This is a genomic window from Kitasatospora sp. NPDC098663 (genome assembly GCF_044760075.1).
Taxonomy (GTDB): Bacteria; Actinomycetota; Actinomycetes; order Streptomycetales; family Streptomycetaceae; genus Kitasatospora.
The window spans coordinates 1-42,066 of sequence record NZ_JBIWAP010000059.1; the positions used below are offsets into that span (position 1 = coordinate 1).

Sequence of the window (42,066 nt, forward strand, 5' to 3'; positions counted from 1 at the left end):
CAGTCAGTGTTCAGCCCGCCGGGTCTCCGGCCGGGACCCCGGCGGCGGGTGTCCACGGATTTCGTCCGATCGGCTCATGGCGACACCCGCTGTGCGGGACCCCGGCGGTGGCCTGCGATGCTGTCGGCGGACACGGCGGACACGGCGGACACGGCGGACAGAGCGGCCAGAGGCGGCCTGGAGCGCCCCCAGCGGGCACGATGGCCGGGCGCGCCAGTCGAGCCCGAGCGCGGCGAGCTGGTCGAGCTGCGCGTCGGTGAGCTTGGCCCGTCGGGTTTTGGTGTTGGAGATCCACACCCCGAGCTTCACCTCCACCGTCGCGCCGTCGTCGCCGTCGGGGATCTCTTCGACATGGCCGCGGGGCACGGTCACCGTTCCGGTGCGCTCCCGGTCCCGGGCGAGGGCGGTCAGGCCGCGGTCGAAGGCGCTCGGCTTCCCGGCGCCGGCCTTCTTCTTCGGCACCGCCTCCTCGGCCGGGGCCGCCAGCGGTGTGATGCCGAGCGCGGCCAGGCGCCCACGCTGCCCCTCCATGAGACCCTGCCAGACGATGTGCTGGCGCTGCCGCTCCAGCCACCGCCCCACATCCAGCCCGTGGATCGTCACCCCGGGCAAGGACTTGACCATGTTCGAAGGATTCCAAATAGAGACGTCATGTCCTGCACTATGAAAAAGTATCCAGAACTCGTACGCCTTGCCCGCGCCTACTTTCACCAGGACTGCATCATTCCCGCCGGGGAGTCGCTGGGGGCGCCTCGGGATTTCCTGGAGCATGAGACGGGAGAGATAAAATGTGCAGTCCTCAATGATATCGATCAGGCGATTGCTGAGTTGACAGAGCATGACGCCAAGGGGCTATGGCTGCAGAACGGGGATGTAGTTTTTGACCCGGCCTCGATCGGGATCCCCTGCCTTGAATGGTTTTCGATGATCGGGATGACAATTCGAAATGGGATATCTTCATAGCCTATCCAGGGGATTAAGATCCTCGGCGCCGGCCCGAGGACACCTTGAGACATATGAGCAACCAGACTTTTGAGGCCGAGGCTTCGGCGGTGTGGGACGAGCTTCTGGTGCGATACCGGCCACCAGAGGCGCCCGACAACTGGGTGTCACGTTCGATGTGACCTCTGGTCCAGGCGGCTGCTTCCGTGCCCCGGCTTCACTCGATGTATCCGTGGACCTCGCACAGCAGCCTGAATTTCTCCTTGTCACAGAGCTTTCGCGACCGGGGTGCGGAGGGGTTCCCCGGCATCCATGCCGGGCTCCGTTCTGGCATCCCCCTGGCGGGACAACCGTGTGCTGCTGGCGACCGCCGACTCCACTGAGGCGGTCGCGTTCGTGGATCAGTGGTTCCGTGACAACGCTGCCGGCCAGGAACCCGGACCCCGAAACGAGGGATGACTTCGAGACTCACCTGGTGCCGGTCACCGTCCCCATTGGGGCTCGTGACTACGGGGGTGGGGAATTACGCCGACACGAAACCGCAGATCGTGGGGAATTGCACGACCACCGACAGGCGGATCAGGCAGGCCCCTTCCCGGCCGTACTCGGCGCGCGGCAGTGGTTCGGCGGCGGTGAGGAACTCCGCCCTGGTCATCCCGTTCCCCCGGGCCGTTTCCCGCTCCTGGAAGTACGTCGCGCACAGGTCCCCGCCGCTGTGCCGGACCCACGCAGGCCCACTGGTAGACACGGTGGCCCTGCGGGATACGAATGATGACGTCGCGGAAGACTCGGTCGAGGGCCGGGGCACCGATAAGCGTGGTGAGGATCTCCAACCGGTCCCGCCCCTCACGGTCGGGGCGGTCAGTGTAGAGGGGCAGCAGCGATTTCACGGTCGCTTCATCTCGCCCCAGACCGCGCGGAGCGCGGCGTCGAATGCCGGGTCGTGAACATCGACGTGTCCGTAGACCTCGTCGACCATCGTGGCCGAGGCCCAGCAGGCCGCCACCCTGGTAGGTGGCGGCCTGCGTACTTCCTCAAGACCGGCGGGAGTTTATGCCGCGCTTCGGGTTCGGGCCGATACCGCTCGGGTTCCCACGTCGTTCGCGGTCTGCTGCTGCTCCTTCGCTCTGCAGGGTTCGGCCCTGCAGCTGGGACGGCCGGCCCAAATTACACGCACTGACGTGCACGAACCAGATCGACGCTTTGGTGTTTTCTGCCGAATCCTCAAGAGGCTTGCCGCCGCACCACACTTCAGTCAGCGGCGATCATATATCGGTTAAATGTCGAAGTCCGGTTTATCGTGCCTCTGCCCGTTGATTTCGCCGGTCACCCAGGCAATGGATTCCGGGCGTTCGCCGGTTTCGGAGCTGCAGAAATCTTCGATCACGGTCCTGACTTGAGAGATCGGGATCGCGCTGGCGGGATCATGATACAGGGGATAGTGCGGATCGGACACGAGCTGCGAGTCGATTTCGGATGGGGTGGGGTTGTCGGAGATCCATACGTAGTCGTAGATTCCACCCACCCGGGGAGGCAGATTGTTCGTCCACCATGTAACAGCTCCGAAGCCGGTCGCCTCATTGGCCGCGACGCTGAGGTAGGCGCACGGGTGCTCAGCCTGCGTTTCGATAAAGGAGAACCACACCTGCGATCCCACGCTGCGCTGCCCGGCAGTGACTTCCTCGGGGCTAATCGAACTGATGGCCTCCGAGATCATCTTTTCGGTCTCGCCCCAGTTCGCGGGATATTTAGTGATGCCTGCAATGCTGATTTCCAGAATCATTCTTTCATTTCTCCCTTGTCCCCTTGATGATCTCAGTCTTTTGCAGCACGCCCTCCTTGTCGACCCACCGGATGATTGCGGTCTGGCCCGTGTAGAGGATCTTGGGGATCGAGAACGCGCAACCGACCCCGGGCCTGGCCCACGTGCAGTCCCCATCGCGGTTGTTGATCACGATCTCTATCTCCTTGACCTCATCCCTTCTCTTCGCAGCGTCCCAGGCGATCTTCACCTCGGCGTGCTCAGCGGTTGGGTAGGTGGTCATAGCACTCGGAAACTGGGGAAGGCCGGTCTCGGGCTTCCGGAGGAAGTCACTGATCTCCTTGACCTCTGCGCTCTTCCAATCTCCGCTATCGACGGAGGAGGGTTCGAGCTTCAGTGTCCCATCAGTCTGCCGGACGCTAGCCCACCCCTGGGTGGCGCCCTTGTCCTCGGGACGGACCCGCATTTTCGCCAGGATCGCGAGGATCCGGCAGGCTTCCTCCGCGGGGGTGATGTTGTGTACGAGGAGAGGGGTGTCGCCAGCGAGGACGTAGTAGGTGTGGAGGCCGTCGACGGTGAGGTTGTAGGCGGGTTCGAGGCCGGTCCAGTGCCGGATGGAGGCGACCTGGACGGTGGCGCCGGTGTCGGTGCGCAGGGTGTCGCCGGGCTTGACGGCTGCGGCGTCGGTCCAGGCGCGGGTGGATTGGACCCAGAAGGGGTGGTGGTCAGTCGCGGTCACGGCGCTCAGGGGGCCGTCAACGCCCTGGATGGTGAGTTCCGTGAAGTCGCGGTCGTCGGGAGTGCGGATGGTGTCGGTGATGGTGCGCGGGCCGGTGATACCGGTGACTGGGTCTGTCGCGGTCACCTGGTCGCCGACACGGAGGGCCTCGATGGAGCGGCTCGTGCCGTCTCCCAGGAGGACCAGGGTGCCAGCGGGGAAGCTGTTAGGGACTTGGGTTGGGCAGGAGCGTAGGGCAGTTGCCAGTCTGCCTTCGCCATCGAGCTGGCCGAGGAGACTCGGCGAGATGTTGGGGTCGTTGCGGAGGACTTTAAGGGCGTCCTCCGTGCCGACGCCGTCCTTGAGAGCGAGGCGGAACTTGGTAACGAGTCCGGCTGTGGCGGTGAGGCTTTTGACGAGGGCTTGGTTTGTCGCTCCGAGTGCGGCGTCGAGTGCGGCTGTTGCTTCGGCGACGCCGATGCCGGTGGCGGTGGCGGCGCGGAATGCTGCTACTGCCTTCGCGCTCTTGAGGACGATGGCGGCGGGGAGGAGGGTCGCTGCAGCGAATCCACAGGCCTCTGTGATGCCAGGGTGGTTGATGCATTCGATGGCGTCGCCGTACAGCACGTTGGCCAGGAAGCCGGCCCCGGCGCCGCTGTAGCAGACTTCGAGGAAGCAGACCGGAGCAGCACCACTGGCGAAGAACTGTTCGCGGGTCATCACGATGGTGGCCGTGACCGTTTTGCGGTCCAGGGTCGTGCTGCTGAGCACGATGGTGTCCCAGACGCTGTACTTGCCCTTACACTGTTCGACCGTCAGGCCAGGCTCGGGGCAGGTCCGCATGAGGTAGTCGACGGTTCCGGTGAACAGGGCGGTGGTCGTGACGTCGCAGACCAGCACTCCCGCCTCGTTTTTGCGCCAGTTGCCGTTGCCGTAGACGAGTCTGTCCGTCAATCCCATGGTGCCGTGATCGCACCGCTCGAGGTTGTCGGAAATGGTCTTCTTCTGGAAGCCGGGCCGTTCGACGACCTCGACGTAGTAGGCGCGCTCGTCTCCGTTGTTTATGACTGTCCCGGAGGCGACGGCCTGGCGGGTGACAGCCTCCGCCTGCTGCTTCCTCGCGACGATGACCTTCGCCTCGCGGGCGGCCTGTTCGGCTTCGTCGCGGCTCTTGCCGGCAGCTGCGGCGGAGGCGGCGGCCCGGTCGGCCGCGTCCTTCGCGATGGCCGCGTACCGCCTGGCCTGCTGCGCGGAGCTTGTGGCCTGGGCCGCGGATGCACTGGCGCTCCGCGCCGCCTGATCAGCGGAGGCTGCGGCGGTACGGGCCTGCTTGGCATGGCCTTTGGCCTGGTCGGCAGACGCTGAGGCCCGGTCGGCGGCGGCTCTGGCCACGACCGCCCAGTCGTCGGCTTCCTTGGCGGACGCGGCCGCCCGACCGGCGGCGGTAGCCGCTTCGTTGGCTAGGCCGCGGGCGGTGGCGTAGGACTCGGCTGCTTGTGCGGCGAATTGGTGGGCCTGTGCGACGTTGGCGTCGATGCCGGCCAGGTAGGAGTCGACGGTGGCGACGTGGGCGGCGGTGACGGCGTCGCGTTCACGGGCCTTAGGCAGCCCGATCTGCAAGAACGCCTCAAGTCCGGAGGATGGCCCGGCCATCGCGGCCTGGGCGGCCGCCTTCACCTCCGGACCACCGGAGGCGATGGCCTGGGTGATCAGCAGCCGCTGGTCACCCTCGCGGGCGGTGTACTGGCCCTTGGTCAGGAACGCGCGCACGTCGGTGTGGCTGCCGTTCATGGCGGTGTTTGCGGCGTCCTTCACCGCTGGGCCCCCGCCCGACATGATCTGCGTGAGCAGGAGCCGATCGTCGCCCTCCTGCCCGGGGTAGGCGCCGGTGGCCAGGAATTCGCGCACCTGCGCGGCGGACCCCACGGAGGCGGTTTCGGCTGCGAGACGCTGCTCCAGCTTCTGGGCGCTCTCGGCGATCGCCATTACACTGACGCGATCGTCCTGCTCACGTGCCAGTGCGAGGTCAGTACTTAGGAAGCCCAGCACCGATCCGTCGGTGCCCTCCAGCGCACGCTCGGCTGCGGCCTTGACCCACGGACCACCTGCCTCCAGGAGCCGGACCGCGACCTGACGGCCTTTGGTCACTGCGACCTTCTGGTCCACCCCGGTAGCGGTGGCCTCCGTGAGGAGCCGCTCGATGTCGGCGGCTAGCTCGGTCTTCTGGCCCGCCGCCCAAGTGGTCTGTTGCTTCCTCAGCTCCTCTTCGCGATATGCCTTCTGTGCGGCTGCCACTTCGGCGGCCTGCTGCGCGTTCAGGCGTTCCTGGTCGGCGGCGCGGGCGATGTCGGCGACCTTGTGTGCCTGGGCGGCCGCGTTCGCCGCTGTGGTGGAGGCCTGGTCGGCAGCTTCGGCTGCTGTCTGTGCGATCTGGGCCGCGTTGGCGGCGTGCCCGGCGTTTCTGGCGGCGTCCTCGGCTGCGGCTGCGGCGGCTTCGGCGTGCCCGGCAGACGAGAGCGCGGCCTGGCGCGCCTCGTGGGCCGCTGCCGCGGCTTCATCGGCGATCTTGACGGTGGCGGTCGCCGCCCGTCCGGCTTCTGCGGCGGCGCTTCTGGCCCGGGCGGCAGCCTTGCGGGCCCGGTCGGCGGCTTCATCAGAGACCCCGGACTGTGCGGCTGCGTCGGCGGATGCCGTGGCGGCCGCAGCAGAGTTGTCGCTCGCGGACTTGGTGGAGCCTGCCGCCTCCTTGGCATGCTGGGCCGCCTGTTCAGCCCACAGGCTGGACTCTGCCGCGCTCTTGGCGTTGATGACGGCCTTCACGGCCGCGAGGGCGAGATCCCGTGCTTTGCCGGCCTGGGCCTCGTCGCGAGCGGCCCGGCTTGCCGCGTCCAACGCCCGGCTGGCTGCATTTCCGGCCTTGGCCGCGGCCGACGCCGCGTTAGCTGCGGCGCTGGCAGCCTGGCGTCCTGCCTCGTTCGCGGCCTTCGCCGCCGCCGAGGCCTTCTCGGCCGCTGCCGCAGAGCGTTCGGCCGCGTCCGCCGCGCGCCCCGCTGCGTTCGTCGCCTTCGAGGCATCCGCCTGGGCGGCGCGCGTCTCGCTGGCGGCCAGTTCGGCTGCCTGCTTGGCGAGGTTGGTCGCGTCCAGCGCCTGCGCGGCTGTGTCCTTGGCGGTCTTCGCCTGCTCACCGGCCTGGTCGGCCGCGTTCTTGGTCAGGTCCGCGAGCTGCGCGATGTCCAGGGTCTCCTGGTCGTGTGCGGCTGCGGTCTGGTATCCGTAGCGCAGGAAGGCCCGGACGTCCTCCACGGGGCCGTTCATCGCGGTGTTGGCGGCCTTCTTGACCTCCGGGCCGCCGACCGACATCAGCTGGATGAGCTTGAGCCGGTCATCGCCCTCGCGGGCGGTGTACTGGCCGTCGGCGAGGAACTTGTCGACGTCGGCGAGGGAGCCGTTCATCGCCTTGTTCGCGGCGTCCTTCACCGCGGACCCGCCAGTCGACATGATCTGGATCAGCGCCAGCCGCTGATCACCTTCGTACGCCCACTTCAGCTTCTTGTCGAGGAAGGTCTGCATGTCGGCCGCGGAGCCGGCCAGCGCGGCCTTCGCGTGCTCGCGAACCGTCGGCCCGGAGGCGGCGACCAGCTCCTCCAGTTGCGCACGCAGGTCCTGCTCCGCAGCCGCGGCCCGACCGGACGTCACGAAGGCGGTCACGTCCGCGTCGGAGCCTGAGAGAGCGATCGCGGCGGCCCGCCGTACCGCTGGCCCGCCGTCCTCCCATGCCGCCACGGCCTTCACCCGGTCTGCGACCGGGCCTTCGGCCGGCGGGGCATCGGCCGCTACGGCCGGTATCGCCAGCAGCCCTGTGAGCAGGCTGCTGGCCACGACACCGATGGCAGCCCGCCATCGCGCCGTGCTCGTTCTTTCCGTGATCCTCATCGAAAGTCTGATGTCCTATCAGGTCGGTGACCGGCGTGTGAGCCAGTGCCTGTGGAGCGTTCGTAGGGTGTTCAGCAGGTGGCGCGAGGCAGTTCCCCGGCACGGCTCCGCCGCTACAGGCCAGTAGAGGGCGTGCGGCTGCGGAGCTTCGAAGTGCGGGCCGCCGCTTCAGCCGTGGCGGCCCGCACTCCGGGACGGGATCAGGTGGCGGAGACAAGCTTGAAATGAGTGCTGTGGCCCGGGCGCAATCCCAGAGGATGAGGCGAGTACCGTTGGCCCAGCGTGAGATCCGCGAGCCGGTCTGCCGGTGACGGTGGCGGCGATGCTCTGGATGCCGTTGCTGGCGACGGCATCGAAGGTGGTCCAGGAGCCGTCGACCTCGGCGGTCCAGATACGGTTGTCGCCGCCGATGGCGACCAGGCAGATGGTGTCGCCGATGGTGGTGGCGCTGGTGTCTCCGATCAGTTGCGTACCGTACGGGCTGGCCGACCAGCGGGTTTGGCTAGTTGGTGGCGAACTTCCAGCCGGGCATGTCGTACCAACCCTTCCAGATATTGTTCTCGTAGTAGGAGTGGTTCATGACGCCGTTGGTGCCGAGGGCGAACAGCTCGAGGGTGTTGACGTAGGCGTTGTAGGTCGCGGACGGGGTGCTGGTGAACTTCCAGTCGCCCATGTTGCTCCAGGTGTTCCAGCCGGTGGTGCTAGTCCAGTAGTTATGGGCGAGTTCGCCGGTCTTGCGGATGGCGAAGAGTTCGACGGCGTTGGCGGCGGGGTTGAAGACGGCGGCCGGCGTACCGTTGAAGCTGCCGCTGCCGATGGTGGTGGGCTCGCGCCACAGGTCGCCGTTGACGCTGTAGCTGTGGGCCATGGCCCCGGTGTCGGTGACGACGAAGACCTCGGCGCTGTTGTTCGTGGGGTTTACGACAGCAGTGGGGCTACCGGTGAACTTGGTGCTGCCGATCGAACTCCAGGGGTGCCACTTAGGGTCGGAGGCGGCCCAGTAGTTGTGGGAGAGGTCGCCCCACGTGTTGACGGCGAAGAGTTCGACGGCGTTGGTGCCGGAGTTGTAGACGACGGTGGGGGTACCCTTGAACGCCCAGTCGCCCAGGAGGGCCAGGGGCTCCCATCGGGCGCCGTTGGTGCTCCAGGAGTGAGCCATCCTCCCGTCGGACGCGCCGATGGCGAAGACCTCGGCGGTCTTGGTGTACGAGTTGTAGACGGCGATAGGGCTGCCGGTGAGGTACCAACCGCTGGTTATGGTGGACCAGCCGCCCCAGCCGGTAGCGCGAGTCCAGTAGTTGTGGGCCAGTTCGCCGTTGGTGCGGATGGCGAACAGCTCGGTGGCACCGGTGCTGGGGTTGTAGACCGTGGCGGGGATGCCAGCGAACCGCCAGTTGTCGTCCAGGCTGCTCCAGCCGGACCAGCCCTTGCCTTCGCTGTTCGAGTTGTGGGCGAGGATGCCGTCGGTGCCCAGGGAGAAGATCTCGGCGGTCTTCGAATCCGGGTTGTAGACGGAGTTCACAATGGCGGAGGCGGAACTCACCGCGGTCGACCACTTGGCGACGGTCTGCTGGACCCAAGCGGCAATGTCGTCCGTACGACTGTTGGACGCGCCAGTGCGGGTCTCGCCGGAGGGGGTGCCGAGGCAGCCGCCCTGCCAGGACCGGGAGGCAACGGCGACGATCGCAACGGAGCCGCCTGCATCACGCAGCAGCGGTGCGCCGGCGTCGCCGGCGCAGACCGCGGCGGACCCGGAGGCCGGAACGGTGTCGACAGAGGTCGCGGTGACGGCACCGGTGGTGTGAGTGGTTGCGTGGGGCTTAGCCGGGATCCAGTCCGTGGCGGTGCGGCCGTTGCCGATGACCCGAAGGTTCTCGTTGGCGGCCGGGGCGGTGGTGGCGAGCTTGACCGGGGTGACGCCCCTCACCGGAACGGCCAGGCGGACCAGGGCGAGGTCGCGGTCCGTGCGGGGCACAATCTCTGCGACATCAACCGATGTGCCGCCCACCACGAGCGTGCTCTTCGCCGCAGGCGCGCCCGCGGCGAGCGACGCCGGGTTGTCTGTGAAGCAGCCTGCGGAGGTGAGCGCCCACAGCGGGTCGACCACGGTTGCCGTGCAGCCGCGCGAGGCGGCACGGCCGGCCGTGCCGACGGTCAGTGTCCCGACGGCGGGGTAGTCGCTGGTGGCCTGCGGCGCAGACGTGCCGCCGCTGGCATTGAGCTCGAGCAGGACAGTAGGGCTGCTGTTGGTACCCGCGCCGACCGGGGTGTTGAGGTTTTTCTCGATGTCGACGGTGCTGGTGTTGCCCTCCGAGGTGAGGGTGGCCTTCACTACGTGGTCGTCACCCTTGATACTGAAGACCTTGGGGATCTCCATCGACAGGAATCCTGAAGGCCCGGTGACCCGGAAACACCTGTTGTTCGGCTCGGTCGCCAGACTCCAGACCACGAGCAGGTTCTCCTGCGAGGTGCAGTCCGCGAGCCGGATGTTCCCGTCACCCGACTTCAAGGTCACGTTGAGGTCCACCGGGACCTTCGCAGCGTCCGGGTAGGCAAAGTTTTCCACCGCCACCGGGGCGGGGGCCTCCGCGGCCGTCGCCGCGACCGGCATCGAACCGGCCACCACCGGTATCGCCAGCGCCACCCCCAGAGGCAGCGCCAGTCTTCTAATAATAGTGTGCATTCAAAACTCCCGGTAAAACGCCAGCCGGGAGACGCCAGCCGCCCCCCGTGCCGGCAAAGAGCAGACCAAGCGGACGCTATCGACCGGGATCCAGCACGTCAAAGTCCAACCTTAACGGCATCAAGCCCCCGTGACCTGCACTCAAGTCTCCACGCCAGGACGCCGAAGCGACCATGGCGATCAATCAGATCTGATGGACAATTCGAACCAAAACAGACCATCGAAACATCATCAACCAAGCATCACAGTTCGATGACGCTTCCCCCTCTGCGCAGGCGTCCCTGCGTCACCCAGTGCGCCCTCCAACCACAGAACAAGACACTGCAGGCTGCCATTCGCCACGACCTCGGCGTCCGTGGCAGCCAGCTGCGGCGGCCGACGGGCCGAGACAACGGCCCCGGCAGGTTCGCCGGACACCCGGCCGGGTTCCGACACGACGGCGCACCCGAGCCCGCGCAGAGAAGCGGCTGGCCGCGGAAACGGCGGCCCATCAGGAGAAACTGAGGAAGTACCAGGCCCGGACCGAGGCCGACCGGGCGGCGGGTCGCCGGGCCGCTAGTACTTCAATCACGGTTACTGGTGGGGAAGTTGTGAGTTCTGACAGTGACTGTGGTTGTGTTCTGTCGTGTCTGTGGATCTCGGGGTGGGGCAGATCGGCTCCTGGCAGGAGACGCTGTCTGGGCTGCATGAGCGGTTCTCTGGGCGTTTTTCCAGGTCGGAGCCGCGTGCGCGGGCCCTGACGTATATGGCGGGGTTGATTGCGCCGCTGGAGCGGAAAAACGGGTGGACGCTGGCGGAGCGGGCGGGCGAGGGGCATCCGATCGGGATGCAGCGGCTGCTGGGCGAGGCGGACTGGGACGCGGACGGTGTCCGCGACGACGTGCGGGACTTCGTCGTGGAGACCATCGGCGCGAAGGACGGCATCCTGATCGGCGACGACACCGGCTTCCTGAAGAAGGGCTCGCGGTCGGCCGGGGTCCAGCGCCAGTACACCGGGACGGCGGGCAGAACAGAAAACTCCCAGATCGGCACGTTCCTGGCTTATGCCTCGGCCAAGGGTCGCGCGTTGATCGACCGGGAGTTGTACCTGCCGGCCTCGTGGACGGACGACCGTGAGCGCTGCCGGGCGGCTGGTGTGCCCGATGAGGTGCCGTTCGCGACGAAGAACGAGCACTTCCGGTGGATGCTGCAGCGTGCGATCGACGCGGGGGTGCCGTTCGCGTGGGTGACGGCGGACGAGGCGTATGGCCAGGTCAAGCACCTGCGCGTGTGGCTGGAGCAACGCGGCGTCGGGTATGTGCTGGCCACCAGGGTCAACGACACTGTGATCACGACCGGGTGGCGTGAGGTCCGGGTCGACGGGCTGGTCGCCGACCTCCCGCGGCAGGCCTGGAAGCGCCTGTCCGGCGGCAAGGGCTCCCACGGCGAGCGGATCTACGACTGGGCCCGGGTGGCGATCCGCCCCGTGTGGGAGGACGGCATTGGGCACTGGGTGCTGGCCCGCCGTTCGGTCAGCGACCCTACCGAGATCGCCCACTACGTGTGCTATGGCCCCGTCACCACCCGCCTGAAGGATCTGGTTAAGGTCGCCGCGGCCAGGTGGGCGATCGAGGAGTCGTTCCAGGTCGCGAAGAACGAGTGCGGCCTGGACCACTACCAGGTCCGCCGCTACGACGCCTGGTACCGGCACATCACCCTGGCCATGGCCGCCCTCGCCGCGCTGACCGCGATCCGTGCCGAGGAGCTGGAAAAGGGGGCTGTCGATTAGGACAAACCACCCTCATACCCTTGTCCGTCGCGGAGATCCGCCGCCTCATCGGCCTGGTCCTCCAACCCCGCCACCTCACTCCCGCGCATCATCTGCGCTGGTCATGGTGGAGACGCCTCAGTCAGACCCGGGCCCGCCTCAGCCACTACAAACGCCGAGGCCACACCCCATAACTGTGATTGCAGTACTAGTCCCGGACTTCGCACATGGGGTTTTAGGTTTCCAGCCAGCGGGGTCGGGTTTCGTCGATGCCGAGGAGTTCGAGCAGGTGTGCTTGGACTCCTCGGTTGATGAGGACGACGGGTGGGCTGGTGGCGGTGCCGGGGCGGATCATCAGGCTGGCCAGATGGTAGAAGATCATGCGGCCGGTGGGGCGGACGGCTCGGTTGTCGGGGTAGAGGCCGCGCATGGTCAGTTCGGGTCCAAGGGCTTGGCGGACCTGGCGCTCGATCAGGCAGAACACCAGCAGGGCCAGGTAGATTACGGTGATCAGGGCGGCGATGCGCCGGTTGTGCTGCAGGAAGACCGGCGCGACCGCGAGAGGGCCCTTGAAGTCGTGGTAGCGGCGCTCGACCACGACCTGGCCCTTGTAGCGCAACAGGACCTGTTCGGTGGTGGCCTGGTCGGGGGTGAGGCTGGTCAGTAGCGCGTACCAGCCGTCGACGGCTTCCTGGGCATCGAGCACTTCTTGGTCGAAGTGCCATTCCAGGCCGGGCCGGCCCGCCTCGTCGGTGGTGATGGTGGTCCGCAGGCAGTTCTCGACCCGGTGGGTCCTGGCGATCACGCCGATCCGGGCGGCGATCTTCTCGGCCGTGCCGTAGAAGCGTCCACCGGCGCCGCGTTGGAGTTTATCCAGGTCCTCGGCCGCGCGGGCCAGGCGTTTGGCGCGGGCGGTCTGCTGGCCGCGGGCGTTGCCGGTGGAGTGGACCAGGATCCTGCGCAGGGTGTGCACCGGGTCGCTCTTGCGGCGGCCGGCGATGGTGTGGACGTCCTCCAGCACGCGGTAGACCTCTTGCCGGTCGGCGGGCTTGCCCTTGTCCCGGTCCGGGGCGTAGTCCACGACCCGTGCGTCTTCCAGGTCCAGGCCGGCGTAGACCTCGTCGGGGACTTTGGCGGCCGGGGCGGGGGCGATGAAGGCGACCTTCGCGTCCAGCAGGGCGGTGACGTTGGGGTGGGATACCAGTTTGGAGTCGGCGACCAGCAGGAAGTCCCTGCGGTCGGCCATCTTGCGCAGGGCGTTCATCGCGCCGACGACCTGGGCGACCTCGCCCGCGCCGCCGTCGTAGACGCGGTGGAAGAGCGGGATCCCGCCGTCACCGCTGACCGCGAGGCCGGCCTGGACCTGCTTCAAGTCGACTCTGCGGTCCTTGGGGTGGCCGTACTTGACCTGTGGGAAGGCCTCGTCCTGGTCCTCGTAGGCACCGAAGAGGGACATCGAGGTCATGTCCCAGTGAATCCGGGACACATCGATGCCGAACTCCGTGATCGCCGACGGTGCCGACCAACTGGTCGAGGTGCGGGGCGATCGCGTCCAGGGCGCGGGCGAGCCGGTCGTCGCCCAGCAGGTCCGGCTCGATGCCGAAGACCTCCTCCACCGCCCACTCCCGGGCCCAGTCGCCCACACGGACCAGTGGTGCCGGGGCGGAGAGCCGGTTGGCGACCAGTACCTCGATCACCTGGCCGTGCGTGAGATGCGCGACCTCACGGATCGGGCACAGCTCGTCGACAATCCCGGCCACGTCCAGCCGGCGCAGAAACTCGGCAGAGGCGGGCAGAGCGCCCAGACGCCTCTCCACCACGGGAACGATCTCCACGGCGAAGCGTGGACGGTGGACCCGCGAGCGACGTGAACGAGATATCGGCACGCCAGGCTCAACGACCGACACCCCACCGGGATACCGGTCGCATCACCACATCATCCGAACTCGTTATGTGCGAAGTCCGGGTCTAGCCAAGGCTCCCAAAGACGCGCGGCACCCACTGATCGAGCTGGGTTCCGAAGGCCGCTGCTGACTTGATGCCAAACGCCGGTATCGATCCGCCGTTGTCGAGGCCGTCGAAGTAGTCCACGTCAGCCCAGCCGCCCCGAAAGAGCACCACGGACAGCCCAGCGTCCCCCGGACCCGAGATGAGCACGCCGACGGAGTCGGGATCACGCACGAGAGCTCTGTCGGTCTCAAGCTGCCGAGGCCACCGCGCAGTTTCGTCCCGCCATGTCACCTGCCCAACCTTGAGACCGGCCGCCAGCCATCGCTCAGCCCGCTCAGCGATCACTGCGGCTGCCTGATCAAGATCGATGACGCGCTCCATGAGCGGATCATGCCCCACTCCGACGGACCGTTCCACTGACTTTCACATGCCTCCGTTCGGGCTACACCACGAGGCCGGGATGGAGCTCAAACGGGTTGCCCGCTCGGACACCGCGCAGGAACCGGCGGCCTGAGCGCCGATCGGCCAGCCGCGGGCCGGGTACTGGGGCTGGTGTCAGAGGTGCGGGCCGATGAGTAGCACGGTGAGGACCGCTTCCTGGTCGTCGGGCTGCTGGTGGGTGGCGGCGTTCGGGCCCACAGGTCGGGTCTGTACGGTCTTCGGTGTAACTGTCTCCGTCGAGACGGTTGAAGAGGTCCGGCCGGTGGAGCTGTCGGCGGATCTGCTGGATGACGGGTTGATCGGGCAGTTGGTCGACCGGGCCCGTGCGAGCGGCGTGCAGCTGACCGGGGAGGGCGGACTGCTGCAGCAGCTGACCAAACGAGTCCTGGAGTCCGCGCCGGAAGGTGAGATCACCGACCATCTCGGATACGAGAAGTACGATCCAGCCGGTACCGGCAGTGGGAACTCCCGCAACGGTGTCCGGGCCAAGGCCGTGCTGACGGATGTCGGGCCGGTCGAGATCGAGGTCCACCGCGACCGGGAGGGCAGCTTCGAGCCGCAGATCGTCAAGAAGCGCCAGCGGCGCCTGACTGGCGTGGACGAGATGGTGCTGTCGCTGTCGGTACGGGGTCTGACGCACGGTGATATTGCTGCGCACCTGGCCGAGGTCTTCGGGGCGACGGTGTCCAAGTCGACGATCTCCACCATCACCGACAAGGTCATGGACGGGATGGCCGAGTGGCAGAACCAGCCGCTGGACGCGGTCTACCCGGTTATCTTCATCGACTGCATCCATGTGAAGGTGCGCGACGGGCAGATGGCGAACCGTCCGATCTACGTGGCCCTCGCGGTGACGGTGGACGGTACCCGCGACATCCTCGGGCTCTGGGCCGGCGACGGCGGCGAGGGCGCCAAGTACTGGCTCCAGGTGCTGACCGAGATCAAGAACCGCGGCGTCGAAGACGTCTGCATGGTCGTCTGCGACGGCCTCAAGGGCCTGCCCGACGCCATCGCCACGGTCTGGCCGCAGGCGATCACGCAGACCTGCGTCGTCCACTTGATGCGCGCGAGTTTCCGTTACGCGGCCCGCCAGGACTGGGACAAGATCTCCCGCATGCTTAAGCCGATCTACACCGCGCCGACCGCCGACGCGGCCGAGGAGCGGTTCCTGGAGTTCCAGGAGGAGTGGGGCGCCAAGTATCCCGCGATCGTGCGGCTTTGGTCGAACGCCTGGGCCGAGTTCGTGCCGTTCCTTCAGTTTGACGCGGAGATCCGCCGGGTGGTCTGCGCGACCAACGCGATTGAGTCGGTCAACGCCCGTATCCGCAAGGCCGTCCGCGCCCGCGGGCATTTTCCGAACGAGCAAGCGGCGCTGAAGTGCGTCTACATGGCCGTCATGAGCCTGGACCCCACCGGGCAGGGCCGCAAACGCTGGACCATGCGATGGAAGCCCGCACTCCAGGCATTCGACATCGCCTTCGACGGCCGACTCTCCGTCGGCCGCCGGTAACTCACACCAAGCGAGTTACACCGCTGGCTGTACAGACCCGCCCCCCACAGGATCCGCCTGGTACACCACCCCCACCGTCGCCTACGCCGTCGAACTCGGCCACGACGTCGCTCCGATCGAGGCCTACCTGCGGGAGAGCGCTGGCGCCTACCTGGACCCGTGGCACGACCGCCTGCGCGAGGCCTACGTCACCACCATGGCCGAGGCCGGCATCCCCACAGAGAAGGACACCGACGAACGCGCCTTCCTCGCCGCCATGACCGCCCACCGCCTCCTCAAGAGCGCCGGTACCGACCTGGGCGCGCTGCGCACCGCACTCGCCGCCGAGGGCCTGGCCCATCTGGCGGCGATGGGCGACGACCAGCTCGCCTCGGCCGCGTGGCGCCACTACCAGATCGCCATGGTCCTCTCGGCGGTGAAGTCGACGGTGAAGTTCGGGATCGGCAAGCTGCGCGAGCGCCCACAGGGCCTGACCTACAAGCCGGGGGAGCCGTGGTCGGCGCTGGAGCGGCCGACCTGGCGCCCGGACATCCGGGCCGCGGTCATCGCCAAGGCGCGGGTGAACATGCACCGCAAGATGGCCAACGTGGCGAAGGCGAAAGGCCGTTACCCGCTCGGGGTGAACAACGACTGCGTCGTCTACGCCTCCCCGGGCGCCTCCCCGCTGGACTTCCTGCCGTTGACCGGCTCCGGCAAGGGCGTGCTGCCCGGCACCTTCCGCCTCGGCGCCACGCCGGGCCTGTCGAAGGTCGAGGGCGTGCAGTCGATGCTGACCGTCGTGGACTGGCTCGAGCGCGCCCAGCAGGTCAACCTGGCCCGCCACATCAAGGGCTACGACGCCAACGACGTCGACGGGAAGTAGGAAGGGCCGTGGAGGAGATCATCGACGCGATCGACCGGGCCGCGCCCGAGCACTTCACCCAGGCGCTGCCGAAATCCGCGCAGGCCCAGATGCGGGCACTGGTCAAGGCCGCCAAGGGCGACAAGAAGGCCGTCGCCGAGCGCCTGGGCATCGACCCGAACACCGTGCGCCGCTATCTCAAGGGCGAGCGCAAACACCCGCGCGCCGCGCTGCGCGAGGCTCTGCTCCGCGAACTGAAGAAGGTATGGCAGCCCGGCATCCGCCGCCAGACCCGCAAGAAGGCCGCCAACAGCACGGGGATCACGGTGGAGGTGTGGGCGTACTTCGGTTACACCGCCCCCGTCGGCACCACCGACGAGCCCCGGCTGCGCCACCTGACTGTCCATCTCCCCCCGGTGTACGCGGCCCGCCTCTTCGCCGCGCAGGACGAGGGGGCCGATGGCCAGGAGATGCGCGAGATCATGGCCGAGGGATTCCAGGACGTCTATTTCAGGGACGGCGGACGCGCACGGGGGCTGGACGTCGAGTTCACCGGCATCAAGGCCATCGACGTCCAGTACTGAGCCACAAGGAGAAGAAGAACCGGCGATCTGGTCTGTGGTGCCTGCCGACGCAGGCAGCTGCCGGCCTCGACGGGGGTCACCCCGGGGAGAACCATTCCTCACGGGCCGCGATGTCCGTGAGGAATGGCTGGGACGAGTGATCACCGTTGGCGGTGAACGGGCCGGCCAATGTCTCCTGGGCGCCCCATACCCATTCCCGCGGGTACTCGCCAGGGTGGTCGACCATGTGCTGGAACACCGCGGCGGTCGAGGCAGTCAGCGGAGGGAAGTCGCGGGCGGACATGTGCGGCGAAGACACGTAGGGCCCGCACTCGCGCAACGCCTCCAGCAGCGCGAGGGAGGGGCTGCGCAGCATCCGGGCCGTCAGCGCCGAGACAGCCGGCCAGGAAGCATGTCCGTAACGGGCCATCGCTGCCAGCTGCGTCTCACCGAGCCCCTTCAGCGCCACCCCGCCCTGCTCGGCATCGTGATACGCGAGCATCAGCCCCGCAGGCGCACTCACCTCCTCGACGTACCGCAGCACCTCCTGCGGCAGCCGCCTGCCCACAGCCCTGTTCAGAGCCAGCCGGCTGGAACTCGCCAGCAGAGCACGAAGGACGTCCTCGGGCAGCACACCGATGGCCGCGTCGAGCGGGCCGATCTGGTCCGAGACCACGCACGGATCGGCGACCGCCATCAGGGCCAGCGCCCAGGTCGCTCGGGACAGCGGGTCAGGATGGTCTGTGTACTGCTGCGCCCACCAGGTGCTGTCGAGGCGGTGACGGCGGATGTCCTGCAGGAGCAGACCGTAGTCGGCGTCGGGGCCCAGAGCCTGGGATCCCCTGACCGTGTCACCGCCGGTGACGAAGACGTCGAGGGGGGCGGCAGCACCGATCACGGCCGCCTCCGCGGCGAGCCAGTACGGCCCGAAGACGGTGCCGATCGCCCGGGCGGTGTTGGCCCACAGCGCGGTGGTCCGGCGCTGGCCGAGGCCGCCCTTGGAGGCCTCGCGCACCGGGCGCAGCCGGGGGTCCCACCGGAGCAGGCGTTGCCAGGCCGTCTGTCGCTGGGTCGTTGACGTCCAGGAGCCGACATGGGTCCCAGCCCGGTGGAACATGTAGTTGCTGTCCGAGGGCGCCGCCTTGTGCAGAAAGTACTGCGGGGCCAGAACGCGCAGCAGATCGGCCGCGCGGCCTTTGCCCAGGGGAGCGGAATCGGAGCAGTGGCCGGCCAGCACCGCGGCCACCATACGCTGCTCCGTCGCGGAGCCTGCCACGGGCGCCAGACCTGCGGCGACGGCGTCAGCCGCAGCGCCGGTGGTGTCAAGGGCGAGGGGAGGGACGTTCTCGGTGGTGAGGTGTTCCCCGGCCCGGGCGACGGCTCCCAGGGCAAGCCACCGTGCCTCGCCCCGGAAGCCGGCCGCCTCGCGCAGGCGCGGCAGCCACCAGAGCGTGAAATCCTGGGAGCCTTTCAGGAGCCGGGAGGCGACCCTGATCCGGTCAGAGGCCATCACTGACTTCGGATCCTCGTCGACGGCCGCGAGCAGGGCGGCGGCCAGTTCATGGCCGCCACGGTCCTGGGCGAGGACCGGCAGCTCGTGGTGGTCGCGTATCTGGATGCTGAGCAGCGTCACACTCAGGTCGTCCAAGAGCAGCTGCGCCGCGCGCTGCTGAGTGCGCGGACGGCCGCTGAAGACCCCGTCCGCCAGCAGTGTCCACGTGGCTGTCAGCACCTGCAGCACCTGCAGCACCTGCCGGCCGCCGGTGTCCTTCTCCTCCTCCAGCGCTTCGACCAGCCCGGCGAGTTCGTTGGCGCGCGCGAATCCCGCGTAGAAGCGGGCGACGTTCATCCAGTAGGGGCGCCGAACCAGGTGCCGGAGCACCTGGGAGGTGTCGAACCTGCGCTGATCAGCGCCCGCGTACTCGTACAGGTAGCGGGCGGCGAAGTACTCCCGCAACGGCTGCACGTCGAACTCGAACGTGCCCTGGACCTTGCTGGTCAGCGCCCACACCCGATCCGTCACCGCGGTGAACAGGGCCGACACCAGCTCCGTGTTCTTCCGCGCGTCGAACAGGTAGGCGAGGATGGAGTGTTCCAGCTTCCTGAGAACGATCCGGCCGTTCCCGCTGCTCTTCTCCGCCTCCGCCTGCAGCAGCCACCCCAGGAAAGCGGTGACCTCCTCCAGATCCTTGCGGTGCTCCTCGACCTGGGCACTCTTCTCCGCCTCACGATCCAAGAACGTCTCCATGTAGGAGGCGTAGAGCTCGGTCCGGTTGGTGGGCACGGAGTTGCCGCGCTTGTGCAGCAGGTACAGCAGGATCGTCAGCTGCATCGGGTTGTCCGCGAGCTGGTCTATGTGGGGCTCGGCCGAGCGGTGGTGGAAGGTGCGTTCCAGCTCACGCCGGTCGCGCCCCGTCACCGACCGGGCAGCGGCCCACTTGCGAAGGTAAGCGGTGCGCAGGTCGGGTTTCAGATGGGACAGGGCGATGGTCTCGTACTTCTCCGGCGACGGCTCGGCCAGCGCGGCCGCGTTCGGGCGGGTGGTCACGACGACTTGCGGGACCACGAGGCTGTGCTGCAGCCGGGCGGTGAAGACATCGATGTGCTTCACCACCAGGGTCCGGGTCTCGGCGCGCGCCACCTCGTCCAGGCCGTCCAGGACGACGAGCAGCGGCAGGCGCTGGGTGATGTCGTCCACCGTCGCGACGTCCGCCTCCAGCCTGCCGCTGCGAGACCTCAGCAGGTAGGCCAGGAACTCCTCCAACGACGCCTTGCGCCGCGGCGCCCTGCGGCCGGTCACGCCCAGGTTCTCCTCCAGCGGGTCTCCGCCGTCGAGCCAGGCCACGTAGTCCTTCAGATCGACACGCAGTGGGACACGCGGGGACGCCCCCTCGGGCAGATCGTCCAGTCCCGCCTGCCTCTTGAGGAAGGTGGCACGGTGGACCTGGCACAGGTACTGCCCGAGCGTCGACTTGCCCTGACCGGGCTCGCCCCGCACCAGCGTGAACGGCTGACGGGCCGCCAGCAGGTACTTCGCTGCGCCGCCGACGCTCTTCGCGCGCAGCTCCACCTCCCGCAGGGCGTATGTCGCCCGCGCCTGTGCCACGCGGACCGCCTCCACGTCGACGAACAGCGCGGCCAGGTCGTGGGAGGTGAGTTCGGCCTGCTTGAACTTGACCTTCGCATCCTCCTCCCACTGTGTGGCGAGGACCTTCATGACCAGCGTCCGCAGCCGGTGGTCGTAGGCTGCGGTCTGCGCTCCCTCGATGAGGTAGCGCACCAGGTCGTGGCCGGCCAGCATCTCGGAGTAGGCCCATTTGAGCGCATCGGGGGCGCTGTCGAGGCGGGCATCGATGTCCGCCCGCCACCAGACCCTCATCTCCACGCCGAACTCCTCCGAGAAGGAAGCGAGTTGTTTGTCGAGACGGTCCATCGCGCCGCGCCCGGGCACCGCGGTTCCCTCGAGCGAGGTCAGCAGGATGTACTGTCGGGCGCCGCTGGACACCAGGCGCTCGATGTTCGCCCGTTCCTCTTTGACCGTGCCGGCCAGCCAGGCGACCGGGTCCTTGAGCGGTTTGCTGGTCCACTTCACCTGGAAGATCGTGGCGGGCTTGCCGTCCTGGGGCAGGACGCCGTCGCGCCCGCCGTCGCTGTGACCGACCGGGTAGCAGCGCACACCCGGGAAGCATTGCGCCAACAGGGCGTTGCACAGTTTCTGGAACGGCTTCTCACCGAGCCGCTCGTAGTTGTATTGCCCCGTCTGCTCCGACACCGCTGTTCCTTCTCGGCGCCCCCGGTCACCGGGTTGGTAAGACCCTACGGGATCCCCGTGACAGGACGGCGGGCCGCTGTGTCGCGCCAGCGGTCACACGACGTGGGCGCCAGAGTGGGCGCGCAGATCCTCGAGGAGGAGCGGCGGAAGCGTTTCCCTGTGAACGGCGGCTGCGGCGAGGCACATCGCTGCCGGCGAGCTCGGGGTCCCACGGACAGGGGCAGGAGGATTGGTGAGGCGGAGGTGGCTCGCGGGTGGCAGCAGCGTCAGGACGCGACGGCACAGCCATGGTGACCGGTGGATTTCCGCCCTGTGCGGGCACTGCCGGGCCTGACGGCACCGGGGGATCCGGCACGAGCTCATCGGCCGGCGCGGCGCACGCGTTGCGGCCTGATTCGGTGGTGCCCGGTGCTTCGGGTCGGGACGTCGCGAGGGGCAGCGGCCCCGGCCCGCCGTCCGCGCAGCCGCGAGGAGGGGCCGGTCGAAAGGGAGCATGCCGGGGACATGGCGTGGCGCTGGCACTGAACCGGGCACCCGCGCTAGCGTTCGCGCGTGCATCGGGTGCCGCCCCGGCCACAGTTGGGCCCTGGGCGGCCGGTGAAGGAAGGACTTGGGACATGAGCCTGGACGTGACCGGCGAGAGGGCCGGCACCGAGAACGCGGTGGTGTTCACGCTCAAGGAGCTCCTGGTGGACCTCGCCACGGGAGACGCGGCGGCTCCCCCGGCATGGGAGAGCGACTGGGAATCGCAGGACGACTGGAACCCGCCGCCGTCCTCCGCGTCGGCGCTGCTGGGCACGGCCGTACCACACTGCGCGGTACTCACACTGGCCGGCGCGCTGTCCGCGTCCGCAACCGGCATGGACGCCGAACTGCGGGCCGAAGCCGTGGGCCCGGACCGGGTACTGATCGCGTACCAGAAGCGCCGCTTTGGCTTGGGCCTGGCCGGCGGCGACTGCGCGGAACTGTGCCGGCAGCAGGGCTGCGAGGACCGGATTCTGGACGTCAAAGTTCCCTGGTGCCCGGCGCACCTGTCCGCCCTGGACCTGTCCTCACTGGTAGGGGCCGCCACGGCCTGGGCCTGGACGTGCCACGCGCCGGGCGAACCGGAGACCAGCAGCCCCGGCTGGCCAGCCGAGGAGCTGATGAAAGCCGCGGTCGCGGCGGCGGCGGGGGAGATGGTGGCAGAGGCGATCGTGACCGCAGCCTTCGACGACCCCGACGAGATGGAGCAGCGGGACGTACCCGCCGAGTACGAGGACATCCTGCGTACCCGCCACGCGATGGACCGGGAGCGCCTGCGACTGTGGGGGATGGGACGACAGGAAGCGCAGCGGCTTCGGGAGGCGGCGGACGGCTGTGTGGCATGCCACCGCGCCCTGAGCTGGCTCGACGACGGCTTTGCCGCAGGCGCCTACCCGGGATTCCGCCCCCGCTACTGCTCGGCGACCTGCGATCCGCTGCCGCCGGCACGGGAGCGGTACCGGGAAGCGGAGGAGAACCGGTCGGCGCCGCGGTACGAGAGCTTTCCCTTCTGAACCGGCACAGCAGACGCCGAGACCATCCGGCTCCTGCCGACCTCACCCGTCCCGCCGTCGTCCGGCCGGCAGCACCAGGAGCAGGGGAGCCCGCTGCGCCGACGCGTTTTGGCGCGACGCTTTGGACATCATGGGCGGCCGACCGCCTCCTGTGAAGTGCCGGCAACGCATGGAGCCGGCTCGGAGCCGTACGCTCACCAGCAGCTGCGCCCGCCCAGCCGCGGCCCGCCCCGCCGGCCGCCCCGCGCCGTCCGCCTGCCATCTGTTGCGGGGGCGGGCCGCAGGTGGCACATCGGCAGCGCGATCTGTCGGCAAAGATCCGCAGCAGATCCTCGCCGAGGCCTTGCGAGGGGAGTACTTCAATGACGGCGGCCGTTGCGCCCGTGGTCTGGACGTCGAGCTGAACGCATCGCTTGTACAGACCCGGAGGTGTCGATCCTGCCGATGCTTCGTCGCTGCCGCCGGGCGCCCACGGTCCCACATCGGTCAGGCGTGCGCACCGGTCGGCAAGTGGTACGGGCGCCAGCGGTGACGATCTCGGTGCAGCCGGAGAGTGGGGGAGCCCACCGGACGGCCTGTCGGTGGCGGGTGATAGATGATCCTCAAGGCCGATGACAGAACAGGAGAGCGCGGTGTCCGGTGTGGTGATACGTGGTCCGTTGGGCGATGTCGCACGGCTGGCAGCGCTGCAGCACGCTGTCCACGCGGAGGATGCCTACGCGGCTGCCGTGTGCTGGTGGTCCGCCGCAGTGGCTCCCGCAGCGGCCATGCCCGGGTGGCGCTCCTGCGTTGTATGGGGGGCCTTCCTTGCACAGGAGAAGGAGCCCTCGCTGGCCACCGCCCTGCAGAACACAGGCCTGGAACCGCGCCGCTTTCCCCACCTGGGCCTCCACCCGGACATCACCACCGAAACGGCCCTCGGGGCAGCCCGCGCCGCAACCACCCGGCGCACCCGGCCCGGCACCGCGTTCTCCATGCTGCTCACCGGCAGCCCGATCAAGAACGGCACCTCGAGGAAGTCCTCCGACGAGTTCCTCGCCAGCACCCTCAGGGTCGCCTGGGACGGAGAGGAGTACAGGCCCGACAGCGAGCTGCGCCTTCTGCGCAGGCTCGGCCCTGTGGGAATTGCGCCAAGGATCGGTGTGTTGTGGGAGATGCCGGAGCAGGACTGGCGGTATGAAGCGCAGACCTCCCCGGCCTCCTCCACCCGTTTCCTGATCTTCCGCCGCAGGCAGGAAGACCCCCACAGGGAGCCCGACCACCGCCGGGTGATCGCAGCGGCGGTGCGGGCGGTCGAGGAACTCACTCACTTCTACGACGATCTGTCGGCATGTCAGGTGGACTTCACGATGACCGGTGAGGCCGCCGAGAAGTTCTGGCCCATCCGGCTCACCGAAGACTGTTTCGACAGCGAGGCGACGCTGCCTGAAAGCCAGTTCTTCCGCCTGGACGATCACACCCACCGGATCGCTGCGGCCCTTGCCCTCGCCGAGGGGACGCAGGTCATCACCGGCGGCCACATCGAGGCAGCGTGGTCGCTGGTGTCCCGCTCGTGCCGGGACCGGGCCGAGCTGCTGTGCCCCGGCGACCTGGACCTCGTCGAAGGCATCCTCCGAGACACCGGCGCGCAGGTCTCCTCCGCAACCGGCTCCCCGCAGACACCGCCGCCGAAGGCGTCCTCCCCGCACGACGCGGCGCGCGGCACCGCCTCGGCTGCGGTGCCGACCAGGGGAGCCAGGGGCCGCAACGGCAAGGTGAAGCGGGACAGCGCGGTGATCCAGGACGTCAAGGGCTGGCACGGCGACCGGTGCCAGATGTGCGGAAGCCTCCTGAGGGTCCCGGGACCACGCCAGGCGACCAGCGAAGGCGCCCACATCCGCCCGCTTGGCGAGGGAGGCCACGACTACACCGGCAACGTCCTGTGCCTGTGTCCGAGCTGCCACACACAATTCGACCAAGGCGGCCTCTACCTGACCGACGACCTGCACGTCGTGGAAACGGTCACCGGCACAGTGCGCCGCCGTCTCGCGACCGACCCCCGCCACGATGTGGACCTGGAGGGCATCCGCTGGCACCGTGCACGCTGGGCACGGCACATCCTGCCCCCGCCACCAGGCCAGGCCCACCGCACAAGTGAGGTTCCCCCGAGGTGCGGAAGGTTGCCGGACATGGCCTGATAGGTCGTGAGAAGGGAGCCTCTGCCATGGCTGCACCGATGAAATACCCGCCCGAGTTGCGACAGCGAGCCGTTGCCGCGTACCGGGCCGCCGATCCGAAGCCGGTGATCCGGCAGATGGCCCGCGACCTGGGTGTGCACCACGAGGCCCTGCGCAACTGGATCCGCCAGGACGAGGCCGACCGGGGCGAGCGCGACGACCGGCTGACCACCGCCGAGAAGGAGGAGCTGGCCGTTCTGCGCAAGGAAAACACCGAGCTGCGCCGGTCTTGCGAGATCCTCAAGGCCGCATCGGCTTTTTTCGCCCAGGAGCTGTGCGCCACGAGGCGCCGTGTTGATCGAGAGGCGGTGGGAGACCGTCTTCGTCGGGTCGGCGTAGCGGCCTGATTGAAGCTGGGGGGCAGCCTGATCCGGGGAACGCCGGGGAGGGTGGCAAGCGGCCCCGACGAAAGCGGGACGTGCTGGAACTGCCAGACAGTGCGGGTCCGTTCAGCAAGGTCAGAAGGTGTAGCGAGAGCGAACCAGTGGTTGAAGCCCCGTAACAGCGAAGCCGGGTCAAATCTGGTGGATATGGGCCGGTGTGCAGTGCGTGAGTTCCGGGCCTTCAGCTCGGAACTCAACTCCGAAGCCGTCGACCAGAAGGCCGCTGCCGTCCCGCAGCCGGGCCATCAGGTGCGGGGCATGCACGGCAACGGCGCCGTCCTCTCCCAGCCACGCCAGCTCCACCGAGCTGCAAGCCAGCGCGACCACATGGGGATCGTGGTCCAGCAGCATGACCTGGGTGCGCATCGCACCGAAGCCGTAGTGCACCAGGCGCACGGTCGACGCCGACCACCACCACCCCGGAGCGATCCGCCGCCCGCGCCGCACGGGGAAGGCCCGCAGCGACGCCAACTCCTCCAACGTGACCCTGTGCGCCGCCCGGGGCCAGGGCATCCGCTCGAGCCCAGCGCCTGTGCCGACGATCCGCGCCTCGACCTGGCCGATGCCGCCATGGCGATCCTGATCCAGTGCGTCCGAGAGCACCGTCGCATCCCCGCCTGCCGAATCCATCCATCAGATGTCCCACAGGTCGCAGCGTCCACGGCCCGGAACCCTCGTATCACTGACAACAGCCCTGACCATGCGCTAGGGACTTCGACGGTCGCTCGCCAGGGAGTTCACCGACTCGGGCGCAGAGGGTTTGTACGGTCAAGTCGAGGACTGCCCTTTCCGGCCGGTCCCAGTCCAGCCACCGCCTCTGCTATTCCCAGCGGATGCCGAGTTCGGTGAGCCGTGCGGCGCGTTCGGCGGGGATGTCGGCGCGTCGACTGCGGCTGTTGGCGATGAACAGGCCGAGCCCGATCTGCACGGTGCTCCCGTCGGCCAGGACCAGCGGCTCCTTGTGCTTGCGGGGGACGTCCAGGTGCCCTTCGCGGGCCCGGTACTGGGCGGCGGCGAGGTTGCGCTGCTCCTTCTCGGCGTGCGTCACCTTCCCGGCCGGCTTCTGCTCGGCGGGCAGCGGCTCCAGCCCGAGGACGTGCTCACACGCCCACTGCTGCGCGGGGCTGAGCTTGTCCCAGCCGATCTGCTGGGCGCGGCCCCATCCGGCGAGGTCCTCGCCCTGGACGATGATGCTGCCAGGCTCGGCCCCGGCGAGCGTGCCGCCGTCCTTGACGTGGCGCCAGGCCATCGCCACCCTGGCCGAGTCCGTCCCCGAAGACGGCCGCCCGGCCAGGTCGTGCTGTACGCGCTGCCGGCCTGGAAGCTGGAGGCCCTGTGGGACGTGCTGCTGGTGCTGCGCCGCATGGTGGCCGGGGACCCGGACACGGACGTGGTGCGCGAGCTCCTGGAGCTCCTGTGCGCTGACCTGGTCACTCCGGCCCGTACGGTGGAGCAGATCACTGCCGACCTGGAGAAGGTGGTGGCGGTGCTGATGCTCGAACTGCCGGCGGTCAAGGCGGTGGCCACAGCCGTCGCACTCGACGAAGAACGGGACGAGGCCGTCATCGACGCCTACCGCCAGATCACCGCCGCGTGGACGGCGGCCGGAGTCCGGCACTGACCCCCGGCAGCTCAGGGACGACTACGGACCGTCGCCGCCGGTACAACACAGTCAGGGGTCAACCGGTGCGGAGTTTCGGCGCGGAGCGTGGCGTGCGGCTGGGGAGTTCCCTCTGCCCGTTCGGGTGAGCGCGGTTGGGTGAGGGCAGCAGGTGGCACAACGGCGGGCATGACGACTGCCTTCACCAGATGCCGTCGGCACCGGACAGGCAAGCCCGCCGCCGCGCCGGTGCCCGCCCGCCAGGCCGCCGGTCGACGCGGCCGCGGTCGGGCCGCGTCGACTTTCATTCGGGCCGTGCAGCGGCAGCAGTGCTGCCGGTCGATGAAGCCGACCGGCGCCCCGCACCCGACACAGTCCCGCCATCCCGCCACGGCCCCTGACGGCCGAGTTGGTCGCGCGTGTTCTCGAAGGACTGTTTGAGCGCGGCGCTCTGGGCGGGATCAGGCCCGAGCGGTGCGGAACACCAGGGTCCTGGTGCCCCAGAAGCGCAGGGCGGTCGCGAGAGCCATGCCGATCACGCTGCCGGAGACCAGGTCGGCGGTGGGGCTGGTCAGGTCGAGCAGGTAGTGCGAGATGCCGAGGCAGCCGAGCTGGACCAGCGCGCCCACGAGGTTCACCGCGAGGAACATCGCGCTCTCCCGGCCGGTTTCGCCGGCCGGTCCGCCGCCCCGTCGTTCCCGGAACGTCCAGTACTTGTTCCCGACGAAGGCGACCGCGGTCGAGGCCGTGAGGGAGAGGATCTTGGCCAGGACCGGGCCGAGTGCATCGCGCAGCAGGATGAAGAGGACGACGTCGGTGGCGTAGCCGAGTCCGCCGATCACCCCGAACTTCAGCAGTTCCGGCAGCGCGGAGCGGAGTTGTTCACGGCTTGCCATGTCAGGCGGTACCCAGCACGGAGAACCCGTACAGGCCCGCCCAGATCGCGCCGAGCATGAGCAGCGGGCGGTCCTTCAGCGCCACGTTCTCCGGGGCTTCGGCGGCGCCGCGGTCGGCGAAGATCGCGTACCGCAGGATGGCGAAGACGAAGGGCAGGACGCTGATCTGGCGCAGCGCGACATCGGCGCCGACGGTGTGGTCCGAGGACCAGAGGCAGTAGCTGAGGACGGTCACCGCTGCAGAGGCCTGCCAGACGAAGCGGAGGTAGCTGTCGCTGTACTGGGCGAGGAGCTTGCGCGAGTTGGCGGCCTTGTCTCCCATGCTGACGAGCTCGGAGTAGCGCTTGGCGGCGACCATGAAGAGCGCGGCGAACCCGGTGGTGATCAGGAACCACTGGGACAGCTGGATCCCGGAGGCGAGGCCGCCGATCATGGCGCGGATCAGGAAGCCGGAGGTCACGAAGGCGAGGTCGACCACCAGGATGTGCTTGAGGCCGGTGCAGTAGAGGAACTGCATGACCAGGTAGCACCCCAGCGCGATGGCGGTGGGGGTGTTGCAGAGCAGCAGGGCGCCGGTGATGGCTCCGCCGGCGAGGAGCGCCGCACACAGGTAGGCGACCGGCAGGGGCACGACGCCGGAGGCGATCGGGCGGTGGCGCTTGGTCGGGTGGGCGCGGTCCGCCTCGACGTCCATGGCGTCGTTGAGGAAGTAGATCGCCGATGCCGCGGCGCAGAAGAGGACGAAGACGATGCCGACCTGGCGGAGCACCGCTGCGTGGGTGAGCATTCCGGCCGCGCCGGGGGCCGCGAGGACGAGTACGTTCTTGACCCACTGGCGCGGTCGGGCGTTGCGGATCAGGCCGCCGGGCAGTGCCTTGAGCCGGAACGGGTGGACGGCCGGTACGGGGTCGGGCTCGGATGCCGTGCGGACCATTTCCGCGAAGGCGGTGGCCGTAGCCGGTTCGGTTCTGGACTCCAGGGTGCTGGTCTCAGGCATCGGTCTTCTGTCCCTTGGTGATCCAGGACCGGCCGGCCGCCGCGACGGTGGCACCGAGCGCGGCACCCCCGACCACGTCGGACATGTAGTGGACGCCGACGACCAGGCGGGAGAAGCACATCGCGCCGGCCACCGGGGCTATGGTGCCGGCGGGCAGCAGCGGCGCGAAGGCCACGACGGCGGCGGCGGAGGAGGTGGCGTGGGAGCTCGGGAAGCTGTGCTTCCCGGCGGTCTTCACGAGCGGCTCCATGCCGGGGCCGTTCGGGCGGGGGCGGCGGACCACGCGCTTGATGACCATGCTGGCGGCGTGGGCACCCGCCACGGCGGCGGTGGCGCGCAGCCAGCTGCCGCGCCGGTCGGAGTCGACGACCGCGCCGGCGACACCGAGTGCGAGCCAGCCCGCGGCGTGCTCGCCGGTCCAGGACAGGGCCTTGCTGACGTCCACTGAACGCTTGTCGCCGAACCGCTCACGGACCGATCGGTGGACCTGGTCGTCCATCCGTTGCAACGCCGGGAGAATCTGGGCCATTCTGGATTGTCCTCTGAGAAAAGAAGCAGGGGCACGCTTCCTGATGCGGGGGACTCGGACGGCGCCTCGGTTCCACAGACCCGCTGGTCAGCCCGTGCGCCCCCCCTGGCGGCAGGTGTGCGCGGTCAGCATACAGATAAATTTTGAACAACATTCAAGAGGCCTCTCTCGCACCTCTTGTTCCGCCCCCAGCGAAATCAAGCAAAGTCCGAGCAGCGGGGGCGACTTTACTTCCCAGTGGGTCGGTAAAAGTCATTCGATTACCTCTGATACCGTCACCCAGATCACTGGCAGGTGCCGAACGCGGCTGAAGCATGGATGGGCTGAGATCACTCGTGGGCGTACTGGGGCTCTTGGCGGCTCTGACAGCGACAGCCGTCGGCACGGCGCACGTGATCGGAGCGCTGGGACCGTGGCGCGCCGCTGACGCCCTGTCCGGTTGGATCCTCGCGGGAGTGACCCAGCTGATCGCGCTGGCCCTGCTCATCGGCGTCCCGGTCCACGGCCTGAAGCCGGCCCCGCTGCTCGCCGCAGCCATCCTGACCGCCGCGGCCGAGGTGGCCGTGGTGCGAACCCGGCCCACGCTGCTCGCACGCCACCGCGAAACGGTGTCCGGGACCCTCCGGGGAATCCGCCGCTGTACGACCCTGTGGCGCAACCCGGCGACGGTCATCCTCGCACTGCTCGTGCTGGCGGCGTACGGCTGGCGAATAGCCATGGGAGCGTTCGTCCTGCCGACCGAATGGGACGGCATGTGGTACCACCTGGTCGGCCCCGCCCAATGGATCCAGGACGGACAGATCGGACACACCCCGGCCGCATTCTGGTCCGACGTCTACCCGCAGGGCCAGGAAGTCCTCGGAGCATGGGCCGGCGTCTTCACCCACACCCTGCGCTGGTCCTGGATCGCAAGCCTGCCGTTCACCCTGCTCGGCTTCACAGCCACCGTGGGCCTGGCCCAGCGCTTCGGCGCCCGCCGCGACCACGCGATCCTCGCCGCACTCGGCTTCCTGGCGATCCCCGCAGTCCTCGCCCAGACAGCCACCTCCTACGTCGACGTAGCCGCGGCGACCACCGCAGCAGCCGCGTTCCAGTTCGTCCTCGCCCTCCCGAACAACCGCGACACGGTCGACGGGCGCCAGCGTCACCTCTGGCTGGCCGGTGTCGCGCTGGCCCTCGGCACCAGCGTCAAGGCCTCCAACCTGCTGACAATGGCGTGCGTCGTCGCGGTGGGCATCGGCCAGTTGGTCGTGGCGACCGTCGCGCTGCGCCGCGCGGGCGAGGGCCCGTCGACCGGGGTCCTGCGGTTCGCGGCAGGCCGGCTGACCGTGTGGGGCGTGGCCTTGGTGGTGCCCTCGGTGCTGCTGTCGTCGTACTGGTACGTGCGGACCTGGATCGCGTGGGGCAACCCCTTCTACCCGTTCACGATGTTCGGGTTCACCGGCCGCGGGACCGTGCAGGACCTGATCATGGTCAACAACACCCCGTTGAAGATCAAAGCCGCTGGCGGGGTCCCGGCGCAGTTGTGGGAATCGTGGACCACACCGGTCGCCAGCCCCTTCTCCTACGACCAGCGTCTGGGCGGTCTCGGCACCGGGTGGCTCTGGGTGCTGTTCCCGGCCGTGATCGCGGGCCTGGTCGTGTTCGTCTGCCGCCGCCAGTGGGCGCCGCTGCTGGGCCTGCTGCTGCCGATGGCCGTGATGGCCGGGGCCAGCCCGGGCCCGTGGTGGGCGCGCTACACGATCCACCTGACGATCCTCGGCGGTGTCTTCCTCGCGGTGTTCCTGACCTGGATCACCGGGACCAGGGCGCGCCCGTCGGGCGCGGCGGGACACGCCCGGTGGGCGGTCGCGGTGGCCATCGGGTTCGGCCTGGCGGGAACCAGCGCCGACTCGATGTGGAAGACAACCGAACCCGTCCACGTGTCGGCGACGGAGATCGCGCCGCACTACTACACGGTGAACGAGACGATCGACCTGATGCGCCACCGCCGCAAGCAGCAGGACCAGGTCTGGCCGTGGAACACGTTCGGCCACGTGCGGAGCCTGCCCAACGGATCGGTCATCGCGATCACGGACCAGGGACCGGACATCCGGCTACCGCTCATCGGCCTCAAGATGGAACGCAAGCTTGTCCAGGTCACGGCCACCGACGACCTCAACACCCTCCACACCGACCTGCGCCGCAGCGGTGCACAGTACCTCGCGCTCGATCCGTCCAACTGGCGGGACGGCGAGATCACCAAGGCGGTCAACACGGACCCCGCCCGGTTCCACCTGATCAGCGGGAACGACCCGGTCCGCATCTACGCCGTCAACGGCTAAATATGCACCCGCCGCAGCCTGGTTGGGATCTTCCGCTTGAGCCGTTCATAGGGCGTCCGGCCGCCGAGAGCACCGCGCGGGCGGTGGTAGCCGCCGCAGTCCCCCCGCTCTCGGAGCATGTTGCGCCATTCCCCTCGTAGCGCGGAGTCGTAATCAGAGGCGGCGCTGCTGTTGTTGACGCTGCCCGGAATCGGCTCTACCCGCGCTTCCGTGAAACACCGGCTGTGGCCGCTTCTAGCGCCGTACTTCAGCGTGGGCTCCTGCTTCGAGGAGTTCACGCACGGCAGCTTCAGCCATCTCGCGCGGTACATCTTCGAGAATGGTGGCCGGCAAGCGGCTGATGAGGGACTTGCTGTGCCATAGGCTCAGCCCGGTCCTCCGGTGAAGCAACTTCACGACCTCGATGGGATAGGGCCCGGGGTCGGTCAGAACCACCGCATTTGGCACCTCATCGCAGATCAGCCAGACGTACTCGTCCGCCATCATGACTCCTCGGGCTGCGGGCCGGACAGCAGCATAGAACCGCGCGTGTGGTGATGGGGCGGGCTCGGGTCGAGGTCTGGTAGTCGTGCTCCTTGAGCCCGGCGGACCGCGGCGCAACCGCCGCGAACTACGCCGCCCGGCCGTGGAAGCAGCGCGCCGCCTCCACGGCACCCGGACAGACCAGGACCCGCCCGTCCGCGCCCGGCCTGGCGTCGTCCAGCGCGGGCGGCACAATGCTCAGTGCCGCGATCGCCCCCGGGGCCCGCAGGCCGGCTGAGAAACCGGCCGCCCTGTCGGCGTGGTCACTTCCCGCTCTCGGGCCGGCCGGCCGTCACCGTGTAGAGGCCGCGCCCAGGCCGCTGCGCGGGGCCGTCCCTGGCCAGGCGCTCCAACCTGGTGCGGAGCGCGTTGATGTTCCCCTCCGAGGCATCCAGCCCCAGCAGGTCGAGCACCTCGCGGGCACGCAGCGGCTTCCCCGCTTTCGACAGGACCGCCAGGACGCTGTCCGCGTCCGTCACCTGCCGTCGGCGGCCCTCCGCCGGCACGGTCGCCTCGACAGGGGGCTTGCCACCGGCGGGCGCCGCTTTCACCCGCGCCGCCTCCTTGGCTGTGGTCGACCGCTTCGCCGCGCCCTTGGTCCCGGTGTCCTTCGCCGTCGCCTTCCGGGCGGTCTTCCTGCCGCCGGGTGCCGAGGTCTGCTCCTTCCGTTCGGGCGCGGGCGTGGCCGTCTTCGCCGCCGCGCGCGTCCTCGTGGCGGCGGCCTTCTTCTTCGCGGCCGTTCTCTTTCCTGTGCGGACCGCCGCAGTGGCAGGCGCGCTGGGTGAGAGCGCCACGCGCCGGTCGGCAGGCTCGGCCGCCGCAGAGGCTTCCCGCACAGCCCCGGCGGCCGGTGCCGCAGGCAGCCCGCCGGCGTGCGGCTCATCAGCGCTGTCCAGGGGCATTCCGGAGGAGAGCAGCCGCAGTCCTTCGAGCGCCTTGGCGATGGCCTCCCGCTCCGCCGTCGCGGCCGCCAGTTCCGCCTCCGCACGACGGATTCGGTCCTGTACAGCGGGCTGCCGTACCTCCAGCAGGGCGATCGTCGATGCCACACTGCTGTGCGTACCGAAGGTGTCGCTGCTCCCACAACCACTCCCATGCCTCATCAATCACCAGTCGTCACAGTGAATCTACGGCTGACCGGCGGGCCTTGCGGGGATACCTCACGACAAGGAGTGCGACTTCCCACGCGCCGGTGTCGGCTCGATGCCGTGGCCAGCCGGCGCTGTACGGCGCGGCGCGCCCCTGCCCGGAAGCCGTGAACGTGGCCTGCGGCCCTTGGGGCTGCACAAAAGGACGGCTCCGTTCCGCGACCAGTGGTGACGCTGCGTTCCCGTCGGCTACGGAATGGAGCCGTTCACTGGACAGGCCCTGGTCCTTCGTGTGTGACGTTCGTGAGGCCTCCTTGCCAGCCCGGCTGTCTCACCTCAACCGGGTGGCACCGGACGGCTTCCACGTTCAGACTTGGGACGAACGTGCAGTTCAGGTGCCGTAGTGAGCGGCGTCAAGGTTGAACTCGCCACGTCGACAACCTCTCCTTTCCCATCCTGTCCTTGGCGGAGTGGCGGCCGCAGGACCGGATGGGTGGCGGCTGGGGTTGCTGCGCCTGCGGCGGGCCTTTCTTCCTCTCATGTCTGGCTGGTGCCGGTGGCGTGCGGTGGAGACGGGTGCGGGCGGGACCGGATGGTCGTCCGGTCCCGCCCGCACCATGCCTGGCCGCTGTCAGAGGGGGGTGCGCCCGTGATGGGGGCGGCCTGCACAGGCGCACCGTGCCGTCGCGGCCTGGTCAGCTGGTGTGGTGGGTTGGGGTCAGCCGGTGATGGCGAAGGTCCAGCCGGGCATGCTCTCCCAGGCGAGCCAGTTGTTGTTCTTGTAGGTGGCGCGGGACATGGTGCCGTTGGTGCCGGTGGCGAAGAGTTCGAGGGTGTTGGTGTAGGCGTTGTAGGTGGCGGAGGGGGTGCCGGCGAACTTCCAGTCGCTGATGGTGCTCCAGTCGGCCCAGGTCTTGGTCTTGTTGTCCCAGTAGTTGTGGCCGAGTTCGCCGGTGTTGCGGACGGCGAAGAGTTCGACGGAGTTGGCGGCGGGGTTGTAGACGGCGGTGGGGGTGCCGTTGAACTGCCAGCCGCCCATGGTGGTGATGTCGGACCAGCGGGCGCCGTTGAGGCTGTAGCTGTGGGCCATCGTGTTGGTGGTGGTGGTGATGAAGACCTCGGCGCTGTTGTTGGCCGGGTTCACGACGGCGGTGGGGCTGCCGGTCACGGCCTGGCCGCCGATGGTGCTCCAGTCGGCCCAGGTCTTGGTCTTGTTGTCCCAGTAGGTGTGGCCGAGTTCGTTGCGGCTGCTGGTGGCGAAGAGTTCGACGGCGTCGGTGGCGGGGTTGTAGAGGGTGGTGGGGGTGCCGGTGAACTGCCAGGTGCCCAGGCCCCGGACGTCGTCCCAGCGGGCGCCGTTGGTGCTGTAGGTGTGGGTCATGTAGCCGTTCGTGTCCAGGGTGAACACCTCGGCGGTCTGGTTCGAGGGGTTGAACACGGCGACCGGGTTGGCCTTGAGCTTGAGGGCGCTGGGGATGACGCTCCAGCCGGCCCACTTCCTGGTGCCCGGGTCCCAGTAGTTGTGGCCGAGTTCGCCGGTCTTGCCGATGGCGAACAGTTCGATGGCCTTGGTGGCGGGGTTGTAGATCGTGGCGGGGATGCCGTTGAACTGCCAGTCCCCTAGGGCCTCCCAGCCGCTGTTCCAGCCCTTGCCCTCGGTGTTGGAGGCGTGGGCGAGGACGCCGTTGGTGCCCAGGGCGAAGATCTCGGCGGTCTTGGTGTCCGGGTTGTACACGGAGTTGACGACCGCGGAGGAGTAGTCGACCTTGGTGCCCCACGTGGAGACGGTCTGCTGGACCCAGCCGGCGAGGTCGTCGACCCGGCTGGAGGAGGCGCCGGTGCGGGTCTCGGTCTCGCCGAGGCAGCCGCCCTGCCAGGAACGGGAGGTCACCGCGACGAGTTCGGCCTTGCCGTTCTTCTCGCGGATCGCGGGGGCGCCTGCGTCGCCCAGGCAGAGCGCGGACGCGCCGGGGGCGGGTGCGGTATCAACGCTAGTGGCACTGATAGTGCCAGCGGTGTGGGTGGTGGTGTGGAGCTTGGTGGGGATCCACTCGGTGGCCGTGCGTCCGTAGCCGGGTATGCGCAGGCTCTCACCAGCCACCGGGGCGGTGGTGGCGGGGGTGGCGGGGGTGATGCCACTGACGGGAGTGGCGAGGCGGGCCATGACGAGGTCGCGGTCCTGCCGGGGGAGGAGCTCGACGACCTCTGTGACCGTGCCAGTGGCGGTGTTGGTGAGGTCGGTGCGGCCGATGGTGGCGGTGGTCTTGTCCTTCGGGGCGCCAGCGGTGACGGTGGACAGGTCGTCAGGGGTGTCGGTGAAGCAGCTGGCGGCGGTAAGCAGCCAGTAACGGTCGACGAGGGCAGCGGTGCAGGCGCGCTTACCGTCGCCGACGTTGAGCTTGGCGGAGAAGGCGAGTGCGGGGTCTGTGGGCTGCGGCGCGGGCATGGCGGCGCCGGAGCCGGTGACGCGGAGTTCGAGGAGAGCGGAGGGGTCTCCGGTGGGGGAGGCCTCGCCGAAGCCCTTGGCAGTGTTCCTGGGGACGTCGAGGGTCTGGGACTGTCCCTTGGTGGACAGGCTCGCTCGGACATCGCGGTCGAAGGTCTGGACCCGGTAGGCGTCGGGGATGTTGACGGCCAGGTAGCCGGTACCGCTCGGAGCAGCGAAGCATATCCAGTTGTCGTGGAGGGTGATGCTGCGCGCCCAGACCTTGATCTGGTTGGGGTTCGCACAGTCGGTGACGGTGATGCCACCGTCACCGCGGACCATGGTGACCCCGGCGTCGGCCAGCATCTGGGCTGAGCCCGGGTATGCGAATGTTTCGGCCGCCACCTTGGGCTGATCCGCAGGCGCAGGGGGCGTGGTGCCGTCGGTGGCCGCCGTGGCGGTGGTCCAGCCCGCGACCGTGGCCAGAACGAGAGCGGTTGAGGCGGCTGCGATGCCGCCCCGGATGTGCAAGTGGTTTCTCATTGGTGTCTCTTCAGGGGGGGTGAGGCGCAAGCGAAGCCGAGGATAAAAATACCCAAAACGGACATCACCTTTGCCTGCACTTGATTCAATGTCAGGGGTGGATCCTAATGTATGCTCACGGACGATGCGCAACAGCCAACCTGACGATTAATCAAGAAAGCGTGAGGGGGAGTCGTCTTATTGGCAGAGTCCCCCTGCTTCAAGGGGCTTGGCTCCAAATGGCTGCAAGGCCCTGCGCGGGCCGTCTGAGAAAAAATCTCAAGATCATCCAGTGCCTCTTTCCTGAGTTCAGGAAAGAGGGGGGTTCGGGTTCAGCAAGAGGGTGAAGGCTTGGGCCGCATGCTTAGAGGCTGACGACCAAACAGCTGATCAGGTGCCTCATGTCGTTAGACGCACCAGTTATGCACCCCCGCGACCCAGGCTTTCTTCTCCCGGCGAGCCTGGGAGGCTTCCATCGGGCTCCTCCCAGGCCTGTGCGAGTTGGACTGGTGACTCAACTGGCACGGGGAGGAAGGTATTTCGACGGTCAGGTTGGTTCGGCGCGCCGACACTAGCCCCCGCTGCGGCAAGGGGTGGGTGTAGTGAAATTTCGTCAGAAGGATTGATGCTAGAAATGGCAATGTCATTCAGGGATAAACCCCCGTCGAGGGTGATTCTCCCGAAAGTGTGGGCTGCTTTTCAGCTCTTTGTTCCGGCGTTCCTGGTAGGTTCGCTCGTCTCACCTCCCGCGATTGCGGCGGATGCCACCTCGGTACCGTTGACCTCGCGGGGTCAGGTGCTGGAGTTCTGGCGTGTCGGCGGTCCGTCCGTCCGGGCGGCAGCTGAAGCCGCGTTGACGGGAAGCGACGGTCAGGTCCAGTCCTTCCTCGGCGCGGATCGTGCGGTGGCCGAGGTGAAGGACGATCAGCAGACGGCCATGCAGCTTGTCGCGATTGGTGGGCGTGGCCTGCGGCAGGCTACGGAGAAGGCGCTCGCGGGCAGTCCGCAGGAACTCCACGCCTTCCTGAAGGACGGTTGGAAGGTTCCTCTCGAACAGGACCAGCGTGTTCGCGCGGCACAGCTCGTTGAGGCCGGGGACCGCGGGGTCCAGGCGTCCGGCAATACCGCGCTCAACGGTTCCATCGACGATGTGCGCCGCTTCCTTTCGCAGGACCAGTACATACAGAAGGACGCGGACGACCGCGTCTTGGTAGCCCGGATCGAAGCCGTCGGCGGTCCCGCCACCCGGCAGGCCGCGTCGTTGGCACTAAACAGCTCGATCGATGACATCCGCGAGTTCCTGGCCGTTGGTCAGCACATCGCCCGGGCCCGGGACCAGGAACACGCGAGCATTGAGCAGCTCGCGGCCCAGGCCAAGGAGGCAGGCGCCCAGGCCAAACGCGAGACCGAGGCAGCCAAGGACGCCTCCGAGCGCGCGGTGAGCGCCGCACGTCTGGCGAAGGAGGCCGCGGCGACGGCCGCCGCCGAGACGGCCGCGGCCCAGAACGACTCCGCCAAGGCCGAGGCCGCATCGAAGCGGGCGGCCGAGGCCACGAGTCGGGCCGCTGACGCTGCCAAGGCCGCCATCGCGGCTGCCCGATCGGCGAATAACTCGGCGCGCATCGCCGCCAGCGCTGCCTCTGCAGCGGCCAGCGCCGCGTCCGGCGCCGCCCAAGCCGCGACGCGGGCACGGAACGCGGCTGGCGCAGCCGCAACGGATGCAGGGCAAGCCGCGAATGCCCGCAAGGCCGCCCAGGCCGCCCAGAATGCGGCGCAACTGGCCCGGCAGGTCGGTGACGCCGCCGAACAGGCGGGCGTCGCGGCGGCGGAAGCTGGCAAGGCGGCCAACGCTGCGGTCAGCGCGAGCGCGAACATGGAGGCTGCGGCGACCTCTGCAGAACAGGCCGCCGCACAGGCCGACAAGGCAGGTGTCTCCTCGGTCCAGGCCAGGCAGGCCGCCGACGCCGCCCGACGCAACGCCCGTGAAGCGACCCGGGCAGGCAACGCGGCGTTCGCTCTCGCCGCGGAAGCTGCCACGGCAGCCCACGACGCACACGACGCCGCCTACTCGGCCGCGACCCACGCGAACAACGCAGCGGCGGCTGCCGAGGACGCCGCCAACCACGCGGGTGACTCCGCCACCGCGGCACAGCAGTCCAGCGCTCACGCCGCAGCGGCGCAGCAGGCAGCCAACGCCGCTACTGATGCGGTAAAGCGGGCCAAGGACATCGAGTCGCTGGCACGCAAGAGCGAGCAGGAGGAAGTTAAGGCTCGTTCCGCCGCCGCCGTCGAACAGGCCCGGGACCTGCGGGCCGCGGACGACCTCAGCAAGGCCGAGGCGACGCGTGCGGCCGAGGACGCGAAGAAGCTCGACACGGAAGCAGTACGTCTTGCCGCGGAGGCCGCCAAGCCTGAGGCCGACCGGGCCACTGTGGTCACGGACGGCCGCAAGATGGCGGTGGCGGCCATGAAGACGCGCGGCTCCTGGAGCCGCGCGAGTGCGCAGGCCGCCATTTCCGGTACCGACCAGGACATGGTCGACTACGCTCGGTCCGGCTGGCAGAACGCCACCAGCCAGGACGAACGTGTCCACCTTCAGTACCTTGCCGACGATGCCAAGCTTCCAGTCCTGCATGACGCGGCACTGGCGGCCCTCAACGGTGATGTCGCGCAGATCCATGCCTTCCTGGAGACGGGCCGGAACCAGGTCGCTGCGCCCGACTACCGTGTCCAGATCGCCAGGATCGGCGAGAGCGGCGGGAAGGGTGTGAAGGACGCCGCGAACGCGGCCCTCAACGCCGGCTCGGTCGACGCCCTGGTTACCTTTCTCACCACCACGCAGTACACCGCCCGTCAGGCCGACGATCGGGTCCGTGCCGTCCAGCTAGTCGAAAGCGGAGGTCCCGAGGTTAAGCTCGCCGCGAACACGGCCCTCGAGGCGCCGGCAGTCGGCCTGCGGGCGTTCGTCGAGATCGGCCAGTACCGGGCCCAGCACAAGGACGACCTCACCGTCGCCCACGTTGCACAGGTCCAGAACCTCATCGCCGGTGCGGAACAGGTCACGGCCCTCGCCCAGCAGAACGCCGCCGAGGCGGCACGGATAGCGGCCACCGCCCGTCAGGCCGCCTCGGAGGCAGCCACTTACGCCGAGCAGGCCCAGGCCTCCGCCAGCGCGGCGGCGGGATTCGCCAAGCAGGCCTCAGACGCCGCGACGGCTGCGGACACCTCCGCTGCACGCGCCGCCCAATCCGCGACCACCGCACGCAAAGCCGCCGGCGACGCCGATCGATCAGCTGCGCGTGCTATCCGCTCGGCTGCAAGTGCGCATGGATCGGCGGCTTGGGCTCGTGGCTCCGCGGATGCGGCCTGGGGTTCGGCGAGCCAGGCGCGCGCATCCGCAACCGCCGCAGGAAAGGACTCCGAGGCGGCGAGTGCCGCTTACAGGGCGGCCTTCGAGGCGGTCGTTGCCAAGCAGCAGGCCGAAGAGGCCGTTGTCGAACGGACCGAGGAAGAGTGGCGGAAAGCGCCGGACCCGGGGAACTCCGGGACACCGGACCCCGACGACCCCGAGACCGACGATGACAGCTGGCTGCCAGACTGGATGAACGACACCCTTCACACGGCCGCCGATTACGCCGTCTCCATCCTCACCACCCCTGATATCTGGATCGGAGCAGGAGAAGCCGTCCTTGGGGCCGCTGCGGTGACCGGCGGTGTGGGCGAGGTCGGCGGCGGAGCCGTGGTATGCATGACCGTAGTTGGCTGCGTGGTCGGGGCTCCCGCCATCGCGATGGGTGGCGTCGCCGCGATCGGAGGCGCCTATATCGCAGCCGACGGCTTCCAGCGCTTCAACGGAGGTGTTGAAACCGCACTCCGAAACGCCCGAGACAAGCAGGGTGTTTCGCCATCTCAGCAGCAGGCGATTCAACCCGGACCGAAGCCAGCCCCCAGCAGCTTGTCCGCCTTCCCGAACGCAAGCAAGGCTAGGAAGAAGACGCCAGTCCAGGGTGGCGGCGGACTGCGTGAACGCTGGAAGGACCCGAAGGGCACCATCTACGAGTGGGACTCCCAGCACGGCACTGTGGAGAAGTACAACAAGAGAGGAAAGCATCTGGGAGAATTTGACCCTGACACCGGTGCACAGACCAAGCCAGCCGACAAGTCCCGCAAGGTGGAACCGTGAGCTACTGCATTTCGACATATAGAAAAGAAGCTGACTTTCCCGAATCATCGCTTGATGTTTCCGAGCTGGGTGGAGCATTCCTCTCTGATCTTTTTGGCATACCTTTGAGGGAATTTGTTAACGTATACCCGCTTGACGAACAGCATGCGGAAGCAATCAGCGGGCGGCTCGAGATCACATTCGACCTCGCTTCCTGTGACTACTTCCTCGAAGTCGTAGCCGACTAGAAGACTGATGAAGATATTGGGGTCTGGCCCCACCGTTATGGGCCGTTTCTAGGGGTCGTTGCAACACGTGGTCGGTTGTCTAGGCCGCGAGCAGTTTATGCAGGCGCTCGGCTGGGGTTTTCCAGCCGAGCGTTTTGCGTGGGCGGCCGTTGAGTTCGGCGGCGACGGCGGCCAGGTGCTCGGGGGTGTGGACGGCGAGGTCGGTGCCCTTGGGGAAGTACTGCCGGAGCAGGCCGTTGACGCTTCTATGTCAAGCGGCGAGTTCGTGTTGGGTGATTTGGTGCTGCCAGGAGGCTCGGTCGTGGGTCATGGCACGGTGGATCACGTCGATGAGGTGGCGTTTGAGTATGCGTCGAGCGCCGCGGGCGCCCTTGGTGGGCTCGTGCCGGGCCAGTAGGTCCCTCGCGCCGGGGTGGAATCGCTGTTGGACGATGGCCGCGGTGTAGAGCACGCTGTTCAGCCGCCGGTTGCCGCCGCGGTGCAGGCGGTGGCGTTCCTTGTCGGAGGAGTAGACGGGGATCGGGGCGCATCCGGTGTAGCGGGCGAGTTTGGCTGAGCTGGTGAAGCGGGTGATGTCGCCGATCTCGGCGAGCAGGACCGCCGCGGAGACGTGGCTGATCCCGGTGATCTCCAGCAGGGCTGGCGCCAGTGGGCTGACCAGCTCTCGGATGGTGGCCTCCAGTGCGCGGATGCGCTGGTTGAGGCCGGCTATCTCGGAGAGCATCTCGGACAGGACCCGCCGGACGTGCTGGCCTGTCTTCGAGGCGTCCAGGAGCGTCGTCAGCGCGGTCAGGCCCGGGGCGCGGGTGAGATCGCCGGGGGTGTGGTCGAGCCAGAGGTGTGTGTATGCCTTGGCCTGGTTGATCACCACGGTGCGGCGCTTGACCAGGTCCGCTCGCAGGTCGACCAGGGCGCGCAGTTCACGAACGCGCTCGTCGATGCGGTGTCGGTCCAGGCCGGGGGTGGCGATGGCGGCGTGGGCGACTGCGGCGGCGTCGACCGGGTCGGACTTGGAGCCGGTGGCGGCGTGCAGCTTGCGGTGGGCGGCCATCAGCCGGGTGGGGACCCAGGCGACTTCGTGGCCGGCCAGCAGGAGGCCGTCGGCCAGGCGGCGGGCGAAGCCCCGGCCGTCCTCGATTGCCCAGGTGACCGGGGTGCCGCCGGCGATCGAGCGGATCCACTTGAGCAGGACGCTGATCTGGGTCGCGTCGTTCTTGACGGTCAGCGGCCGGCTGACCCGTCTGCCCTCGGCGTCGACGGCCACTGCGACGTGGACGTGCTTGTGCGGGTCGATCCCCACTGTCACCATCGAGATGTCCTGTTGTCTGTGGTCGCGGATGACGGGACAGACGCGAGGGCCCTGGCCAGGGGACAGACCTATTGCGAGTTGACGGCTCAGCAGGCTTCTATCAAGTCACTCCCGGCCAGGGCTCTCGCCCGGTGGACCGCCGTGGACAGATCAACGGAAAGCCTTGCGGCACGTGTTCTCCGAGTCACCCGGCGGTCCCGCCGAGCACCCTCCCGTCGGAGGAACTCGGCCCGCTCAGAGTGCACCAATAGGTGTTCTCGTTCGAGCCGCGTTGCCAGGGGCTGGCGGGGTCGCAGAAGTAGACCGGGATGTCGGTGGCCAGGGTGAACAAGCCGTGCTCGGCCATCTCCGCGCCACCGACAAGGTGGCGAGCAGTGCCGACATTGCCGCGCACGCGCGGAAGTTCAGCTACGACCCGGCTGGACAGCTGGTCCAGCAGGTCGAG

Annotated in this window: 30 protein-coding genes and 3 pseudogenes; 13 read left to right on the plus strand and 20 right to left on the minus strand. The window is 68.4% G+C overall.

Going from position 1 to position 42,066, the window contains the following annotated elements; all coding sequences use genetic code 11:
• Positions 1–3 precede the first annotated feature (3 nt).
• Positions 4–840 carry a helicase associated domain-containing protein gene (locus tag ACIQVZ_RS37825; RefSeq protein WP_402456533.1) on the minus strand — a complete coding sequence of 279 codons (837 nt, stop codon included), beginning with the start codon at positions 838–840 and terminating at the stop codon, positions 4–6.
• On the opposite strand from ACIQVZ_RS37825, the gene ACIQVZ_RS37830 reads away from it, so the two are divergent.
• Positions 724–963, plus strand: a complete 240-nt coding sequence (locus ACIQVZ_RS37830) for a hypothetical protein (RefSeq protein ID WP_402456574.1) — start codon at positions 724–726, stop codon at positions 961–963. The two genes, ACIQVZ_RS37825 and ACIQVZ_RS37830, sit on opposite strands and share 117 nt — an antisense overlap.
• 164 nt (positions 964–1,127) lie before the next feature.
• Positions 1,128–1,325: a DUF6193 family natural product biosynthesis protein gene (locus ACIQVZ_RS37835; protein ID WP_402456576.1), complete on the plus strand. Its 198-nt coding sequence runs from the start codon at positions 1,128–1,130 to the stop codon at positions 1,323–1,325.
• 140 nt (positions 1,326–1,465) lie between these two features.
• Here the strand turns inward: ACIQVZ_RS37835 and ACIQVZ_RS37840 are convergent, their stop codons facing one another.
• The 4 genes from ACIQVZ_RS37840 to ACIQVZ_RS37855 form a co-directional block, all read right to left on the minus strand.
• Positions 1,466–1,597: a hypothetical protein gene (locus tag ACIQVZ_RS37840; protein ID WP_402456535.1), complete on the minus strand. Its 132-nt coding sequence runs from the start codon at positions 1,595–1,597 to the stop codon at positions 1,466–1,468.
• A 621-nt stretch (positions 1,598–2,218) separates the two neighbouring features.
• The gene (locus tag ACIQVZ_RS37845; RefSeq protein WP_402456536.1) at positions 2,219–2,725 is read right to left on the minus strand and encodes an Imm1 family immunity protein; all 507 of its coding nucleotides are present in this window, start codon (positions 2,723–2,725) and stop codon (positions 2,219–2,221) included.
• Positions 2,726–2,729: 4 nt separating this feature from the next.
• On the minus strand, positions 2,730–7,301 hold the full coding sequence (locus tag ACIQVZ_RS37850) for a polymorphic toxin-type HINT domain-containing protein (RefSeq protein ID WP_402456538.1): 4,572 nt from the start codon (positions 7,299–7,301) through the stop codon (positions 2,730–2,732).
• 556 nt (positions 7,302–7,857) lie between these two features.
• Positions 7,858–9,999: a trypsin-like serine protease gene (locus ACIQVZ_RS37855; RefSeq protein ID WP_402456540.1), complete on the minus strand. Its 2,142-nt coding sequence runs from the start codon at positions 9,997–9,999 to the stop codon at positions 7,858–7,860.
• Positions 10,000–10,690: 691 nt separating this feature from the next.
• Here ACIQVZ_RS37855 and ACIQVZ_RS37860 point away from each other — a divergent pair.
• Complete coding sequence (locus ACIQVZ_RS37860; RefSeq protein WP_402456578.1) at positions 10,691–11,806, plus strand: IS701 family transposase; 1,116 nt, start codon at positions 10,691–10,693, stop codon at positions 11,804–11,806.
• Positions 11,807–12,020: 214 nt separating this feature from the next.
• Here ACIQVZ_RS37860 and ACIQVZ_RS37865 read toward each other — a convergent pair whose 3' ends face one another.
• From ACIQVZ_RS37865 to ACIQVZ_RS37875, 3 genes and pseudogenes are all read right to left on the minus strand, one after another.
• On the minus strand, positions 12,021–13,250 hold the full coding sequence (locus tag ACIQVZ_RS37865) for an IS1634 family transposase (RefSeq protein WP_402456542.1): 1,230 nt from the start codon (positions 13,248–13,250) through the stop codon (positions 12,021–12,023).
• 136 nt (positions 13,251–13,386) lie between these two features.
• Positions 13,387–13,692: pseudogene (locus tag ACIQVZ_RS37870) on the minus strand (DUF4277 domain-containing protein); the annotation flags it as partial.
• A 61-nt stretch (positions 13,693–13,753) separates the two neighbouring features.
• Positions 13,754–14,116, minus strand: a complete 363-nt coding sequence (locus ACIQVZ_RS37875; RefSeq protein WP_402456543.1) for a hypothetical protein — start codon at positions 14,114–14,116, stop codon at positions 13,754–13,756.
• Between the two features lie 190 nt (positions 14,117–14,306).
• On the opposite strand from ACIQVZ_RS37875, the gene ACIQVZ_RS37880 reads away from it, so the two are divergent.
• The 3 genes and pseudogenes from ACIQVZ_RS37880 to tpg all read left to right on the plus strand — a co-directional run bounded on the left by ACIQVZ_RS37880 (position 14,307) and on the right by tpg (position 17,111).
• Positions 14,307–15,686: an IS256 family transposase gene (locus tag ACIQVZ_RS37880; protein ID WP_402456545.1), complete on the plus strand. Its 1,380-nt coding sequence runs from the start codon at positions 14,307–14,309 to the stop codon at positions 15,684–15,686.
• A gap of 394 nt (positions 15,687–16,080) precedes the next feature.
• A pseudogene (locus ACIQVZ_RS37885) lies at positions 16,081–16,548 on the plus strand (transcriptional regulator); the annotation flags it as partial.
• A gap of 8 nt (positions 16,549–16,556) precedes the next feature.
• Positions 16,557–17,111, plus strand: a complete 555-nt coding sequence (gene tpg, locus ACIQVZ_RS37890; protein WP_402456546.1) for a telomere-protecting terminal protein Tpg — start codon at positions 16,557–16,559, stop codon at positions 17,109–17,111.
• A gap of 76 nt (positions 17,112–17,187) precedes the next feature.
• Here tpg and ACIQVZ_RS37895 read toward each other — a convergent pair whose 3' ends face one another.
• Positions 17,188–20,862 (minus strand): NACHT domain-containing protein, encoded by a 3,675-nt coding sequence (locus ACIQVZ_RS37895; RefSeq protein ID WP_402456547.1) that lies wholly within the window; start codon positions 20,860–20,862, stop codon positions 17,188–17,190.
• 617 nt (positions 20,863–21,479) lie between these two features.
• On the opposite strand from ACIQVZ_RS37895, the gene ACIQVZ_RS37900 reads away from it, so the two are divergent.
• The 3 genes from ACIQVZ_RS37900 to ACIQVZ_RS37910 all read left to right on the plus strand — a co-directional run bounded on the left by ACIQVZ_RS37900 (position 21,480) and on the right by ACIQVZ_RS37910 (position 24,963).
• On the plus strand, positions 21,480–22,400 hold the full coding sequence (locus ACIQVZ_RS37900; protein ID WP_402456549.1) for a hypothetical protein: 921 nt from the start codon (positions 21,480–21,482) through the stop codon (positions 22,398–22,400).
• Between the two features lie 611 nt (positions 22,401–23,011).
• Positions 23,012–24,577, plus strand: coding sequence for an HNH endonuclease (locus ACIQVZ_RS37905; RefSeq protein WP_402456550.1), 1,566 nt, complete (start codon positions 23,012–23,014; stop codon positions 24,575–24,577).
• 26 nt (positions 24,578–24,603) lie between these two features.
• Positions 24,604–24,963, plus strand: a complete 360-nt coding sequence (locus ACIQVZ_RS37910) for a transposase (RefSeq protein ID WP_402456552.1) — start codon at positions 24,604–24,606, stop codon at positions 24,961–24,963.
• A gap of 168 nt (positions 24,964–25,131) precedes the next feature.
• Here the strand turns inward: ACIQVZ_RS37910 and ACIQVZ_RS37915 are convergent, their stop codons facing one another.
• Entirely contained in the window at positions 25,132–25,629 is a 498-nt protein-coding gene (locus tag ACIQVZ_RS37915) for a hypothetical protein (RefSeq protein ID WP_402456554.1), read from the minus strand.
• A gap of 190 nt (positions 25,630–25,819) precedes the next feature.
• Entirely contained in the window at positions 25,820–26,248 is a 429-nt protein-coding gene (locus tag ACIQVZ_RS37920) for a helicase associated domain-containing protein (protein WP_402456556.1), read from the minus strand.
• A gap of 48 nt (positions 26,249–26,296) precedes the next feature.
• Here ACIQVZ_RS37920 and ACIQVZ_RS37925 point away from each other — a divergent pair, with 48 nt between their 5' ends.
• On the plus strand, positions 26,297–26,620 hold the full coding sequence (locus tag ACIQVZ_RS37925) for a hypothetical protein (RefSeq protein ID WP_402456557.1): 324 nt from the start codon (positions 26,297–26,299) through the stop codon (positions 26,618–26,620).
• A gap of 440 nt (positions 26,621–27,060) precedes the next feature.
• Here the strand turns inward: ACIQVZ_RS37925 and ACIQVZ_RS37930 are convergent, their stop codons facing one another.
• Genes ACIQVZ_RS37930 through ACIQVZ_RS37940 form a run of 3 tightly spaced genes read right to left on the minus strand, consistent with a single transcriptional unit; the run spans position 27,061 to position 29,021 of the window.
• Positions 27,061–27,495, minus strand: coding sequence for a GtrA family protein (locus ACIQVZ_RS37930; RefSeq protein ID WP_402456559.1), 435 nt, complete (start codon positions 27,493–27,495; stop codon positions 27,061–27,063).
• Position 27,496: 1 nt separating this feature from the next.
• Entirely contained in the window at positions 27,497–28,492 is a 996-nt protein-coding gene (locus tag ACIQVZ_RS37935) for a decaprenyl-phosphate phosphoribosyltransferase (RefSeq protein WP_402456560.1), read from the minus strand.
• The gene (locus ACIQVZ_RS37940; protein WP_350887538.1) at positions 28,485–29,021 is read right to left on the minus strand and encodes a phosphatase PAP2 family protein; all 537 of its coding nucleotides are present in this window, start codon (positions 29,019–29,021) and stop codon (positions 28,485–28,487) included. The genes ACIQVZ_RS37935 and ACIQVZ_RS37940 overlap by 8 nt, the downstream gene beginning before the upstream one ends.
• A gap of 455 nt (positions 29,022–29,476) precedes the next feature.
• Here ACIQVZ_RS37940 and ACIQVZ_RS37945 point away from each other — a divergent pair, with 455 nt between their 5' ends.
• Positions 29,477–31,345, plus strand: coding sequence for a hypothetical protein (locus tag ACIQVZ_RS37945; protein WP_402456562.1), 1,869 nt, complete (start codon positions 29,477–29,479; stop codon positions 31,343–31,345).
• Between the two features lie 234 nt (positions 31,346–31,579).
• Here ACIQVZ_RS37945 and ACIQVZ_RS37950 read toward each other — a convergent pair whose 3' ends face one another.
• The 3 genes from ACIQVZ_RS37950 to ACIQVZ_RS37960 all read right to left on the minus strand — a co-directional run bounded on the left by ACIQVZ_RS37950 (position 31,580) and on the right by ACIQVZ_RS37960 (position 35,923).
• Positions 31,580–31,831 carry a ribosomal protein L7/L12 gene (locus ACIQVZ_RS37950; RefSeq protein WP_402456564.1) on the minus strand — a complete coding sequence of 84 codons (252 nt, stop codon included), beginning with the start codon at positions 31,829–31,831 and terminating at the stop codon, positions 31,580–31,582.
• Positions 31,832–32,130: 299 nt separating this feature from the next.
• Entirely contained in the window at positions 32,131–32,916 is a 786-nt protein-coding gene (locus ACIQVZ_RS37955) for a hypothetical protein (protein WP_402456565.1), read from the minus strand.
• A gap of 757 nt (positions 32,917–33,673) precedes the next feature.
• Positions 33,674–35,923, minus strand: coding sequence for a trypsin-like serine protease (locus tag ACIQVZ_RS37960; RefSeq protein WP_402456567.1), 2,250 nt, complete (start codon positions 35,921–35,923; stop codon positions 33,674–33,676).
• Between the two features lie 649 nt (positions 35,924–36,572).
• Between ACIQVZ_RS37960 and ACIQVZ_RS37965 the strand changes: the two genes are divergently transcribed.
• On the plus strand, positions 36,573–40,085 hold the full coding sequence (locus ACIQVZ_RS37965) for a colicin E3/pyocin S6 family cytotoxin (protein WP_402456568.1): 3,513 nt from the start codon (positions 36,573–36,575) through the stop codon (positions 40,083–40,085).
• Positions 40,082–40,312 carry a hypothetical protein gene (locus ACIQVZ_RS37970; RefSeq protein ID WP_402456570.1) on the plus strand — a complete coding sequence of 77 codons (231 nt, stop codon included), beginning with the start codon at positions 40,082–40,084 and terminating at the stop codon, positions 40,310–40,312. The genes ACIQVZ_RS37965 and ACIQVZ_RS37970 overlap by 4 nt, the downstream gene beginning before the upstream one ends.
• A 79-nt stretch (positions 40,313–40,391) precedes the next feature.
• Here the strand turns inward: ACIQVZ_RS37970 and ACIQVZ_RS37975 are convergent.
• The 3 genes and pseudogenes from ACIQVZ_RS37975 to ACIQVZ_RS37985 all read right to left on the minus strand — a co-directional run.
• Positions 40,392–40,562: pseudogene (locus ACIQVZ_RS37975) on the minus strand (transposase); the annotation flags it as partial.
• Positions 40,563–41,621, minus strand: coding sequence for an IS110 family transposase (locus ACIQVZ_RS37980; protein ID WP_402456572.1), 1,059 nt, complete (start codon positions 41,619–41,621; stop codon positions 40,563–40,565).
• A gap of 184 nt (positions 41,622–41,805) precedes the next feature.
• Positions 41,806–42,066, minus strand: a 261-nt coding sequence (locus tag ACIQVZ_RS37985; RefSeq protein ID WP_402456580.1) for a hypothetical protein, incomplete at its 5' end; no start/stop codon positions are given.

Excerpts from the sequence above, each read along its gene's own strand:
- ACIQVZ_RS37980 (WP_402456572.1), bottom strand. The coding sequence starts at position 41,621 with ATGGTGACAGTGGGGATCGACCCGCACAAGCACGTCCACGTCGCAGTG.
- ACIQVZ_RS37950 (WP_402456564.1), bottom strand. The coding sequence starts at position 31,831 with ATGATGGCGGACGAGTACGTCTGGCTGATCTGCGATGAGGTGCCAAAT.
- ACIQVZ_RS37930 (WP_402456559.1), bottom strand. The coding sequence starts at position 27,495 with ATGGCAAGCCGTGAACAACTCCGCTCCGCGCTGCCGGAACTGCTGAAG.
- ACIQVZ_RS37880 (WP_402456545.1), top strand. The coding sequence starts at position 14,307 with ATGAGTAGCACGGTGAGGACCGCTTCCTGGTCGTCGGGCTGCTGGTGG.
- ACIQVZ_RS37920 (WP_402456556.1), bottom strand. The coding sequence starts at position 26,248 with ATGGCCTGGCGCCACGTCAAGGACGGCGGCACGCTCGCCGGGGCCGAG.
- ACIQVZ_RS37960 (WP_402456567.1), bottom strand. The coding sequence starts at position 35,923 with ATGAGAAACCACTTGCACATCCGGGGCGGCATCGCAGCCGCCTCAACC.
- ACIQVZ_RS37875 (WP_402456543.1), bottom strand. The coding sequence starts at position 14,116 with ATGGAGCGCGTCATCGATCTTGATCAGGCAGCCGCAGTGATCGCTGAG.
- ACIQVZ_RS37905 (WP_402456550.1), top strand. The coding sequence starts at position 23,012 with ATGACAGAACAGGAGAGCGCGGTGTCCGGTGTGGTGATACGTGGTCCG.
- ACIQVZ_RS37825 (WP_402456533.1), bottom strand. The coding sequence starts at position 840 with ATGCTCTGTCAACTCAGCAATCGCCTGATCGATATCATTGAGGACTGC.
- ACIQVZ_RS37935 (WP_402456560.1), bottom strand. The coding sequence starts at position 28,492 with ATGCCTGAGACCAGCACCCTGGAGTCCAGAACCGAACCGGCTACGGCC.
- ACIQVZ_RS37845 (WP_402456536.1), bottom strand. The coding sequence starts at position 2,725 with ATGATTCTGGAAATCAGCATTGCAGGCATCACTAAATATCCCGCGAAC.
- ACIQVZ_RS37900 (WP_402456549.1), top strand. The coding sequence starts at position 21,480 with ATGAGCCTGGACGTGACCGGCGAGAGGGCCGGCACCGAGAACGCGGTG.
- ACIQVZ_RS37865 (WP_402456542.1), bottom strand. The coding sequence starts at position 13,250 with ATGACCTCGATGTCCCTCTTCGGTGCCTACGAGGACCAGGACGAGGCC.
- ACIQVZ_RS37940 (WP_350887538.1), bottom strand. The coding sequence starts at position 29,021 with ATGGCCCAGATTCTCCCGGCGTTGCAACGGATGGACGACCAGGTCCAC.
- ACIQVZ_RS37915 (WP_402456554.1), bottom strand. The coding sequence starts at position 25,629 with ATGGATTCGGCAGGCGGGGATGCGACGGTGCTCTCGGACGCACTGGAT.
- ACIQVZ_RS37910 (WP_402456552.1), top strand. The coding sequence starts at position 24,604 with ATGGCTGCACCGATGAAATACCCGCCCGAGTTGCGACAGCGAGCCGTT.
- ACIQVZ_RS37840 (WP_402456535.1), bottom strand. The coding sequence starts at position 1,597 with ATGACCAGGGCGGAGTTCCTCACCGCCGCCGAACCACTGCCGCGCGCC.